The organism is Halorussus aquaticus (assembly GCF_024218795.1).
GTDB classification, from domain to species: Archaea; Halobacteriota; Halobacteria; order Halobacteriales; family Haladaptataceae; genus Halorussus; species Halorussus aquaticus.
This window is the reverse complement of the sequence record NZ_CP100400.1, coordinates 3115520-3171520: the sequence shown is the minus strand read 5'-3', so window position 1 is coordinate 3171520 and position 56001 is coordinate 3115520. Positions and strand designations below refer to the sequence as shown.

The window sequence follows — 56001 nt, the reverse complement described above, 5'->3', positions numbered from 1 at the left end:
ACTCATACGGGCACCTCCGCGGAGTTCCCGATAGTCGGATTTCCGGACCGAACGGTTTCACGAGAATTAGTATATTTCCTAACGTGTTTGGCGGTAGTCATTGCCAGGAATTCAAACGTGTCTGAATTAAGTATTTTGAACCATACATAAATAGTCAAAATAGTCTCTAAATCTGATTAGTCTCGTCGGACTAGTCGAGTAGCTGCCGAAAAATGGCAGTAGAAGTTCGTTAACCCGTGATGGCTTGGGGAAGTAAAATCCGAATAAACGTAATCTTTCTGTCTTTTCTACTCGAAGTCGTCCTGCGTGACGGGTTTCCCTTCCTCCGTCGGCGGAGCCACGCGGTCCACGAACTCCTCGACGCTCGGCTCTTCGACGCGAACTCGAACGTGGATGTCGCCGAGTTCGTCGGGGTTACCGACCGCGAAGTTGACGACGCCCTCGAAGGCGGCCTGTTTCTTCAGGTCGAACGCGAGGGTGTTCCCACGGCGACTCCCGAAGAACTCGCCGCGAGCGGTGTCGAGTATCTCCTGACGGTGCAGCAGTTCCGAGAAGTGGTCGAGCGAGTGGGTCTCCGCCGAGATTTCGCCGTGGCGCTTCTCGGTTTCGGCACCGGGGAAGATGTTGGTGATGGCGGTGGCGACTCGGTCCGCGATTTCGGTGTCGGCGACGGGTGCGGTAATCTGCACGTCGATGCTGTATATCATTGGTCGAATCAGGCCTCCTGTGCGCGTTCGCGTTCGAGTCCCTCGACGCCCTCGGTCAGCAGGGCGCGAATCTTCTCGTGGAACGCCTCCAGCGTCGCGGTGTTGTCTATCGCGGCGTCGGCGCGGGCGATGGCCTCGTCCATGCCGAACCCGCGCTCGCGCTCGTCGCGCTCCCGGAGGGTTTCGGCGTCGGTGGCGTCTCGACCCCTCGATTCGACGCGTTCCGCCCGGACCTCGAACGGCGCTTCGATGCTGACCAGCGTGAACGCGTCGCCGAACGCCTCCTCGAAGCGCTCGACTTCGACGCCCGCACGGATGCCGTCCACGAGGACGGTGTCGCTCCCGTCGAGCGCCTCCTCGACGACGGGGAGCGACCGCTGGGCGATGGCGTCGGGACCGTTCTCCTCCCGAAGCGCGCTGGCGATTTCGCCGTGGTGCTCGGCCGGGTCGAGTCCCCGGTCGCGGCACTCCCGGCGAATCACGTCACCCATCGTCACGACGGGGATGGCGAGTTCCTCGGCGACGGTGGCGGCCTCGCCCTTGCCGCTCCCCGGCAAGCCGACGGTTCCGATTACTCTCATTGGGTATCGGTAGTGCGGAGTTGCGTATAAACGCTATGTTCAGCGGAGGACCGCAGGTACTCAGTCTGTAGCCGACAGCAGGGGAACCACGGCGCAGTTCTCTCAGCGACCGTGGAAGCCGAAACTATTCAGGGAGTGAAATCCTAAGGTCTTTTGCCGAGGCCGCCTGAACAAATCGGTGAGGGCACGTAGCTCAGTCTGGAAAGAGCGTCGGACTTCTATTCCGGCCGGTCACTCCGGTCGGAGAAGACATCCGACGGTCGTGGGTTCAAATCCCATCGTGCCCGTACAGCGAGGAACGAAGTGACGAGCGAACCGGCTCGCAGGGGGATTTGAATCCTACCAGTCGCGCGCAACGAAGTGAGGACGTCTGGCTCTGGTTCAAATTCCGAAAGGGGCGCAGCGCCTTTCGGCGTTGGTAAACCGAAGGTCTACTCACTCCCATCGTGCCCGTGCAACGCGTGGGTTGTTCAGTTTCGATGCTGATTATCTCCGAAGTCGATTACTGGTCCGTTCGAGTTGCGGTCAAGACCGGCAGGCTACCGTCGATTCCAGCAACGCCCACGGACTCTGCGTCACGGAAGGGTGTTGGAACCCCGCCTCAAAATCTGAAATAGTAGATGCATGCCTACTCGACGCGGGTCCTGCTCTGCTCGCGCATGAACTGCTGGAGGTACCAGTAACCGCCGGCGAACTTGCCGGTCGTCCCCGAGAACTTCCAGCCGCCGAAGGGCTGGGCCTGCACGAGCGCTCCCGTGGTCGCGCTCTGAGTTCGGTTGGCGTAGCACATGCCGGACTCGACCCCGTCGAACCAGCGTTCGACCTCCTCGTCGTCCTCCGAGAAGATGCCCGCGCAGAGGCCGTACTCGCTGTCGTTGGACTTCGCGATGCCCTCCTGCAAGCCGGACACGGGGTGAACGGTCACGAACGGGAGGAAGTGCTCCTCTCGAGCGAGGTCGTGCTCGTGAGGGATGTCGGTGACGACGGTGGGTTCGACGTATCGCCCTTCGGGCAGGTCGTCGTCGACGACGGACCCGCCCGTCCGGACCGTCCCGTCGGTCCGCGCCCGCTCGGTGATTCGCCGATATCGGTCGAGCGCACCGTCGTCGATGACGGGGTTGACGACGGTATCGAGGTGTTCGCCGCGCCCGATGCCCAGTTGTTCGGTCGCCTCTACTAATCGCTCGGTGAACTCGTCGAAGACGTCCTCGTAGACGTACACGCGAGAGGTCGCCGAACACTTCTGGCCGCTGAACGAGAACGCGCCCATCGCGACCCCGTTGACTGCATCGTCGAGGTCGGCCTCGTCGCTGACGATGACCGGATTCTTCCCCCCGAGTTCGGCGATGACGGGGCCGCGCTTGCCCTGCTCCCGGAACGTCCGCTCGATACCGAGACCGACCTCGCGCGACCCCGTGAACGCCACACCCGCGACGTCCTCGTGTTCAGTGAGGGGCTGACCGAGTTCCCTCCCGCCCCCGGTGACCAAGTTGAACACCCCGTCCGGGAGGCCCGCGTCGGCGAGAACATCCGCGAACTTGTGTGCGATCAGCGGCGTCGCGCTCGCGGGTTTGGCGACGACGGTGTTTCCGGTGACCATCGCGCCGGTAGTCATTCCGGCGAGGATGGCCAACGGGAAGTTGAACGGAGCCACGACCGCGAAGACACCGTACGGGCGTAGCAGGTTCGTGGTGTGCTGATGCGGCGTCGGTTGGCCGGTATCGAACCGATAGCCGTCGGAGCGCTCTAGTTCCCGACTGTAGAACCGGAGGAAGTCGATGGCCTCGTCGACGTCGGCCATCGCCTCGGTCCGGTTCTTCCCGTTTTCGAGCGACAGCGTCGCCGCCAACTCGAACTTTCGGTCCCGCATGCGGTCGGCAGCGGTCCGGAACACCTCGGTGCGCGCCTCGATATCGCGGTGTTCCCACTCGGGGAACGCCGCCGAGGCGGCGCTCACTGCGGCGTCGACCTCCGATTCGCCGCCCGCGGCGAACTCGCCGATTTCGAGGTCGAAGTCCCCCGGACTCGTCACTTCGAATCGGTCGGCGGCGTCGACGTGACTGCCGTCGATGCGTAGCCCGTGGTACGCTCCTAAATCGGCCTTCACTGATTCCACCGCCGCCTCGTAGGCCTCGTGGAACTCGTCCTCGTTTCCGTTCTGTTGATGGGTGAGAAGCGTCAGTTCGTTCTCGAACTCTTCGGAGTGCACGGGTCTATAAGGCACTTGGCGCGTTTATATGTTCGTCTCACTGTAATGGCATCTACCGAGGACGGTCTGGGCCGGAGAGACGACGGGCATAAGAGGTAGGTGTCCGACTCACCATTGACGAACTAGTGCTCGATAGGTTTCGCCACCCACTCGTCGCGGTCGCCGTCGCCCTGCTGTTGACAGTCCCGTGGATAGGGACGTTCGTCGCGTCTGGTGGATACGGAACCGTGCATCCGGGCGAGAACATCACGGCCGGTATGGCCGTCCTCGTCGGTGGTCTCGCAATCGTGGGTGCGGCGTTCCTGCTCGCGTGGGCGGCCGAAACCGCCGAGAAGGACGTTCCACAGGCGTTCGCCATCGCGGTGCTGGCGGTGCTGGCCGTGGCCCCCGAGTACGCCGTCGACGCGCTCTACGCGTGGGAGGCCGGTGCTGGCTCCACTGAAGCCGCCAACCTCGCGGTGGCCAACATGACGGGTGCGAACCGCATTCTCATCGGTCTCGGTTGGTCGGGCATCGCACTGTTTACCATCTACCGCGCGAAGCGCACCGACGACCCGGCGGTCGAGTACCGGTCGGGATTCCTCACTGACGCGGTCACGCTCGACCCGGGAATCGCGACCGAGATTACGTTCCTCCTCGTCGCGACGGCGTACGCGTTTTTCATCCCGCTCAGTGGCGGTATCGGGCCGCTCGATACGCTCTTCCTCGTCGGACTGTTCGTGCTGTACATCCTCGTCGTCATTCGCGGTGACGTCGAGCACTCCGAGGAACACATCGGCGTTCCGGCCTACTTCCAACAGTACTCGAAGGTCCCCCGAATTGCGTTCATCCTCTTCGGCTTCGCGTTCTCGGGGGCGATAATCTTCACTGCCGTCCACCCGTTCGCCGAGGGACTGGAGCAGTTGGGCCTCCAGTACGGCATCCCCGAGTTCTTCATGATTCAGTGGCTCGCACCGCTCGCCTCGGAGAGTCCAGAACTCATCGTCGTCGCCTACTTGGTGAACAAGGCGCGCTCGACCGCCGGTTTCAACGCGCTCATCTCTTCGAAGCTCAATCAGTGGACGTTGCTCATCGGCACCCTCGCCATCGTCTACTCCATCTCTGCCGGCGCTATCGGGACGCTCTCGTTCGATTCGAAGCAGGCGGCGGAGATCTGGATCACCGCCGCACAGAGCCTCTTCGCCATCGCTATCCTGACGAACCTCGAGATCAGCACTCGCGAGGCCCTCGTGCTACTCGTCCTGTTCGCTACGCAAGTTCTCGCGGAGTTCTACGTGATTCGAACCTACGCTGAAGCAACTGCCTCGACGATCAGTATCTCGATTCTCTACGCCTACACCGCGGTCTACGTCGTCCTCGGCGTCGGGTTGTTCGTCAAACGTCGCGACGGTGTCCGCGAACTCCTCCAGCGAAGCGTCTCGAACGCTCGGAGTGCGATAGGAATCGGCACCGGCCGGACGGAACACGCGGACTGACACCGCTGCGCCGACGGAGTGACTTCGTCGGTCATTACCGGACGGTCGGCGACCGGACGAGCGACTCGTCGCGGCGCTCCGCTCCGGAGGAATATCGTCACGGAAAGCAGTAGACGGACTCTACGCTCTCGACCGGAGATGGGTCGACTCCGGTGATGGACCGTCGTCGGTTTCTGAGAGGAGTAAATCAGCCCGCCGTTCAGAAGAGGTCGCCTACGTCGTTTATGTCAGACCGGCAGAACGGGCATCTGTAGTTGGTCTGGAAGTCGTTGCGTTGGGCAACGGTTCGAGTTTCGAGTTCGTGCATAGCGATACTGCGACCACAGTCGGGACACGATACCTTCGTCACGAGGTGTGAGTCTATGGCCCAAACACTTAAATTGCAATGTAAGCTAAGTAGAGAAATCTTACGGCCGAGGCGCACGAAAACCGACACACGGTTAGATATCGTTCAAAGTAAATTGAAATAATATGGGGCTGTGACAAATATCCCCGAAGCCGTACGGTGATTCTCCGTCGTTGCGAGGGTGTTCAGGCCGACTACATCGGTTCGGTATCTTCGCCACGTTCTCGGCGTCGGTGGTGGTTTAAAAGGGGATCGGGGTTCGTCGGACGTACTCGCGAAGAAGACGAACGCTCAGCCCTCGAAAAACGTCGACGAAAAAGAACCCTACGTCTCCGCGGGTCGCTTCGCTCCCCGCTCCGGTTCGAGGCCTTCGCTCTGCTCAGGCCTCGCTCTCCTCGAAACCGTCCTCGAATCGGAACGTCCGCGTCCGACCTTTTTCCTCGTCGACTCGCCTTCGGCGACTCTCCTCGAAAAACGTCGACGAAAAAGAACCCTACGTCTCCGCGGGTCGCTTCGCTCCCCGCTCCGGTTCGAGGCCTTCGCTCCGCTCAGGCCTCGCTCTCCTCGAACCCGTCCTCGAATCGGAACGTCCCGTTTCGCTGGACGACTTCGCCGTCGACTTCGATGTAGGAGTCCTCGCTCATGTCCACAATCATGTCCACGTGGACCGCGCTCTCGTTGCCCGTCTCGCCCTCGGGCAGGCACTCGTCGTACGCGCGGCCGACCGCGAGGTGGATGGTGTCGCCCATCTTCTCGTCGAACAGCATGTTGTAGGTGAACCGGTCGATGTCGCGGTTCATCCCGATGCCGAGTTCCCCGAGTCGGCGAGCGCCCTCGTCGGTGTCGAGGACCTGCCCCAGCACGTCCTCGTTCTTGCTGGCGCCGTACTCGACGACCTCGCCGCCCTCGAACCGGAGGTAGCCGTCCTCGACCTCGTGACCCTCGTGGATGAGCGGCTTGTCGAACAGCACTTCGCCCTCCACGGAGTCGGCGACCGGCGCGGTGAACACCTCGCCGCCGGGGAGATTGTTCTTCGCGTGGTCGTTGATGGTGGTCATCCCCTCGATGCTCATGGTGAGGTCGGTCGTCTCGCCCGAGACGATGCGGACCTCCTCGCCCGCGTCGAGAATCTCCACCATCTCCTCCTGATGGGCCTTCTGGGCCGCCCAGTCCTTGCCGATGGCCGACCAGACGAACTCCTCGTACTCCTCGGTACTCATCTCGGCGTTCTGCGCGTCGGCGGGCGCGGGGTACTGGGTGAGGACCCACGTCGTGTCGAGAATCTCCTCGCGGACGGGGAGTTGGGCCTTGCGGTAGGCCGCCATGGTGTCGCTCTCAACCGCGCTCATCTCGGCGACGTTGTCGTGGGCGCGGACGTGAATCCACACGTCGGCGGCCTCCGCCAGCGCGAGTTCGTGGTCGGGCGTATCGACGTCCTCGGGCGAGACGCCTCCGAGGAACGCCGCGCGCGTCCGGTCGTTGCGGAACGAGACGTGGAACGGAAGCCCACCCCGTTCGCCGATGGTCTCACAGAGCGCGAGCGTCAGGTCTTCCGCCGCCGAGGAAGCGCTGACGACGACGTTGTCACCGGCCTCGATTTCGGTAGAGTGGTCCACGACGATTTCGGCGTGCTCTCTGACTCGGGGGTCCATACAGGCAAATGTTGACGAAACCGGGAAACCGCTTTCGGTCCACGGTCTGAATCGCCACACTGGACCCGCCACCGACCAGCAGCGGCAGAACTGACACGCCACCGCGGGGTATTTGACCCGCCGCGGGCAAGGGACGGACATGATAGACCTGCGGAGCGACACCGTGACGACACCGGACGAGGCGATGCGTGACGCCGCCCGGGACGCCGACGTGGGCGACGACGTGTACGGCGAAGACCCGACCGTCAACGAACTGGAAGCGAGGGCGGCCGACCTCGTGGGCATGGAGGACGCCCTCTACGTCCCGACCGGCACGATGGGCAATCAGGTCGCGGTCCGGACCCACACCGAACGCGGACAGGAGGTGCTGACCGAGCGCGAGAGCCACGTCGTCAAGTGGGAACTCGGCGGGATGGCCCAGCTATCGACCCTGCAGGTCCGGACGCTCGACGGCGGCGAACGCGGCGTTCCGACCCCCGAGCAGGTCCGCGAGGAGTACGTCGAGGAGGACCTCCACCGACCGGGAACCGGACTGCTCACGCTCGAAAACACGCACAACAGCAAGGGCGGCGTCGCCGTCGCACCGGAGAGAATCGACGCCGCGGCGGAGGCCGCTCGCGACCTCGGCGTCCCGGTCCACCTCGACGGCGCGCGGGTCTGCAACGCGGCCGTGGCTCACGAGGTGCCGGTCGAACGCGTGACCGAGAACGTCGATTCGGTGATGTTCTGCCTCTCGAAGGGACTCGGCGCGCCGGTCGGGTCGATGCTGGCCGGGAGCGAGGCGTTCGTCGAACGCGCCCGGCGCAACCGGAAACTGTTCGGCGGCGGGATGCGGCAGGCCGGAATCGTCGCCGCGCCGGGTCTACTGGCGCTCGAAAACGTCGAGCGCCTCTCGGAGGACCACGACAACGCCCGACTGCTGGCCGAGCGACTCGCCGGAGTCGAGGGCCTGTCGGTGCAGGACCCCGAGACGAACATCGTCCTCGTGAACACCGAGGCGACCGGCCTGACCGCCGACGAGTTCCTCGACGCCTGCGAGGACGCGGGCGTTCTCGGAACCCAGTTCGATACGCACGTGGCGCGCTTCTGCACTCACTGGGACGTGGACCGCGACGACATCGCGGACGCCGCCGAGCGCATCGGCGACGCGGTCGAAGCGTGAGGGCGGCGGAGCGCGGTGCGACTACTGTCGACCGTTTTGGACGCCCTCTCGGAACCCCGTGACGGTCCGGCGGATGAACAGGTACATGAAGAAGACGAAACCGAGCAGCAGCACGACGAAGCCGACCACCATGGGGTTGTTGTAGATGAAGTCCATGTGCGTTCCATTCGGTTGACTGACCAAATTCGTTTCGACGCTCGACGCGCCGAACGGTGGCAAAGTTGATGGGAGAGGGGTGGCAACGGAGACCTATGGCTGACCTCCTCCCCTCCACCTCGGACGCGACCGCCCCGCAGTCCGCCGAACCGAGGGTCATCGGCGTCGATAGCGACGACGCCGACGACCTGCTCGGGGCGCTCTCCTCGGGGACGGCCCGCGAGCTGCTGGCGGCCCTCCACGAGGACCCCGCGACGCCCTCCGCGCTCGCCGACACCATCGACACGTCGTTGCAGAACACCCAGTATCACCTCGAAAAACTGGAGGACGCCGACGTGATACAGGTCGTGGACACCGTGTACTCCGAGAAGGGCCGCGAGATGAAGGTGTACGCGCCCGCCGACCGACCGCTGGTCGTGTTCGCCGGTAACGAAGAGAAGGCCACCGGACTGAAAGCCGCCCTCTCGCGCCTGCTGGGCGCGTTCGGCGCGCTCGGTCTCCTGAGCGTCGCGGTCCAGCAGGCGTTCGGCGACGGGGTCGGTTCGCTCTTCGGTGCCTCCGGCGGGGACACCGCCACGGAAACCGGAGGCGGCGGGATGACGGTCCAATCGACCGACGCGGCCCAACAGACCGCCGACGCCGCGGCCAACGCCGTGCCGCCGGGTCTCGTCTTCTTCGCTGGCGGTGCGCTCGTCATCGCGCTGGGGTTCGCGTGGTGGTACTACGCGAATCGAAGCGAATGAGCCGCCAATGGCGATGAATACGCACTGTCGCCGGTAACTAAAACGGAGTTTTTAGCTTACGGGAAGTATTTGATATACGGGACCGTAGGCAGTAGTGTACCGCCCCGCTTCGGCCCTCCACCACCGCCGAACTCCCCGCACCCCGTGTCCGTACGCCGCCGCCCTCCCTCCTGTGCCTCTCACTGCGGGGCGGTCAGTCGATTTCGGATTTTCTGCGCGATAGCCAGTGTCAGCGCCGGCGACGCCACCCGTACGCGCCGCCGGCGACGAGTCCCCCGAGGAGCGCGACAACTCCACCGAGGAAGGCGTAAGTCTCCCCCGCGCCGAAGCAGTCCGACTCGAACTGACGGGAGGTCTCGTACCGCCCGCCGCGGTACGTGACGACCTTCCGAGTCAGTCCGTCGAGGACGCCGGACTGCTGATAGACCGGGGTCGTCTCTGCGGTCAGTATCTCGCGGAACACCTCCTGCTCGGCCGCGGAGAGGTTCTCGTACGCGACTCGTTCGAGGGCGGGGTCGGCCGTCTCGTTCGCCGCGAGTCGGTGCACGGTCAGTCCGGTTCCGGACTCGCAGGTGTCCGTGGTTTGCTGGTAGACGCCGTAGGCACCGAGCGTTCCGCCGCAGACGAGCGCGAACAGACCGACCGCCAGCGCGACTCCGGAGACGGAGGGCACGGCGGACATCACTCTATCTCGAACGACTCGACGACCGACCCGTCGCGGTGGCGAATCTCGCCCGAGAGTCTGGCGTCGGTCCCCGCGTCGCCGTCCGTCGGTCGGAGTTCGACGTGGGTCGGAACGCCGCCCCGCGGGTCGGCGTGACTGCCGGGGTTGAGCAGGAGCACGTCCTCGCCCTCGCTGACCGCGTGGCGGTGGGAGTGACCGAACACGACCACGTCGGCGGCCTGCTGGCGACCGAGCAGCGAGAGTCCGGTCGCGCCGCGGTCGTCGCCGTGCGTCAGGACGAACCGGACGCCCTCGACCTCGAAGGTGCGTTCGGGCGGGAGACGGTCGCGTACGTCGGGCGTGGCGTTGTTGCCGTATACGCCGTAGAGACGGTCGCTGACCGCTTCGAACGCGTCGAGTGCCGCCCCGTTCAGAAAGTCCCCGGCGTGGACGACGACGTCGGCTTCCTCGACCGCTTCCTTCGCGCGCCCCGCCAGTTCGTGGCCGGACCGACTGTGAGTGTCCGAGACGACGGTTATCATGTCTCGTCGTAGGAGCGCCCCACTCGTGAGCGTTTCCGTCTCTGTCTGCAATCAGTTTCTTGTCCGGCGAGCGAGAAGGCTACGCCAATGGCGGAAAGCAAGTCTGTCGTCATCGCCGCGCTCGTCGCTAACGGCGCGATAGCGGTGCTGAAGTTCCTCGGATTCCTGTTGACCGGGAGCGCGGCGATGCTCTCGGAGACGTACCACTCCATCTCGGACACCGGCAATCAGGTGTTCCTGCTCATCGGCATCCGATACAGCAACAAAGAGGCGAGTCGTGGCCACCCGTTCGGATACGGGAAGGCACAGTTCTTCTACAGTTTTCTGGTGAGCGTCCTCCTGTTCGGCATCGCGGGATGGGAGTCGGCGAAACACGGTTACGACGCCATCATGCACCCACACGTCCCCGAACAGGGCGCGACCACGCTGCTCGGGTACACGTTCCCGGCGGTCTGGGTCAACTACGGCGTGCTCATCGCGGCGATTCTGTTCGAGGCGTGGGCGCTGAAGAAGGCGTACGCCGGGATGAAGAAGGACATCGAGCAACACGACTGGAGCGGACTGGCCGAGGCGTTCAAGAAGACCACCAACGTGACGACGCTGACCGCGTTCACCGAGGACACCATCGCGATGGCCGGTGCGGGCATCGCTCTGTTCGGAATCTACCTCTCCAGACTCACCGGCAACCCGCTCTACGACGCGGTGGCGGCGCTGCTCATCGGACTCATGCTGATGGGGTTCGCGGTTGCGCTCGCGTGGGAGAACAAGCGCCTCCTGCTCGGCGAGAGTCTGCCGAAGTCCGAGGAGCGGGAACTGCGAGACATCATCGAGGGGTGGGACGGCGTGGTGAACATCGTGGACTTCCGGACCGTGGTCTTCGGCCCGGAGGACGCGATTCTCACCGCGGACGTCGCCTTCGACAAGGGCATCGCCACGGCCGAGATGGACCAGAAGATTACCGACTTGGAGGACGCGCTGATAGAGCAGAACGGGAGCGTCTCGAAGGTGTACATCGAACCCGAGACGCGGTGGCGGAGCAAAGAGGAGGCGGCGGGGTAGTTCTGCGCTAGCCATTCTGAAGGAACGTCGGAACGTCTTCTACTCAGCTATCCGATTATTCCACCGGTAGAACTCGACAGGTTCACCTATATTTAGTTAGATATCTGCGTATGAACCTGACGGATAGGTTACTCGCCCTCGCCGTGTACTTCCTCGCTCTGATTACCCTCCAACTCACGTCGCCAGCGACCTCTGATACATTCCGAACGCTCGCGTCGGGCACGTCGATACTGGTACTCTACGGAATGCCGCTCTACTTGCTCGCCCAGTTCCTCGAGTCTCGAGTCAGCGAGTGATAACTTGAGGACGCGAAGCGCGTTCAGCGAATCCAACACTTCCACTCGCAAGCGAGAGTTTAAACGTCAAGCCGAGCAAACCCACTCCCGTGGCAGAGACGAACGGGTACATGCGCTTTTTCCCCTACGAAGAGCCGTACGAGAACCAGCGGGAGGCGATGGACCGCATCTACAACACCTTCGCCCGCGGGCAGGACGTGCTGTTCGAGGGGGCCTGCGGGACGGGCAAGACGCTGTCGTCGCTCGTCCCCGCGCTGGAGTACGCCCGCGAGGAGGACAAGACGGTCGTCATCACGACCAACGTCCACCAGCAGATGCGCCAGTTCGTCGCCGACGCGCGAGCCATCACCCGAGAGGAACCCATCCGTGCGGTGGTCTTCCGGGGGAAGGGGTCGATGTGTCACATCGACGTGGGGTTCGAGGAGTGTCAGGTCCTGCGGGACAACACCTACGAGGTCGTGGACGCCGAGAGCGACCTCGCGGAACTGGAGGACCGCCAAGAGGAACTACTGGAAGCGAGTCAGGAGGGCGACGAGCGCGCGGCCGAGGCCCGGAGCGCGGTCATGGACGAGTTGGAACAGGTCCAAGAACGCGTCGAGAGCCTCGAAGAGAACAACACCTGCGAGTACTACTACAACAACCTCGTCGGCGACAACGACGAGTTCTACTCGTGGCTCTACGACGACGTGCGCACGCCCGACGACATCTACGACTACGCCGAGGAGCAGCAGCTCTGCGGCTACGAACTCCTGAAGGACGGGATGGAGGGCGTGGATTTGGTGGTCTGCAACTACCACCACCTGCTCGACCCGATGATACGCGAGCAGTTCTTCCGGTGGTTGGACCGGGACCCCGAGGACGTCATCACCATCTTCGACGAGGCCCACAACGTCGAGGACACCGCCCGCGAACACGCGACGCGGACGCTGACCGAGAACACCCTCGACTCCGCGCTCGACGAACTACAGGACTCCGACGACGCCCGGGCCGAACCCGCCTACAACGTCGTCTCGGCGTTCCGGGCGGCGCTCGAAGAGACCTACGAGGACGCGTTCGGGTTCGGCGACCGCGAGCAGGTCGGGGACAACTGGGAGGACCTCTCCATCGCCAACGAGGGCAAGCGCGACGACCTGACGCTCAACTTCCTCCAGCAGTACACCGGCAAGGGAATCGACACGGAACTCGAACTCGCCGTTCACCTCGGCAAGGAGTTAGACGAAGAGTACGAGGAGGCGTACAAGAACGGCGAATCCACCACCCGACAGGAGTGCCAGACCCTGCAGGCCGCGAGGTTCGTCCAGTCGTTCATGGACGAGAGCGCCGAACTGGGCCAGTACCCCGTGGTGTCGGTCCGGCGCGACGAGGCGACCGAAGAGGTGTACGGCCGCGCGGAACTCTACACCTGCATCCCGCGAGAGGTCACGGAAGACCTCTTCGACGAGGTGTACGCGACGGTGCTGATGAGCGCGACGCTCCGTCCGTTCGACGTCATCTCGGACGTGCTGGGGCTGGAGGACCCCGCCGAAATCGCCTACGGTCTCCAGTTCCCCGAGGAGAACCGCCGGACGTTCGCGGTCGAGACGCCCGCGCTCTTCTCCAGCGAGCGCGACGACCCGGACACGCAGGAGGCCATCGCTGGCGTCCTCCGGGACGCGGTGGAGTTCACGGCGGGCAACACCCTGCTGTTCTTCCCGAGTTACGCCGAGGCAGAGCGGTACTACGACCGACTCGGCCGGGAGTTCGGCGATAGCGAGGCGCGAAGCGCCTCGGGGAACTCGAGCGGCGATACGCCGCGAGAACCCGGCGACGCGACCCTCTACATGGACGAACCCGGAACGTCGGTGGAGGACCTCCGCCAGCGGTTCGTCGCCGACGACGACGCCGCGCTGTTCACGTCGCTCTGGGGCACCCTCGCGGAAGGCGTGAGTTTCGACGGCGACGAGGCCCGGACCGTGGTCGTGGTCGGCGTGCCCTACCCGCACCTGAACGACCGGATGGAGGCGGTTCAGGAGGCGTACGACCGGACGTTCGCCGACCGGTCGGGCCGGGACTCCGGGTGGGAGTACGCCGTCGAGATTCCGACGATTCGAAAGACGCGCCAAGCGCTGGGACGGGTCATCCGGTCGCCCGACGACTTCGGCGTCCGCGTGCTGGTGGACAAGCGTTACACCGAAGCGGGCCGACGCGAGATGGGCAAGTACAGCGTCCGCGAGACGTTCCCGCCCGAGGAGCGCGGAGAGATGCTGGACGTGCAGGCCGAGAAACTGAAATTCGCGATGCTGAACTTCTACAGCGACAAGCAGGCGTGGACCGGCGACCCGCCGACGCCGTGAAACACGCGACCATAACGATGTCCCGAGAACCGAACAGCGGCGACGGCGAGACCGACGGCAGCGAGACCGACGACCAGACCGACCGTGAACAGGCCGCGAAGGCTGCCGAGGCGATACGGGAAATCGGTGCCGAACGTTTGGCAGACGAAATCGTGAGCGCGTGGCAGAAAGCCGGGATAAAACCGTTCGATACCGAAGAGGACGATACCGGACCCGACGACGAGCGTGACCCAGCGGATACCGACATCGCTCAGAGCGACGACACCGGGCGCGACGGCTCGGCGGGCGACGACTGTTGACTCAGGCGGGCAGCGAGAACGACGCGACCTCCTCGTCGTAGGTCGCGTCCCAGAGCGCCAGTCGGTTCACGGTGAACGTCACGGGTTCGATGTCGCGCTCCACGAACCGACGCGCGGTCTCCACGTCGCCGCCGCGCGCCAGCGTGACGTGGGGCACGTAGTCGTCGCCCTCGAACTCCTCTATCGCGGAGAACTCGTCGAGCAGTCTGCGGTGAATCCGCCGGAGGCCGGGACTCTCGACCGCGAGGTAGACGACCGGTCCCTCGCCGAGTGGCGGATAGGCGAAGTAGTCGAGACCCGTGACGCGGACCTCGAAGACCGGCGCGCCCCCGAGCACCGTGCGGACCTGCTCGCGCAGACGTGCGACTCCGCCCGGCGGCGAGTCGCCGAGGCGCTTGCAGAGGAGGGTGTGGCGCTCTCGAATCGCGTCGAAGTCGAGGAGCGCGGGCCGGAGGTCCTCGGCGAGCCGTTCGACCTCGCCGGGAACCGCGACGTTGAGGCTGTACACTGTCGAAGCGTCGGTTCGCGCGAGCCAAGAGGATGACGATTCGACGGGCGTGTCACGTGCCGTCGAAGCCACCCGCGGACGGTCGGGGTCCCGGAGAACGCCTCTCTTCGAACGCGTGAGCGATTGTACGTTGTGACACCGAGGAACGACTATCGTAGCTCCGGGACCGCCCAGAGCGGGACGTTGTACACGGTCTGGGGCACACCAACGCTTTAATCCGCCGCGACGGACCATTACTCGTGACCGCACCTGCTAATCGAGAACGCCTTCGACTGCTACCCGCGATTTCGGCAGTCGCCGTCGCAGTCGCGCTGGGAGCCTACGCGATCGGTTCCCCGGTCGGGTCACGGCGACTCTCGACGGTAGCACTCGTCGCCGTCCTCGTCGGAGCGACTATCGTCTCCGCCGCGAGCATCGCCACGGGACGGGAAGGCGTCGCCACGGCCATCGGCCTGCTGTTCTTCCCGGCCGGACTCGTCGGGGTCGCTCTGGGACCGCAACTGTGGATTATCGGGTCGCTGGTGCTGCTCTCGACGACCCTCGACCGGAGCTACGTCCCGTACGCCCTCCTCCTGTTCGTCGGCGGACTGCTCGCGCTGACGGTCCTGACGGCTTCGGGATACCGAGCAGTCGGCGCTGGACTCGCAGTCGTCGTGTTCGCCGCCGCGGCGTACAGTACGCTCACCGTCCGGCGTCGGGTCGAACCCGCGTAGGTACGACGACCCGAGTCCGACCGGCCGCGAGAGCGACCCGGAGACGGCGGACGTTCCGAGCGCGAGCGGACTGTCACCTCGGTAGTCCTCGGGAGCGGAACGTTCGAGGGTCTACACTTATTGAACTCGGGACCCATCGTTGCGACGAATGGAGTTCTCCGGGGAAGCGATTCGAGTCATCTTCGTCGGCGACAGACCGGGGACCGAGGCGTTCGCGCGGAGCGTCCGCCGCGAGGAGGCGTTCACCGTGACGGTCGCCGCGGACCGAGAGAGCGCACTCGACCGTCTGGAGACCGAGGGGTTCGACTGCGTCGTCGGCGACGTGGACGCCGGATTCGAACTGCTCGACGCCGTACGGGACCGCTGGCCCGACCTCCCGTACGTGTTCGTCGCGGAAGAGGGAGACGACAGCGCCGCGGAGGCGCTCGCACGCGGCGCGACCGACTACCTCGAACGACGGTCCGACCGCGACCAGTCGGCACTGCTGGTCACCCGCGTCGAGAACGCCGTGGTGCGCCGGACCTCCGGCGGACTCGTCGGGACGCTCGTCACACAGGAGACGACCGACGACGACTACGCCCGCATCGCGACCGAACTCAGGGAGAACGAGACGTACCTGCGGAAACTCTACCGGACCGCGTCGAACACGGAACTCTCCTACGAACAGAAGCGACGACGACTACTGGAACTCGGCCGAGAGCGCCTCGACGTGGACGTGGGATTCGTCTCGCGCATCGAGGACGACACCTTCGAAATCGTGGATGCAGTGGGGTCTCACGAACTGCTCCAACCCGGCGAGACAGCGCCGCTGGCCGAGACCTACTGCCGGAAGACCATCGAGGACGAGGGACTGCTGAGCGTGGAGGACGCCGAGTCGGAGGGGTGGCTCGACGACCCGGCGTACGAGACCTACGGTCTGGGCTGTTACGTCGGCGCGAAGATGTTCGTGAACGACGACTTCTACGGAACACTCTGTTTCGCCGACCGAAGCCCCAGAGAGCGGTCGTTCTCCGAGAACGAGAAGATATACGTCGAACTCATCTCCCAGTGGTTGCGCTACGAGTACGAGCAGATGGCCGACGAGCGCGCGCTCCGCGAGAAGAACCACCGACTCGAAGAGTTCGCCAGCGTGGTCAGCCACGACCTCCGCAACCCGCTGAACGTTGCCAGAGTCTACCTCAACATGGCCGAGGAGACCGGTTCCGAGGAGGACTTCGAGCAGGTCGAGAGCGCGCTCGAACGGATGGAACAGTTGATTCAGAACCTACTGACGTTGGCCGAGAAGGGCGACGCGCTGGACGACGTGACCCCCCACGACCTGTCGGCAGTGACGGCCGACGCGTGGAGGAACGTCGATACCGACGACGCCACCTGCCGGATGGAGGACGACGTAGTGGTCGAGGCCGACCGCGACCGCCTCCAGCAACTGCTTGAGAACGTCTTCCGCAACTCGATAGAACACGGCGGCCGAACGGTGACGGTTCGGGTCGGTCCGCTCGACGGTGAGGACGGGTTCTACGTCGCCGACGACGGGTCGGGCATCCCCGAAGACCAGCGCGAGTCGGTGTTCGAACACGGCTTCTCGACGGACGACGGGGGGACCGGACTGGGGCTCACAATCGTTCGGCGTATCGCGGAGGCCCACGGGTGGACCGTCTCGGTCGCCGAGAGCGATTCCGGCGGTGCGCGATTCGAGGTCCGGTTCTGACGGGGAGCGACTCCCGAGACTACTTCCGGCCGGTAGATGTCTCTCCGTTGACTGTAATCCTTGCCGCGCCGATAGAGTTTAAACCCCTCCGTGCCGAAGGAGATGATGATGACAGAGACTCACGGCTCGGGTTCGTTCGCACTCGCCCAGAGCCGCGTGTCCACCCTCGTTCTCGCGCCGCGACGACGACCGGGGTCCCTTTAGACCCCACCTTATCCTCATCCCACGATTCTACCGAGTTTCCCGCCGCCGACGTCACCCGTATCGTCAGCGAACTACGTTCCGGATAAGACACACAACACACCACACCTAACATGACAGACAAAAAGACCGTCGCGCTCGCCTTCTCGGGCGGACTCGACACCACAGTATGCGTCCCGCTGCTCGAAGAGGAGTACGACTACGACGAAGTAATCGGCGTCACGGTAGACGTCGGCCAACCCGCCGAGGAGTTCGACGAGGCCGAGGAGACCGCCGAGGCGCTCGACCTCGACCACTACGTCGTGGACGCGAAGGACGCGTTCGCCCAGCAGTGCCTCGACGCGGTGAAAGCCAACGCGACGTATCAGGGCTATCCGCTCGGCACCGCGCTGGCGCGCCCCGTCATCGCCGAGGCCATTCTCGACGTGGCCGTGGAGAACGACTGCGACGCCGTCGCCCACGGCTGTACCGGAAAAGGGAACGACCAACTGCGCTTCGAGGCGGTCTGGCGCGACTCGGACCTCGAAGTCATCGCGCCCGTCCGCGAACTCGGCCTGACCCGCGAGTGGGAGATGGAGTACGCCGACGAGAAGGACCTCCCCGTCGAGGGCGGCAACGAGGGCGACTGGAGCATCGACACGAACCTCTGGAGTCGCTCGGTCGAGGGCGCGGACCTCGAAGACCCCGGCTACGTCCCGCCGGAGGACATCTACGAGTGGACCGACGCGCCCGGCCAGAAGACGACCGAGGACGGCGAGTTCGAGACTATCGAAATCACCTTCGAGGACGGCTATCCCGTCGCCATCGACGGCGAGGAGATGCCCGAAGTTCAACTCATCGAGTACCTCAACGACCTCGCCGGGAGTTACGGCGTCGGCCGCACCGACATGATGGAAGACCGCATGCTCGGCCTGAAGGTCCGCGAGAACTACGAGCATCCCGCCGCCACCACGCTCCTCAACGCCCACGAGGCGCTCGAAGGACTCGTCCTCACCGAGGAAGAGCGCGCGTTCAAGAAGCAGGTGGACCAGCAGTGGGCCGAGAAGGCCTACGAAGGTCTCCTGTCCGCACCGCTCGTGGACGCCCTCGACGGCTTCGTGGACACGACCCAGCAGAAGGTCACTGGCACCGTCACCGTCAAGTTCGAGGGCGGACAGGCCCGTCCGGTGGCCCGCGAGAGCGACTACGCGGTCTACTCCGAGTCGGCCGCCTCGTTCAACACCGAGTCGGTGGACGGCATCGCGCAGGCCGACGCGACCGGCGTGGCGAAGTACCACGGCTTCCAGTCGAGACTGGCCAACGAGGTCGCCGCGAACGCCGAGGCGAAGAAGGCGGAACTGCTGACCGACGGCTCCGGCGACGAGAGCAGTGAGGAGAACTGAACGATGACCGAGGAGAGCGAACACGAGGCGCAGAACGCCTCGGAATACGCAAGTGGTGCGGAGCAACGCTCCGCAGACCATTCGAGCGGGCGAAGCCCGCGAGAAGACGGTGAAACCGCGAGCGACTCCGGAGCGTCCGACGTGGTGCGCCGCGACCGCTTCAGCGGCGGCCCCGCCCGCGGGTTCCTCTCCTCGATGGACGACGACGAGCGCATCTTCGCGACCGACCTCGCGGTGGACCGCGCCCACGTCGTGATGCTCGCCGAGCAGGGCGTCGTGGACGACGGCGAGGCGACCGCCATCCTCTCGGCGCTGGACGAGGTGGAGTCGGCGGGCTTCGACGCCCTGCCCGGCGGCGAGGACGTTCACGCCGCCATCGAGACCGCGGTCGTCGGGCGCGCGGGAGACGTGGGCGGGAAGATGCACACCGCCCGGTCGCGCAACGACGAGGTGGCGACCTGCATCCGCTACCGCCTGCGCGAGGACGTGTTGGAGGCCGTCGAGGCCACCCTCGGCCTCCGCAAGGCGCTCGCGGAGGTCGCCGAGGAACACGCCGAGACCGTGATGCCCGGTTACACGCACCTCCAGCCCGCACAGCCGACCACCGTCGGCCACTACCTGCTCTCCTACGAGCAGGCGGTCGCGCGCGACACCGCGAGACTGTTCGACGCCTACGCTCGGGTGAATCGGTCGCCCCTCGGCGCGGCGGCGTTCGCGGGCACGCCCTTCGACGTGGACCGCGAGCGCACCGCCGAGTTGCTCGGCTTCGACGGACTCGTGGCGAACTCGATGGACGCGGTCTCGACCCGCGACTTCCTCGTGGAGGTCGTCGCCGCGCTCTCGAACCTCGCGACGACCGTCTCGGGCCTCGCCGAGGACCTCGTCGTGTTCTCGAACAAGGGCCTCGTCGAACTCTCGGACGACTACTCCTCGACCTCCTCCATCATGCCCCAGAAGAAGAACCCCGACACGCTCGAACTCGTGCGTGCGACCGCGGGCGACGCCGCGGCGGGACTGAACGGGCTTCTCACGACCCTGAAGGGCCTGCCCCGCGCGTACAACCGCGACCTCCAGAACGCCACGCCCCACGCGTGGGAGGCCGCGGACGCAGTGTCGGAGGCGGTCGCGGTTGCGGCCGGGGCCGCGGCGACCGCGGAGTGGGACGAGGCGGCGCTGGCCGAGGCGGCGGGCGAGGGGTTCTCGACCGCGACGGGCGTCGCCGACCTGCTGGCGATGGCCGGGGTTCCCTTCCGGAAGGCCCACGAGATGGTGGCGGAGGCCTCCGAGGAGGGGGCCGACTACGCCGCGCTCGACGCGGCGGCCGGGGACGTGCTGGGCGACTCGCTCGACGCCTACGTCGAGCGCGAGGCGGTCGAGGCCGCGCTCGACCCCGCCGAGAGCGTCGCGTCGCGCGAGTCGCCCGGCGGTCCCGCACCCGAAGCGGTCGCCGCGGGCCTGACCGCGGCCGAGGAGACAGTCGCCGCGGACGAGGCGGCGCTGGCCGACGAGCGCGACTCGCTGGCGGCCGCCGCCGAGAAACTCCGGACGGAGGTGAGTCGATATGCCTGACCGACCGCCGGTCCCCTCCGGGACCGTATTTATATACCTTCGAAGCTCGGCGACGACTTCGATTTGACGCAGTAATTGCCTTTTCACGCCCTTAGAGCCCCGTCTGCGCTACGATAACTTTTTGACACGTTCGGTGGTTTTAAGTACGATAGCGGTATATGAAGAACTGCTATGACCGAATGCGTACAGTGCGGGGCCGACGTGACCCTGCACGACGACGCCGAAGTAGGAGAGATAGTCGATTGCACGACCTGCGGTGCCGAACTGGAAGTCGTCGAGCGAAACCCGCCAGTCCTCGACCGAGCCCCGGAGCTCGAAGAGGACTGGGGGGAGTAAGTTGCAGGTTGGACTACTCTACTCCCGGATTCGGAAAGACGAGAAGCTGCTGCTGTCTGAACTCCGCGAGCGCGGCCACGACGTGGTCAAGATAGACGTGCGCGACCTCCGGTTCGGACTGGACGAGGCCCCCGAAATCTTCGCGGACCTCGACGTCGTGGTGGACCGGTGTCTCGCCACCAGCAGGAGCCTCTACGCCACGAAGTTCTGCGAGGCGTACGGCGTGCCGGTCGTCAACTCCGCGGAGACCGCCCGCACCTGCGCCGACAAGGTGCAGAACAGCCTCGCGCTCGCGGGCGCCGGAGTCCCCACGCCCGCGACCGACGTGGCGTTCACCAAGGAGTCGGCGATGGAGAGCATCGAATCGTTCGGCTACCCCTGCGTCCTCAAGCCCGTCGTCGGGTCGTGGGGTCGCCTGATGGCCAAAATCGACTCCCGGAGCGCCGCGGAGGCGATTCTCGAACACAAGGCCACGCTCGGCCACTACGAACACAAGGTGTTCTACGTGCAGGAGTTCGTGGACAAGCCCGGCCGCGACGTTCGCGTCCTCGCGGCGGACGGCGACCCCGTCGCCGCGATGGTGCGCTCGTCGGACCACTGGCTCACGAACGCCGCGAAGGGTGCCGAGACCGAGGCGTTCGAACTCGACGCCGAAGCGAAGGAACTGGTCGAGCAGGCGAGCGACGCGGTCGGCGGCGGCCTGCTGGGCGTGGACCTGATGGAGACCGGTGACTCGTACACCGTCCACGAGGTCAACCACACCGTCGAGTTCAAGGCGCTGAACGACACCGCCGACGCGGACGTGCCCGCCGAAGTGGTCGATTGGCTCGAAGCGAAGGCCGCCGCGAAACAGGAGGTGGTCGCCTGATGCCAATCACGAACGGGACGACCGGGGCAGGTGACGACGAAGAGACCGCCGTGGCAGGCGACGAGACGACGACCGCGACGAGCGACGAGAAAACGACCGGCGAGAGCCTCACCGCTACGGTCGTCGGCGCGAGCGGGTTCGCGGGCGGCGAACTCCTCCGCATCCTCGCCGGTCACCCCGACTTCGACCTCGCGGGCGCGACCAGTCGCGAGTACGCGGGCAAGTCGGTCGGGTCGGTCCACCCCAACATGCGCGGGACCGACCTCCGGTTCTCCGACCCCGCCGACCTCGACTCGGTGGACGTGCTGTTCGCCGCGACGCCCCACGGCGTCTCGATGGGTCAGATAGACGCGTTCTACGACGCGGCCGACACGGTGATGGACCTCAGCGCCGACTTCAGGCTGAACACCGCCGAGCAGTACGACGAGTGGTACGACGGCCACGACGCGCCCGAGTATCTGGACGAGGCGGTGTACGCCCTGCCGGAACTCCACCGCGAGGAGTTGCCCGGCGCGGACCTCGTCGCCGCGGGCGGCTGTAACGCCACCGCGACGATTCTCGGTCTCTATCCGCTGTTCGAGGCCGGGATTCTCGGCGGCGACGCGAGCGAGCAGATAGTCGCCGACGTGAAGGTCGGCTCCTCGGAGGGCGGCGCGACGTCGAGCGAGGCGGGAAGCCACGCCGAGCGCTCGGGCGTCGTCCGGCCCTACGCGCCGACCGGCCATCGCCACGAGGCCGAAATCGAACAGGAACTGGACACCGACGTGTCCTTCTCGGCCCACGCCGTGGACATGGTTCGCGGCGCGGCCGCGACCTGCCACGTCTTCCCGAGCGGTCCCGTCTCGAAGGGCGACCTCTGGTCGGCCTTCCGCGAGACCTACGACGAGGAGCCGTTCGTCCGGCTACAGTCCGGCGGATCGGGCGTCTATCGCTACCCCGAACCCAAGGCGGTCGCCGGGACCAACTACGCCGAAGTCGGCTTCGAGTTGGACCCCAGCAACCAGCGCGTCGTCGTGTTCAGCGCCATCGACAATCTGGTGAAAGGCACGGCCGGGCAGGCGGTTCACGCCGCCAACCTCGCGCTCGGTCTCGAAGAGACCGCGGGACTCGACTTTCAGGGACTCCACCCGGTGGGAAGCCCATGACGCACGACTACACGAAATCGGAACTCGAAGCGGCACACGAGGAGCTAATCGACAACGACCTCGGCGACGACGGACTGCGGACCGACGGAGGAGCGGTCGGCGGGGACGAACAGAGTCCGCCCGTCGTCGTCAAAATCGGGGGCGCGCGGGCGGTGGACCCCGAAGGCGCGCTCTCGGACGTGGCCCACCTCGTCGCCAACGGCGAGGACGTGGTAGTCGTCCACGGCGGTTCCACGGCGGTAGACGACACTCTGGAACAGATGGGCGAGGAACCGGAGTACGTCGAGACGCCCGGCGGCGTCGTCGGTCGCTTCACCGACGAGAAGACCATGGAAGTCTTCGAGATGGTGCTTCCGGGCAAACTCAACACCGACCTCGTGGCGGCGCTCCAGAACGAGGGCGTGAACGCGGTCGGTCTCTCGGGCGCGGACGGAAAGCTCCTGACCGGCCCGCGCAAGTCGGCCGTCAAGGTCCTCGAAGACGGCCGGAAGAAGATAAAGCGGGGCGACCACTCCGGCAAAATCGAGGCGGTCAACGACGACCTGCTCTCGACCCTGCTGGCCGGACGCTACGTCCCGGTCGTCACGGTCCCGATGCTCGCGGAGGAGTCGCGCGGCGAGGGGACCGCGACGGAGTACACGCCGGTCAACGCCGACGCCGACCGCGCGGCCGCCGCGATTGCGGGCGCGCTGGGCGGCGAACTGGTCGTGTTGACCGACGTGGCCGGAGTCTACGAGGACCCCGACGACCCCGACTCGCTGGTCGAGTCGGTCGGGACGCCCGCGGAACTCGACGCGGCGAAGGACGCCGCGGAGGGGTTCATGACGAAGAAGGTCATGGCGGCGGTCGAAGCCCTCGACGGCGGCGCGGCCTCGGTGACGGTCGCGGACGCGAACAACCGCGACCCAATCACCGCGGCCCGGACCGGCCACGGGACCGAGTTCCAACCGGGGGCGGTCAGATGACGGCGGAACTCGAATCGGAGGCGGTCAGATGACTGGCGGATTCGTCTACTCCGAGAAGCCCATCCGCATCGAGTCGGGCGACGGCGTCCACCTCTACGACGACTCGGGGAACGAGTACCTCGACTTCGGCGCGAGTTACGGCGTCGCCGCGGTCGGCCACTGTCACTCCGAGGTCGTCTCGGCGGTGCAGGAACAGGTCGAGAAGCTGACCTTCGTGCAGGCCAGCTATCCCAACTCGGCCCGCGACGGTCTCTACGACAAACTGGCGGCGGTCGCGCCCGGCGACTTGGAGAACGTCTGGCTCTGCAACTCCGGCACCGAGGCCAACGAGGCCGCCATCAAGTTCGCCCGCAGCGCCACCGGCGACTCCAAAATCGTCGCGGCCCAGCGCGGGTTCCACGGCCGGACGATGGGGTCGCTCGCGGCGACGTGGAAACCCAAGTACAAGACGCCATTCGAACCCCTCGCCGGGGACTTCGAGTTCGTCCCCTACGGCGACGAGGAAGCCCTCGAAGAGGCCGTGGACGACGAGACGGCCGCGGTCCTGCTCGAACCGATTCAGGGCGAGGGCGGCGTGAACCCCGCGCCCGAGGGCTACCTGCAGACCGCCCGCGAGGTGACCGAGCAGACCGGGTCGGCCCTGATTCTGGACGAGATTCAGACCGGACTGGGCCGGACCGGGGCGCTCTGGGCCTGCGAGAAGCGCGGCGTCGTGCCCGACGTTCTCACCTCGGCGAAGGGACTCGGCGGCGGTCTCCCGGTCGGCGCGACGCTCTGCGCCGACTGGATAGCCGAGGACGCCGGACCCCACGGCTCGACGTTCTCGGGCGGCCCGGTGGTCAGCGCGGCCGCGGAGGCCACGCTCTCGGTAATCGCCGAGGAAGACCTCGCGGCGAACGCCGCCGAGGTCGGGAACCATCTCCAGTCGAAACTGAGGGGTTCCGAGGTACCGATTCGCACGGTCCGCGGTGAGGGACTCCTCATCGGCGCAGAAGTGAAGCGCGGCGCGAACCGCCTGCTGAAGCATCTGGCGATGAATCACGGCGTTCTGGCGCTCCCGGCGGGCCGGACCGTGGTGCGCCTGCTCCCGCCGCTGACCGTCGGCGAGAGTCACGCCGACGAAGTGGTCGCGGCGCTGGAGAGCGTCCTCGCGGAGGTGTCGCCGTGAGCGAGAGCGCCGACGTGAGCGTGAGCGACGAGTCGGCCCGCGAACTGCTCCACGACCTCGTGGCGATTCCCTCGCCCTCGGGCGAGGAGCGGGAGTGCGCCGAGCGCCTCGCGGCGTTCTTCGAGGAGCGCGGCCGGGAGGTCTGGCTGGACGAAGTGGGCAACGTCCGCGCGCCCGCCGACGATTCGGTCCTACTGACCTCGCACATCGACACCGTGCCCGGCGACATCCCGGTGCGCACGGAGGAGAGCGAGGACGGCACCGAGACGCTGTGGGGCCGCGGGAGCGTGGACGCCACAGGTCCCCTCGCCGCGATGGCGGCGGCGGCGGTCGAGAACGGCGTCAGTTTCGTCGGCGTCGTGGGCGAGGAGACCGACTCGCGGGGCGCGCGCCACCTCGTCGCGGAGCGCGAGGCCCCCGACGCCGTGGTCAACGGCGAACCCTCGGGGTGGGACGGCGTGACGCTGGGTTACCGGGGCTTTCTGGCCGGGGAGTACGCGGTCGAGACGGACTCGGCTCACACCTCTCGGCCCGACCCCAACGCGATACAGCACGCGATGGACTGGTGGCAGTCGGTCGAAGACGCGTTCGCCGACGAGGGCCGGGACGCCGAGGACGGAGGGGGCGAGACCCCCGTCTTCGAGCAGGTCACCGCCAAGCCAGTCGCGTTCGCGGGCGGGACCGCGGCGGACGGACTCTCGGTGGAAGCCAGCGCCGAGGTCCAGTTCCGGATTCCGCCGGGCGCGACGGCGGCGGGGATTCGAGAGACGGTCGAAGCCGAACTGGACGAGGGAGCCATCGACTGGCGGGAGCCGATTCCGCCCGTGATGGAGACGCCCCGAAGCGAGGTGGCGCGAGCGTTCCGGGCCGCGATTCGACGAGTCGGGGGCGACCCTCGACTACTCCGCAAGACCGGAACCAGCGACATGAACCTCTACGCCGGAGCGTGGGACTGCCCGATGGCGACCTACGGTCCCGGCGACTCAGACCTCGACCACGCGCCGAACGAACACCTCGACCTCGGAGGGTTCGACCGCTCCGTCGCGGTCCTGAACGCCGTCTCCGAGGACCTCGCCGAACCATGAGCAACTACGCGACCGAATCCACGACGACCTCGACCGCCGAATCGCCAGTCAGCCACGTCCTCGACGTAGACGACCTCTCGGACGACGACCTCGCCGACGTGTTCTCGACCGCCGGGGACCTCAAGGCGGCCCACCGCGAGGGCGACCCCCACGCGGTCCTACCGAACCAGACGCTCGCCATGCTGTTCGAGAAGCCCAGCACCCGGACGCGGGTCTCCTTCGAGACGGGGATGACCCAGTTGGGCGGCCACGCCGTCTACCTCGGGCCGGACACGACCCACCTCGACCACGGCGAACCCGTCGCCGACACCGCCCGGGCGCTCTCGCGCTACGTCGACGCGGTGATGGCGCGCGTGTTCGACCACGGGGCGCTCGAATCCATGGCCACCCACGCCACCGTCCCGGTGATAAACGGACTCTCGGACGACGCCCACCCGTGCCAGACCCTCGCGGACCTCTTCACCATCTACGAGCGGTTCGACGGGTTCGAGGACGTGAGCGTCGCGTGGGTCGGCGACGGCAACAACGTCGCCCAGTCGTTCGCCATCGGGACTGCGATGGCCGGACTCGACCTGACGATGGCGACCCCCGAGGGGTACGAACCGGACGAGGACGTGCTGGAGCGCGCCGACGAGCGCGGTTCCGCGCCGGAAGTCGTCAACGACCCAGAGACCGCCGTCGAGGGTGCCGACGTAGTGTACACCGACGTGTGGGTCAGCATGGGAGAGGAGGACGAGCGCGAGGCGAAACTCGGCGACTTCGACGGATTTCAGGTGAACGACGACCTGCTCGCGGCCGCGCCGGAGGCCGACGTGATGCACTGCCTGCCCGCCCACCGCGGCGAGGAGATTACCGGCGACGTGCTGGAGAGCGACCGGGCGGTGGTCTGGCAACAGGCCGAGAACCGGATGCACACCCAGAAGGCGCTGTTGACCCATCTTCTCGGCGCGCAGTGAGGAGCGGAGAATCGAACGTGGGACGTTCTCGTCGCAGTCTCACTCTGCGGACTCACGACGAACCGCTAGTCTGCCGCGTGGCGTTCGACGGTCTCGGCGAGGTGGAACTGCGTCCGGAGTTGGAGGCGGGGAACCTGTCCAACGCTACCGTTTTTGCCCGGTTTCCGCGTCGTCGTGCGTTCGACAGTCGCCGAAATGTCGGCACCGAGCCAATCACGTAGCGCCGATTCGAGTTCGTAGCCGTCCTCCGTCGAGTCGAGCAGCACGTCCACGACGGGCGTTCGCGGGCGGACGGCGACCACCTCGGGCCGTCGCTCTAACCACGCCGTCAACTCCGGGTACGCCTGTTCTCCCAGCGTGTCCTCGATTGCGGCGTAGGTGCCCGTGAGGTCGGTGAGGGTCCAGTATCTGGTGAGCGCGTACTCGTCGATGACTTTCTGCCGCCGCGTCGCGCGGTACGCGTTCGTGAGAACGTCGGCGTCGGCGAGTCGGTCGTAGTCGGTCTCGAATCGGACGCGGCGGTCCGCCAGCGAGTCGCCGTCGGGCGTCCACGTCGCCTGCCATGAGTACATAGCGGCGGCTATCCAGTCCCCTGTTATCAACTTTCACCTTCCGGCGCGGGGGTGGGGACTCGGACCGTGACCCTCGACAGAATCTAACTGACCATTCAACTAGCAGAATATGAATGTCAACAGCCAAAACAGACTATGGCGTCGTCGTGGTTGATTGCGCCGGGGGAACTACAGTGTTTTACCACGACAACGAACTCCAGTACGAAGTCGAAGTCGAAGAGCCGGACCCGCAGTTCGCCAAGATGTTGCAGGAGGCCATCGGCGGCGTCGAGGGGGAGATGCGCGTCGCGCTCCAGTACATGTTCCAAGCGTTCGGCCAGCCGAAGGAGAGACAGGAGTACCGCAACCTGCTGATGGAGACGGCCGCCGAGGAGTTGGGACACATCGAGATGCTCGCCACCGCCGTCTCGAAGAACCTCCAAGACGCGCCCGAAGAGATGCGCCGGGAGGCCCGCGAGAACGACGCCGTCATCGACGCGATGATGAGCGGCGGGCAGCCGCGACAGGCGCTGTCGGCCGGACTCCACGCGATGCCCGTGGACGCCAATGGCAACGCCTTCAGCGGGAACTTCATCGTCGCCAGCGGGAACCTCGCGGCGGACATGTACGCGAACATCATGGCCGAGTCCACCGGGCGACTGCTGGCGACGCGGCTGTACGAGATGACCGACGACCCCGGCATGAAGGACATGCTCGCGTACCTCATCGCCCGCGACACGATGCACCAGAACCAGTGGCACGCGGCGCTCGAAGAGTTGGGCGAGACGCTGCCGGTCCCCGCCAGCTTCGACCAAGAGAAGGAGAATCAGGACTTCAACTACGAGTTCATGTCCACGTTCCGCGAGGAGCGCGAGAACCCCCACGAGCGCTGGACCGAAGGAGTGTCCATCGACGGGAAGGGCGAGTTCTCGTTCGGCACGCAACCCGGCGGCGGGAACCCACAGCTCGAAAAGGCCATCGAGCAGATGCACAACGAGGCGTCCCAGGCAGGCGGAAGCATGGGCGACTCCAGCATCGACGACACGAGTACGAACGAGTAGCGTCGCCCGACCGCCGACCGTGGGTCCGTTCCGGCCGGGCGCAGGTCAGGCCGCTCTGGACCTGACGGCGGCGAACCCGACGCCCAGAACCGCGCCGTAGAGGACGTGACCCGCGAGGCTGACCCAACTCGGACTCGGAATCGGCAGGACCCAGACCCCGTTGGCCACGGCCCAGAACGCGAACGCGACAGCGACTGCCACCGCCCAGACGACCACCCCGTAGCCCGCCCCGAGTATCGCGCCCGTCGCGGGGCGGTCGGCGACGGCTTCGACGCGGGGCCAACTGGCGAGACCGGCGTAGACGAGCGCGAACACGACGCTGTGGAACAGGTGAACCGCCCAGTCGGACGCCAGCGTCTCGGTCCCGCCGGACCCGCCGGTGGCTGGCAAGACGCCCGCGACGAACTGGAGGTAGAGACCGAAGACGACGCCCGCGAGGAGTCCCGCGACCGCGCCGCCCAGCCATCGGCGTCGGACCGGTCGCTCGTGGCCGACCGCGGTTTCGCGTCGCGCCATGTCTCTTCGTTCGTCGTGGGAGGCCAAGAACCGAGGTGGTCGTTCGCTCCAGTTCACCGAAACAGCGTGCGATTACGTGGCACTACGAGCCGTTACGGGCACGTTTAGCGTCGGTTCGGTACGCGACGTTCGGTCGCGTGAGTCACTCAGGTCGCCGTGTCGGCGTCAATCCGAGGATTCGGCGGGACGACTCGGTTCGCCACCGGCGACCCCGTCGTTGCAGGTGGGGAGCGAGCGATATTTCGGGTCCGTCACGGTGCCGTCCGGCGGAATCGGGCGTACGCTTTTGCCGACCTCGCTCGAAGTGAAACGGAGGGGTGGAAACGAATGGCACGACTCGGATTCACGGGCGACGTGATGCTCGGTCGGAAGGTAGACGAGGCCCAACGCCGTCAGAATCGGCCAGTGACAGCGGTCTGGGGGGACCTCACCGAGCGCCTGCGGTCGCTCGACGCGCTCTTCGTCAATCTGGAGTGTTGCCTCTCGACTCGCGGAGAACGGTGGACCCGGACACACCGGCCGTTCCACTTCCGGGCCGACCCCGACTGGGCGGTGCCCGCGCTCGACGCGGCGGGCGTCGAGTGGGCGAACCTCGCCAACAACCACCTGCTGGACTTCGGCGAGACCGCACTGCTCGACACGCTCGACCGCCTCGATTCGGCGGGCATCGCTCGTTCGGGCGCGGGAGAAGACCGCGAGGCGGCCCGCGCACCGGCGACGGTCGAAGTCGGCGACGCCGACGACACCGCCGCCCACGACCTCCGAATCGCGTTCGTCTCGGCGACCGACAACACGCCCGAGTTCGCCGCCGGACCCGACGGCCCCGGCACCGCGTACCTCGACCTGTCCGAGGAGACCCAAGCGCGCGAGACGATGGAGGAGATGCTGGCCCGCGCTCGGCGAACCGACCCAGACTTACTGGTGGCGTCGCTCCACTGGGGACCGAACATGGTCGAGGAGCCGGCCGACCACTTCCGGCGGTTCGGTCGGTGGCTGGCCGAGCGCGGCGTCGACGTAGTCCACGGCCACAGCGCCCACGTCTTTCAGGCGGTCGAGGTCCACGAGGGGACGCCCGTCCTCTACGACTGCGGCGACTTCGTGGACGACTACGCGGTCGATTCGGCCAGCCGGAACGACCGGAGTTTCCTGTTCGAGGTCGAAGTGGAGGACGGAGAGATTTCTGAGTTGCGCCTCGTTCCGACCGAAATCGACGACTTCGCGGTCGGGGAGGCGAGCGCGGAAGCGGCCGAGTGGAGCAGGAAACGCATGCGGGAGCTGTCGGCCGAGTTCGGAACTCGATTCGAGACCGACGGTGAGGAGTTGGTACTGGAACCCTGACAGTGACACGCGAATCAACGTGCTACGAGGGCCGTCCGCCTACGAATCGCGGAGAGAGGGGAACGACGCGCCGAGAACAAGCCCGTAGACGACGTGGCCGACGAGACTCATCGGATTGAAGTTGGGGAGCGGCGGTGCCTTCGGAAAGCCGACCGCACTGAGCCAGACGGGCATGACGACGGCGGCGAGAACGACCCACAGGACGACGCCGTAGCCGACGCCGAGGGCGACGCTCTTGCCGGTCGAGCGCACGGCGGTCGGCAGCGCTCCGACGACGGCCGCGAACACGATTCCGAGGGCCACCGAGTGGAAGAGGTGGACGACCCACCCCGCCGGGAGACCCGCCAATCCGTACATCGAGGGGATGGCGACTTCGATGACCGGCCGCATCTGCATCGTGAGCATCTCACCCATGACGATACCGCCGAGGAGACCGGCGAGCGCGCCGCCCTTCCACGCGAACTGTTCGACCGGCGTTCCGACTGCCGTGCTGGTTTCCGAAGCCATACTCTGAACGTCTCCCACGGATAACATCCCCGTTGGGTGGACGTGCAGTCCGGTCGCACAGCCGGGCGATTAGAACGTGACGGCAGATTAGAATGTGATGGCGGATTAGAACGCGTCGGCAGGTTCGATATCCGGAAGCCGTGCGTCTCCGTCCGGGACAAATCTACCGCCGACCGGCCCCTTTTTCCCCGTCGGTCGCCTTCCAATCGCCAATGACCGACCTGACGTTGGCCGACGCCGGAGTCGAGTCCCCACCGGACGGAGCCGACGACGGCGTCTGGTTGGCCTGCATCGACTGCGACTGGACCGGCGCGCCGTTCGAGGAGGTTCGGTACCGGTGTCCCGACTGCGACAGTCTGCTAGAAGTTCGGTACGCCGACCACCCCTCGCTCGACGACTTCGCCGACTTGACCGAGCGCGGCGTCTGGCGGTACGCCGACGCGCTCCCGTTCGAGTCCGGCGTGAGCATCGAGGAGGGCGACACGCCCCTCTACGAGGTCCCGACCATCGAGGACGAGGTGGGCGTCGCGGACCTCCGAGTCAAACACGAGGGGATGAACCCGACCGGGAGTTTCAAGGACCGCGGCATGACCGTCGGCGTCCGCGTGGCCGAGGAACTCGGCGTGGGCCGACTCGCGTGCGCGTCCACGGGCAACACCAGCGCGGCGCTGGCGTGCTACGGCGCGCGGGCCGACACGCAGGTTCTCGTCCTCCTCCCGGCGGGGAAGGTCGCGGCCGGGAAGGTCGCGCAGGCCAGCCTCCACGGCGCGCGGATTCTGGAGGTGGACGGCAACTTCGACGCGTGCCTCGACATCGTCTCGGACCTCGCCGACCGCGGCGAGGCCTACCTACTGAACTCGCTCAACCCCTTCCGACTGGAGGGCCAGAAGACCATCGGCCTCGAGATTCTGGAGCAGTTCCGCGACCAGACCGGCGACCTGCCCGACCGCATCGTCCTGCCGGTCGGCAACGCGGGCAACACCGCCGCGCTCTACAAGGCGTTCCGCGAACAGGTCGCGGCGGGGTCGCTCACCCCCGAGGAGGTCCCGGCCCTGACCGGCGTGCAGGCCGAGGGCGCGGCCCCGATGGTCGAGGCCATCGAGGAGGGCAACGACGAGGTCCGGCGCTGGGACGAGGTCGAGACCCGCGCGACCGCCATCCGCATCGGGAATCCCGTCAACGCGCCGAAGGCGCTCCCCGGAATCCGCGAGACCGGCGGGACCGCGGTCGCGGTCTCCGACGAGGAGATTACCGACGCCCAGCGCTCGCTCGCCCGCGACGGCGTCGGCGTCGAACCCGCGAGCGCGGCGTCCGTGGCGGGCCTCCGAAAACTCCGGAAGGCTGGCGAAATCGCGGCCGACGAGCAGGTCGTCTGCCTCACTACGGGCCACCTGCTGAAGGACCCCGACGCGGCGGCGGCCGCGGGGGCCGAACCCGAACCCGTCCCGGCAGACACCGACGGCGTGCTCGACCACCTCGGCGAGTCGGAGTAACCGACTCCACGAGTCGGCGCGGTCACCGCCGAACCGGGGAAGTAATCTCCAGTCGAAACGCCGTCGTTCGCCCGTCAGACGCGTCACACTCTCGTCTGACGCGACTTTTTGGTTCTCGACTCCGTCTGTGGGTGCGTGAGTACCGAGACCCCCGAACGCACTCACGACCCCGACCGGCGACCGTCCGAGAGCGAGTACGAGGACCTGCTGGCCGAGCGCGCGCGACTCGCAGACGAGGTGGAGACGCTCGAACGGCGACTCCGTCGAACCGAGTCCCGACTCGACGCGGTCGTCGCTCGTAACGAGCAGATTCTGGAGGCTCGGACCGAAGCCTACCGCGAACGAATCGCCGACACGCAAGCCGACAACGACGACGACTTCGAGTGGACCGGTCGCAAGCAGGGACCGACACTGGTGGCGCGACTGCGGGATTGGCTCAGATAACGGAGTTCGTCTGCTCGAACGAATCCATCGCAGAACTCTGCAATTTACTTAATCCATACACCACAGGTATTAATCAGTTATCGGAAGATAGCGGACTCAAAGCCAGTTAATTCAACCCGTGATAATCGCGTGCGAGCGTTTATGTGGAGCGGTTCGCATGTCTACGCTGTTTCCGAGTACTATGCAAATCACGGTCTCGGTAGTGCTGTCGGCACTCGCGGCGGTCATCACCGCCAGCGTCGCCGCGTTCGCGTGGCAGCGACGGCAGACGGCGGGAGCGGTCCCGGTCGCGGTGTTCACCGGGGCCGCGTCGCTCTGGACCGCAGGGAACGCCCTGCAGGCCGCGAGTGTGACGCTGTCTGCGAAGTTGTTCTGGGTGAACGTGCAGTACGTCGGTCTCTCCGTCGTCCCGCTCGCGTGGTTCGCCTTCGCCTGCGAGTACACCGGACGAGAGCGGTGGGCGAACAGACGGACGCTCTCAGTCCTCGCCGTTCCGATGATAGCGACGGTAGCGCTCTCTTGGACGAACCAGTACCACCACCTCGTTCGAGCGTCGAGCGATATCGCCACCGTGGGCGGAGTCGTCATCGTTCGCCGAACCTTCGGACCGGTGTTCTGGCTGAGTTGGACGTACTCGAACCTCGTAAACGGGGTCGGCACGGTCCTGCTGTTCCACGGGTTAGTCAGGTCCCACAGACTGTACCGCCGCCAGACGCTCGCCGTACTCACGGGAACCACGGTACCTTGGGTCGCCTCCTTTCTGTTCTACAACGGACTGACGACGGTGGAACCGGAGGTCTTCGTCGCGGTATCGGGGCTGGCGTTCGGGTACGCGATAGCGGAGTACGACTTCCTCGACGCGGTTCCCGTCGGCCGGTCGACGGTGTTCGAGGAGACGAACGACCCGGTACTCGTCCTCGACGGCGACGACCGAATCGTGGACGCCAACCCCGCGTCCCGCGACCTGTTCGGATGGGGGAGCGCCGACACGTTCGTCGGCCGACCGATAGCCGACGCGTGCAGCGAGTACACGGAACTCGTCGAACGGTACGACGACGGCGGGTCCGGGACGGAGGTCGTAATCGAGGACGACGGCGAACGCAGGTACTTCGACGTACAGTTCTCCTCGCTGTCGGACGACTCCGTCTCGGGAACGACGGTGTTCCTCCGCGACGTGACGCGCCTCAAACGCCACGAGCGACACCTCAAGCGCCAGAACGAGCAACTCGAACAGGTCGGACACACCATCGCACACGACCTCCGCAATCCGCTCAACGTGGCACAGGGTAACCTCGAACTCGCCCGCGACGCGAACGACGACGACGCCGTCGCCGAGCGCCTCACGAAAGTGGACTCGGCCCACGAGCGCATCGACGACATCATCGAGGAGGTCCTCGCCGTCGCGAAGGGCGAGAGGACGACGACCTGCGACAGTCTCCGCCTCCGGCGAGTCGCCGAGGACGCGTGGCGAAACGTCGAAACCGAGGACGCGGAGATAACGTTCGACGGGGCCGACCGCCGGGTGCTGGCCGACGAGGGGCAACTGACGAGCGCGTTCGAGAACCTCTTCCGGAACGCCGTGGAGCATGGCTCCACGGGCAATCGACCACCGGACGATAACGCCGTCGAACACGGTTCGACGAGTCCTCGTTCACACGCTCACGAGGACGTTCATCAGACAGAGTCTGATACAGCCCATCAGAACGCGCAGCGTTCTGAGGACGCCGTGGAGCATGGCTCCACGGGCAATCGGCCACGGGACGATAACGCCGTCGAACGCGACAGTTCCGCCGTAACCGTCCGAGTCGGCTCCCTCGACGGGGAATCGGGATTCTACGTCGAGGACGACGGACCGGGCATCCCGGATGGCGAGTACGGACGGGTGTTCGAACGGGGGTACACCACGACGGCGGACGGGACGGGCGTCGGACTGGCCGTGGTCGGCGACATCGCCGAGCGACACGGCTGGGAGATTCGCGCGACCGAGAGCGAGGACGGCGGTGCGCGGTTCGAGATTCGCGGCGTCGAAGCGCCGCCCGCTCCGGTCGAGTAGTGTTCCGCGGTCACCTCCGGGACGGGAGACGGCTCCGGGCTACTCTGTGCGCGCTAACCGGACGACTATCGCCGCGCTCACGAGCAGGCACGCGAGCAGTCCGGCGAACGCCGCGTCGTAGGAGACCCGGCCCGCGACGAACCCGACGTAACTCGGTCCGAGACTCCCGAGACCTATGTAGACGGTCCGGGTCGCGCCGAGGTCCCCGCCCATGCTCCCGTCGGGAAACGTGTCCATCAACAGCGCCTGCATCACCGGCGGGTAGGCCATGAGACCCGCGGCGAACGCGACGACGGCGATTCCGACCGCGAGGGTTCCGGAGGCGGCCAGCAGTCCGGCGAGCGCCACCGCCGCGACCACCATCGCTCCGGCGGCCACTCCGGCCCGGGGGAATCGGTCGCCGAGCGACCCGGAGAGGGGTTTGACGACCGCGCCGACCAGAAACAGGACCACGAACCCGCCGCTGGCCAGTCCCGCCGGGAACTCCTTCGAGACCCGGAGGAACGTCGGCAGGAACCCGGCGGCGCTCTGCCACGTGAAGGCGTACAGCGCGTAGGCGAGCAGGAGCCACCGCATTCGGGGGTTCCGCCAGAGTCGCACCGCGGTCGCTCGGGCGTCGGCGAGTCCGGCGACGACGGCCGCGCGGTCCGCGTCCGGGACGACGTACGCCTCCCGGCCCCAGACGTGGAGCGCGAGCGCCACCCCGGCGAGGACGACCACGACGGGGACGTAGGCCGACCGCCACCCCGCGACCGCGAGGACCGCGACCGCGAGTCCGGCCGCCGCGGCACCGCCGACGTCGCCCGAGGCGGTGTGGAGTCCGAACGCCTGCCCGCGGCGCTCGACGAACAGGTCCGAGACCAGCGCCCGCGCCGGGGTCGGGTAGAGACCCGCGCCCGTCCCGACGACGGCGGCCCCGAGCAGGAACAGCGGGTAGTTCGGCGCGCTCGCTAACGCCGCGAACCCGGCGACGACCAGCGAGAGTCCGGCGACCAGCAGACTCTTGCGGGTCAGGTTGTCCGAGAGCCGACCGCTGGGGTACTGACAGAGCGCGTAGAGACCCCAGAGGAGCGTGAACGCCAGTCCCGCCTGAAACTCGGTGATGGCGAGGTCGTCCATCACGGTCGGCAGGAGCGGCGAGAGGACGAGTCGCCCGGTCTGGATGGCGGCCCACCCGAGCGAGACGGCCAGCAGGAGGCGGCCGGAGTAACCGGTCAGCAGGCGCTCTTCCGGTTCGTCGGCGTCCGACTCGTCCGCGTGGCCGTGGGACACTCTCGGAGCGACGGGACCGAGGTATTTCAGTTCGGCTTTTCCGGCAGACGCATCGGGAATGAGCGAGTCAGTGACTGGCCGAGAAACGGTTCCCGAAAAGCGTGCTCCGTCCGAACGTCGGTGTTTCGACTAGCGACGACGAAGCCGCGATTGTAGGTAGAGCGACCGACTCACTGGACCCGTCGCAGGTCGTCGCCGCCGCAGTCGGGACACGCCTCGCGGTCGGTACGTACCTCGGTCCCGCAATCGGCGCACCGGTACGTCTTCTCGTCAGACGCGGCCACCTGCTGTTTGAGTTTCTCGGCTCGCTTGCCGAGGTCGCGGAAGAGGTTCATGGTAGTTACTGTGCCAACTAGTCGCAAAGTGAGCGGAAATAACTACCGGCTACTACGCGAGCGCGCTGGCCCCGAAGTAGAGACCGAGCGCGATAGCCGCGGCCCCGACGAGTTGGACCAGTCGCCGCCACCGGTCCGGCGGTGCCTCGTCGCCGCCGTACTCGCCCCGGCGACCGGTCGGTCCTCGACCGGCGGTGTGCGCGCGGACGACCGCTTCCGGGTACGCGACGAAGAGGACGCCGAGACCCACGCCGAGGACGGCCGCGAGGAGGGTTCGGAAGTCCATCAGTCGTGTCGCTCCATTGGACGCAGTGCCATCAGTTGCGCAGGCGCTCGATTCGCTTCTCGACCGGCGGGTGGGTGGCGAATAGTCGCGCCAAGCCGGTCCCGTCGCCGAAGATACAGAGCGCACTGACGTCGGAGTCCAGTTTCGACTCTCCGGCGCGCTCGCTCCCGCGGCTAATCTTTTCGAGCGCGGAGGCGAGCGGTTCACCGCCGCCGATTTCGTCGGCGGCGTCTCGGTCGGCGACGTACTCGCGGTAGCGCGAGATTGCGAACACGAACACCATCACGAGCAGTTGGGTTATCTGGCCCACGACGATGGCGAGGAAGAAGTCCGCGAGGTCGTTGTCGCCGGTCAGCAGGACCGCCCACTGAGCGACGATGGCGACGATGGAGGCGACGCCCTGTCCGAGGACCATCATCACCACGTCGCGGTTCCGGATGTGGGCGAGTTCGTGCGCGAGGACGCCCTCGACCTCCTCGGTGTCGAGCATCTGGAGGAGTTCCTCCGAGACGACGACGGTGCCCGCACCCTTGCGCCCGACCGCGAAGGCGTTGGGCACGCCCATCCGCGCGACCATCAGTCGGGGCTTGTCGATGCCCATGGCCTCGGACAGCGACTCCACCTGTCGATGGATTTCGGGGAAGCGGTCCTCTGGCATGTCCTCCGCGCCGACGCTCCTGAGCGCGGCCCACTTGCCGATTTTGTACTGCACACCGACGAAGGCGAGGCTTCCGACTCCGACCAACACCGGTGAGAAGCCGAATACGCCCATCGCCGCGACGGCGGCCACCGCGTAGAACGCGAACAGAATCGACCCGACGACTGCCATTCGTGCCTTGAGTCCGAGATGTCTCACGGGCGAGAGTCACCAGCGACGACACTAATAGGCGGTGGTTGTCAGGCGGTACTCGCCAAAAGAGTCGCGTCGAGGGAATCTACTCCGCGCCGTTGAGTTCGATGTACCGCGCTTCGATGATGCGGTCGTCGTTCTCCAGCGCCTCCTTGGCATCGTCGGGGACCTGCGCGTCGAGCGTGTACACCGTCAGCGCCTCGCCGCCGATGGCCTCGCGGGCGTTGAACATCCCCGCGATGTTGACCTCGTGTTCGCCGAGTACGGTGCCGATGAACCCGATGACGCCCGGTTCGTCCTTGTTCCGAGCGACCAGCATGTGTCCGTGGGGGATGGCGTCCACCCGGTAGTCGTCCACGCGGACGATGCGCGGGTCGTCGTCGGCGAACAGCGTCCCTTCCACGCTGATGGACTCGTCGTCGCCCGAGACCGTCACGCGGACGAGGCTCTGGAAGTCCTCGGTCTGGCGGGTCTTGCTCTCGGTCACTTCGACGCCGCGCTCCTCTGCTATCTGGGGCGCGTTGACCGCGTTGACCTGCCACTCCAGCGGTTGGAAGACGCCCTTCTGGGCGCTCGCGGTCACGAGTTCCACGTCCTCCTCGGCGATGTCGCCCTCGTAGTGGACCTCGATGGAGTCGATGCGCTGGTCGAGCAGTTGCGTGGCGATTTTGCCCGCGGTCTCGGCGAGACCGATGTACGGTTCGACGCGGGGGAACGCGCTCTCGTCGATGGACGGCGCGTTCAGGGCGTTGACGACCGGTTCCTCGGCGAGCGCCGCGACCACTTGGTCGGCGGTGCTGGTGGCGACGTTCTCCTGTGCGGCCTCGGTGCTGGCCCCGAGGTGGGGCGTGACCACCACGTCGTTCACGTCGAGCAGGGGGTTGTCCGGGGAGACGGGTTCCTCGGCGAACACGTCCACCGCCGCACCGGCGAGGACGCCGTCCTCGACGGCCTCCGCGAGCGCCTCTTCGTCCACGACGCCGCCGCGCGCGCAGTTGACCAGATAGCCGCCTTCGAGTTGGGCGAGTTCCTCGTCGCTGATGAGACCCTCCGTCTCGGGCGTGAGCGGGGTGTGAACCGTCAGGAAGTCCGCCCGGTCGAGACAGTCGTCGAGGTCCACGAGTTCCGCGCCGAGTTGGGCCGCGCGGTCCTCGCTGATGTAGGGGTCGTAGGCCACGAGGTCCATGCCGAGCGAGTCGAGTTTCTTGGCGACCTCTTGACCGACGCGACCGAGACCGACGACGCCGAGCGCCTTGCCGTTGACCTCGGTGCCGAGGTAGTCGCCCTTGGCCCACTCGCCGTCCTTGAGTCGGATGTGGGCCTGCGGAATCGAGCGCGCCGACGCGAAGGCCATCGCGACCGTGTGTTCGGCCGCGGCCCGGACGTTGCCCTCCGGCGCGTTGGCGACGATGACGCCGTGTTCGGTCGCGGCGTCGATGTCGATGTTGTCCACGCCGATACCGGCGCGCCCGACGATGACGAGGTCCGGGGCGGCGTCGAAGACCTCCTCGGTCACGTCGGTTCCCGAGCGCACGATGAGACCGTTCGCGTCCGAGACCGCCGACAGCAGCGCGTCGCCTTCCACGTCGTACGCGGTTTCGACTTCGTGACCCGCCTCACGGAGTCGGTCTAAGCCTGCGTCTGCGATGGGGTCCGTCACGAGTACTTTCATGCGTACGGAAACTCGTGCCGCGGGGATAACCCTTTCTCACCCTGTACCTTTTGCCAGAACTCGAGTCGGAGCAGTGACCGTCGGCGCATCCGTCGTCTCGGGTCTCGTCAACGGTCTTGCGTAGCGTCAGTCTTCTTCCGGAGTGGGTCGTTCTAGAAGGCTGATGGTTCGGCGGACTCGGACGCGGGCGAGTCGACCCCGACGTGGCGGACAGGTAATCAACACCATTTAAAGGGGTTTCGTCCGATATATCTACTGTGATCAGCGTACTCCTCCTCGTCGGTCTCGCCGTCGCGGTCTTCGTCGGCTTCAACATCGGTGGCTCCTCCACCGGGGTCGCGTTCGGTCCTGCGGTCGGGAGCGGCGTCCTCTCGAAACTCGGCGCGGCCGGACTGATGGCGACGTTCGCACTGCTCGGCGGGTGGACCGTCGGCCGAAACGTCGTGAAGACGATGGGCGGCGAAATCGTCCCCGCGACGCTGTTCACGCTCCCCGCGAGCGTGGGCGTCCTCTTCTTCGTCGGACTCGCGCTGCTCGTCTCGAACCTGTTCGGCGTGCCCGCCTCCACCTCGATGACCGCCGTCGGAGCCATCGCGGGTCTCGGCGTCGCGGCGGGCGACATCGACTGGGGCGTGATGGGCCAAATCGTCTCGTGGTGGCTCGTCGCCCCCATCGTCGCGTTCTGGGTCTGTGCGGTCATCGGGCGCTACCTCTACCCGTACCTCGACGTGTGGTTCCGCATCGACCGGTCGGACGGGCCGCTGTTCGAGTACAACCGCGTGGCGTCGATTCCGTATCCGGTCCCGAGCGCGACGACGAACCGGCGCGAGCTGACCAGCAGCATCTTGGTCGTCGTCATCGGTTGTTACATGGCGTTCTCGGCGGGCGCGAGCAACGTGGCGAACGCCGTCGCGCCGCTCGTCGGGAGCGATGCCATCGGAATCAATCAGGGGATTCTCCTCGCCGCGGGTGCCATCGCGGTCGGCGCGTTCACCATCGCGCGCCGGACCCTCGACACCGTCGGCAACGACCTCACCGACCTGCCCCTGCTGGCCGCGCTCATCGTGGAGGTGGTGTCGGCGTCGCTCATCACCTTCCTGTCGTACCTCGGTATCCCGGCCAGCCTCGCGGTCAGCGCGACGATGTGCATCATCGGTCTCGGGTGGGGTCGAGCGACGCGGGCGGTCAGAGTCAGGGACGCCGCGGCCACCGCGGTCCGGGGCGAGAAGGAGGCGGACGACGACCGCGACGACGGCGAGTCCAAGATGTCCGTCGACGCTCTCACCGCCGAACCCGAAGAGGAAGTACAGCGAATCGGCGAGGAGGACCCGGCGGACCTCCAGACGAAGGACCTGTTCGACCCGTCCTCGACGGGCCGCGTCATCATGCTCTGGATTATGACGCCGACAATCTCGGCGCTGGCCTCGTTCCTCCTGTTCGAGTTCTTCCCGATTTATCAGTAGCGTCCGCGGATCTCGCCGTGAAACAATAACTACTAACCATGTCGCGGTCGAACCATCGGCTTGATGCCAACTGTAGAATACCTCAACTACGAAGTTCTGGACGACCAGGGCTGGGACATGGACGACGACGACCTCTTCGAGCAGGCCGCCGACGCGGACCTCGGTGACGAGGACTACGGCACGCTCGACGTGGCCGAAGGCGAGTACATCCTCGAGGCCGCCGAGGCCCAGGGCTACGACTGGCCCTTCTCGTGCCGCGCCGGTGCGTGCGCGAACTGCGCCGCCATCGTCAAAGAGGGCGAAATCGACATGGACATGCAGCAGATTCTCTCCGACGAAGAGGTCGAGGAGAAGAACGTCCGCCTGACCTGCATCGGCAGCGCGGCCGCCGACGAGGTCAAGATCGTCTACAACGCCAAGCACCTCGACTACCTCCAGAACCGCGTCATATAGACCGAACTCGCGGTCCGATTTTTTGCGCCGATACGGTCCACCAGCGATAGCTATAGATGGCAGTGCGTTTTACGGGAGTGGACGACGTTACGTCGGAGAGTGACGGACGGACTCGGTAATTCGAACCGAACGATGCGCGACGACTTCCGCGTCTGGAACTTCGACGCCACCGAGCGCGAGGTGGTCCTCCGGAGTTCGGACGACCAGTACGTCGCCGTCCCCCTACCCGACGGAGACGGGGACCTGTTCGAGCGATTGGCGAAGTCGTCGGGGACCGTCGATGCGACGTTGGTGGGGAGCGACGAGGGAGGCACGTCGTGGCGAGTGGACGCGATTCACGGCACCGACGAGGGTACGTAGGCGGGGTTCGGTTCCAGTCGCTCCTCGGCCGCTCCTCTTACATTTATATACGATGCCGAAACAAACCTCGGCTACGGAGAGATACTACGCCGTGGCTTCCCCCATCGACGCCTCGATACCCGACCTACTCAGACTGCTCGTCGTCCCCGTCTTCGGTTGGGCCGCGTGGCGGGACGTGAAGACCCGCCGCGTGCCGAACCGGACGTGGTACCCCCTCGCCGCGCTCGCGGTCGTGCTACTCGCAGTCGAGGGGTGGCAGGCGTGGACCGGCACGCCGTACGAGACCAGAGCGTTCGCGCTCCGGACGGCGATCAGCCTCGGGTTCGTCGCGCCGCTGGTACTCGCCTTCTGGTGGTTCCGGGCGTTCGGCGGCGCGGACGCGAAGGCGTTCCTCGTCGTCGCCGCGCTCTTTCCCACCTATCCGACCTACGAAGTTCTGAACTGGGCGCTCCCTCATCAGCACACCACGGTCGGCGTGTTCTCGCTGACCATCCTGACGAACACGGTGCTACTGGGCGCGCTCTATCCCCTCGCAGTCCTCGCACGTAACGCCGCCGCCGGACGGTTCTCGTCGGTGATGTTCGTCGGCAAGCCGGTGTCGTGGGACGCGGTTCCGGACGAACACGGCCGCCTGCTGGAGACCCCCGACGGCGTGACCCGCAACGGCGTAGACCTCGACGCGGTGCGGATGTACCTCCGGTGGCGCGGCCTGACGCTCGCGGAGGTCCGCGAGCGCGCCGACCGCTTCCGGGACCCGGCGACGCTCCCGGCCGACCCGAATCCGCCCGGCGACGGTTCGACCGGCGTCGAGGAGGTCCGCACCGACGGCGGCGCGGTCGAACGCAGCGAGACCGTCGGCGAGTCCGACGCCCCCGACGACGACCCGTGGGGCGCGGCGGCGTTCCTCGCAGACATCGACCACGGCGCGTACGGGACGACGCCCGAGGGCCTGCGCGACGGACTGGACGTACTGGTCACCGAGGACCGCGTCTGGGTCTCGCCGGGCATCCCGTTCGTCGTCCCGCTGTTCGTCGGTACCGTCGTAGCGCTGACCTACGGCGACCTGCTGTTCGGCGCGCTGGAACTGCTCGGACTCGCGTGAGAGACGCGAAGAGCGGAGGGCCTACTCCTCCTCGCCTTCGGTCCCGGCGAGCATCCCGGCGACGTTGCCGACGTTCATCGCCACCGCCAGCACCGCCGCGATGACGAACACGATGAACGACGAGATGGCGTTCATCTTCGGTGCGGTCCCGTACTTTATCATCGAGAACATCGACGTGGTCAGCACGTCCATCGTCCCGCGGACGAAGAACGCGCGGATGAAGTCCTCGAACGACCGAATCCACGCGAACAGGAATCCCGCACCGATGGCGGGCGCGACGATGGGAAGCGTGACGTCCCGGAACACCGTCAGCGGGTCGGCCCCGAGGTCACGCGCCGCCTCCTCCAGCGACTCGTCGAACGTGTAGAGCCGCGAGGTCACGATGAGCAGGACGAACGGGAGACCGTAGACGCTGTGGGTCAGCACCACGGTCCAGAACCCCGGCGTGATCTCGATGCCGAACAACTGGGGCAGGAGCGTCCGGAAGTAGATGAGCAGCGCGATGCCGAGCACGACGCCCGGAATCACCATCGGCAGGATGCCGAACGTCCGGTAGGTCTCCTTGAGCGGGAAGGCGTACCGGGCCAGCGCGAAACTCGCCAGCACGCCGAGTACCGTCGCGATGGACGCCGCGAGCGTCGCGACTTGCACGCTGTGCCAGAGCGAGGTCATCAGCGCCCCGTCCGCGAACGTCGCGGCGTAGTGGGACAGCGTGACCCCGCGGAACGGGAAGAACGTGCTGGCGTTGACCGTGAACGAGAGGACGATCATCACCGCGAGCGGAATCCACAGGAATACCAGCAGCGCGCCCGCGACGACGTACAGGCTGCGGCCGAGCAGCCACTCCTTGCGCTCGTGGTCGAGAATCCGGGTCCCGGCGTCTCGGTCGGTCGCGGTCGTGCGCTCGGTTTCGGTTCCGGACTCGGCCTCGGTCGCCATCTCAGACACCCCCGAGATCCTCGATGCTGACGTACCGGAACGCCAGCGCGAACGCCACCACGATACTTAGGACGATAAACATCGACGCCGCGCTCCCGTACCCGATGGCGTACAGCGAGTTGATTCGACTCTCGATGAGTTGCCCTATCATCAGCACCTTCCCCTGTCCGAGGAACCGCGGCGTGATGAACGCGCCCAGCGCGGGCACGAACACGAACAGACTCCCGCTGATGATGCCCGGAAGCACCAGCGGGAGGATGACGTCCTTCAGCGTCTCGGTCCTGCTGGCACCGAGGTCCCGCGCCGCCTCGGTGAGCGAGAAGTCCAACCCGTCGAGACTGGCGTACAGCGACAGCAGCATGTACGGGAAGTACGCGTGGGTCAGGCCGACGACGATGGCCGGGACGCCGTAGTTGAACACGCCGAGCGGACCGTCCACCAGACCGATTCGGACCAGCGTGCTGTTGATGACGCCGCTCTGGCCGAACATGAGGTACCACGAGTACGCCCGCACGAGGTACATCGTGAAGAACGGCAGCAGCACGAGGAAGATGACTACCTTGAACGTCGTGCCGCCGCGGCGCGCCAGCAGGTACGCCAGCGGGAACGCCAGCACCAGACAGAGGACCGTCGTCACCGCCGCGATGAAGTACGACAGCGCGAGTGACTGGAAGAACGCCGTCTGCCAGAACGGCCCCTGCCCGGCGAACAACTGCTCGTAGTTGCTCAGGGTCGGTTCCCAGACGATCTGGTACGTGAGGGGATCGACGTTCGTGAAACTCACCGCCACCATGAACGTCAGCGGCGTGAGCAACAGGAGGAACAGCCAGACCAGCGCGGGTCCGGTCGTTATCCCGAGCTTGCTCGCCCGCGAGGCGAACGCGCCCACGAACTGCTCGCGCGCGGACTGGCCGCGCTCGGAGGTTTCGGTAGCCACGTTAGGCGACCTTGATTTCCTCCCACGCCTGTATCCACGCCCGCTCGTTCTCGACGGCCTTGAACGGGATGAAGTTCTGCAACCGCTCGGGGGCTATCGCCCCGTACAGGTTGTTCTGGCGCTCGGTCAGGTACTCCTGGGTCGCCGGGTTGACGCTGGGCGAGTAGCCGACCTTCGCCAGCGTCGCGCCCAGTTTCGGCGAGATGTACTCGTTGACGACTTCCCACGCCTTCTGTTTGTTGTTCGAGGCCTTCGAGACGACGGCCGACTCGAACCACGCCAGCGACCCCTCCTTCGGCGTGGCCATCTTGGGCCAGTCGTCGCCGTTGACTTTCATCTCGACGATTTCGTTGCGCCCGGACTGACCCACGAGGAAGTTGCCCTGTCGGAACGCCTTGATGTAGGTCGGGTCCGCGGCGATGTACCCCTGAAGCAGCGGCTTCTGGTCTATCATCGTCTGCTTGACCTCCTCTATCTGCTGCTGGGAGAGGCTGACCTGCTCGCCTTGGAAGGCGTCCTGCATCCCGAGGTAGAGCGCCGCCGCGCTCATCGCCTTGAAGTGGTTGTCGTACATGACGATCTGGTTCTGCAGATCGACGCCTTGGAACTCGTCGCTGAACAGAATCTCGTAGGTCGGGTCGTGGTCCGGAATCGTCCGGGAGTCGTAGGAGTAGCCGTACCACCCGAACCGGATCGGCACCCCGTAGGCGTCCCCTTCGCTCGTGAACTGGTTCTGCGCGAACTGCTGGAACGTGTCGTAGATGTTCTGCTGGTTCGTGACTACGTCCTCCGGGACCGGAGCCAGCAGGTCCGCGTTCATCATCTTCGGAACGTAGTTGTTGTTGGGGATGGCGATGTCGTACTGCTTGTACTGGCCAGCGTTCCAACTGGAGAACATCTTGGCCGACGACGTGGACTTCGTGATTTTGATGTCCACGCCGACCTGATCCTGAATAGGTCCGAGCAGTTGCTGGTCGCCGTACTCCTCCCACGTCAGGACGTTCAGCGTCGGAGTCTGTGCGGATGCGGTGCCGACGACCGACGCACCGGCCAGTCCGGTCGCGCCGACCGCACCGAGAAATCGGCGTCTCGACGGCGTCACGTCGCTCGAAGCGTCCGCGGTACTCGCGTTTCGTCCGCGTTTCGATTGTGTCATTTGGTGTCCCCACCCACGGAGTAGTGGCTTCAGGAAACGTAATAAAAATTGACCCATATTATGGGCAGTACGTAGAGTAAATTCGACGGACAGCGACGAATTTTAACGTCGCGGACGCCGAGGGAGTTCTCCACTGGAATCGCGGCGGTTAATCCATATCACGAGTCGTGTTCACAATCAACTATCGTTTTGTGTCCGCGTCGGGTACCGAACAGTATGGCGGCCGAGGGGGAGAAACGGACGGCGACGCGGAGAGAGGCACTGATAGAACTCGACGACGTGCGCAAGGAGTTCGGCGACGTGACGGCGGTCGACGGCATCGACTTCCGCATCGAGCGCGGGGAGTTCTTCTCGCTGGTCGGGCCGTCGGGGTGCGGCAAGACGACCACGCTCCGGATGATAAGCGGGTTCGAGACGCCGACCGACGGGACCGTCGTCATCGACGGCCGGGACATGGCGGGCGTGCCGCCGGACGCCCGGGACACCAACCTCGTCTTCCAGCACCTCTCGCTGTTCCCGCACATGACCGTCGGCGAGAACGTGGCGTACGGACTGAAGAAGATGGGACTCGACCCCGACGAGGTGTCCGCGGGCGAGTCGGAGGCCGAGGTGCGCCGGGAGAAGGTCGAGACCTACCTCCAACTCGTGGACCTCGGCGGGTACGAGGACCGCAACCCGATGGACCTGTCGGGCGGCCAGCAACAGCGCGTCGCGCTGGCGCGGGCGCTCGTCAACGAACCCAGCGTCCTGCTGCTGGACGAACCGCTGTCGAGTCTCGACCGGAAACTCCGCAAGCAGATGCAGGTCGAGTTGCGGCGAATTCACGAGAAGACCCGGGGCGCGTTCTTCTACGTCACCCACGACCAAGAGGTCGCCATGACCCTCTCGGACCGCCTCGCCGTGATGAACGAGGGGCAACTCGAACAGGTCGGCACGCCCGAGGAGATATATCGGAATCCGGCGACCGCGTTCGTGGCGGACTTCATCGGCGACACCAACCTGCTCGACGGCCGGGCGACGAAACGGAACGGCCGGACCGTCGTGGCGGTCGGCGGCGACGGAGGCGTCCAGTTCGTTCCCGACGAGCAGGTCCGGGAGGGCGACGTGACCGTCTCGCTCAGACCCGAGGACATCTCGCTGGCCGAGAGCGCCACAGCGTCGAGCGACCGGTCGGACGGGAGCACCTTCGAGGGCGAGATTGTCGAGCGCTACTTCCAAGGTGACCAGACGAACTACGTGGTCTCGGTCGGCGACGGACTGGAGTTGTCGGTCGTCATGCAGGGGCGCAGCGAACGGGTGGAACGGGGCGACCGGGCGTCGTTCCGGTTCTCCGACGACGCGCCAGTGGTGTTCGATTGAACCGTTGACGGCTCTGGCGGTCGTTCGGTCGGCCGTGCTAACGCGACCCGAGTTACGAATCGAAACCCTATTGTCCGTCGCTTCGTAGTCGAACCGTATGAAAACGGTCCGTGCAAGCGAGTATCACGACATTGCGCAGGTCGAAGCGCCGCGCGTCTCGCCGGACGGCGAGCGCGTGGCCTTCGTTCGGAAGGTCCCCGCGGGCGACGACGAGTACGAAGCGGCGATACACGTCGTTCCGGTCGGCGGCGGCTCCCCGCAGCAGTTCACCGTCAGCGAAGGCGTGGACAGCCAACCGCGGTGGAGTCCGAGCGGCGACCGCCTCGCGTTCGTCGGCACTCGCGGCGCGGACGACGACCGACCGCAGCTCTGGGTGATGCCGACCGGCGGCGGCGAGGCCCGGCAGGTGACGGACGTGGTCGGCGGCGTCTCGCAGATAGCGTGGTCGCCCGACGGGAGCCGAATCGCGTTCGTCCAGCAGGCCACGGCGGACGACCGCGAGGAGGGCCGCGACACCGGTCTCGACGGCGAGGACTTCGAACCGGAGGAGCCTGACCCGCGAGTCATCGACCGGATGGTCTACCGGGCCGGGGAGCGGTACTTCGACGGCAAACGCTCGCACGTCTACGTCGCTGACCTAGAGGACGAGGACGACGAGGTTCGGCGGCTGACCGACGGCGACTACGACCACGTGGAACCCGAGTGGGCCGACGAGACGACGCTCTACTACGGCGCACGACGGACCGGCGACCCAGACGATAACATCGTCATCGACGTCGCCGAGTACGACCTCGACGCCGACGAAGAGACCGGGACCGTCACGCAGACGACGGGGTGGACGCCGATGCTCGCGGCCGCGGGCGACGGGCGACTCGCGTACGCCTACACGCCCGAGGAGAACGCGACGCTCCGCCAGACCGAAATCGAAGTGCTGGACCGCGAGACCGGCGAGGTGACGACGCCGACCGAGTCGCTGGACCGCACCCTCGCGATAGGGATGGCGGTCCAGTGGGGTCCCGACGAGGAAGACCTCTACTTCCTGACGCCCGACGAGGGCGACTACGCGGTCTGGCGCACACCGGCCGACGCCAGCGCCGACCCCGAGCGAGTGGTCGGCGGGGGCCACGTCGAGGACGCCACGGTCGGCGAGGACAAGGTGGCGTTCGTCCGGTCGGAGTGGGACCACCCCGGCGACGTGTTCGTCTCGACGCTCGGCGGCGCGGAGAGTCGGCGACTCACGCGAATCAACAGCGACTATCTCGACGACCGGGCGGTAGCTCAACCCGAAGAGATTCAATTCGAGAACGAGTCGGGCGACGAGATTCAGGGCTGGGTGCTGACGCCGCCCGACTTCGATTCGGACGAGTCGTACCCCCTCGCGGTCGAAATCCACGGCGGACCGCACGCGATGTGGAGCACCAGCGGGACGATGTGGCACGAGTTCCAACTGCTCGCGGCGCGGGGGTACGTCGTCTTCTGGTCGAACCCCCGCGGTTCGACCGGGTACGGCGAGGAGTTCATGGCCGCGCTCGAAGGCGGCCAGTGGGGTCCGCCCGCCTACGAGGACGTGATGGCTGGCGTGGACGAGGTGGCCGAGCGCGACTACGTGGACGAGGACAACATGTTCGTCACGGGCGGGAGCTACGGCGGTTACATGACGACGTGGATAGTCGGCCACACCGACCGCTTCGCGGGGGCGGTCAGCCAGCGGGGCGTGTACGAACTCAACAGTTTCTACGGTTCGACCGACGCGTTCAAACTCATCGAGTGGGACTTCGACACGACCCCCTCGGAGGACGCCGAGTTCCTCTGGGAGCAGTCGCCGACGGCCTACGCCGACGAGGTGGACACCCCGACCCTGCTCGTCCACGCCGACGACGACTTCCGAGTCCCGGTGAACAACGCCGAGATGCTCTACCTGCTGTACAAGAAGAACGGCGTGGAGACTCGACTGGTTCGGTACCCCCGCGAGGGTCACGAACTGTCGAGAAGCGGCGAACCCGCCCACGTCGTGGACCGCCTCGAACGTATCGTGCGCTGGTTCGACGGCTACTCCGACCACCACGACGTGCCGAAGGCGCTGGAGCGCGGCGACGAAGGACTGTCGGCGAGCGAGGCAGAAGACAGTGACGCGGAAGACGGCGAAGACGGCGATGCGGACCCCGACGAGGAAACGGGCGGCGAATAGCCGAGAGACGAGAACGCACACGCCTTCCGTCGCGTGTCGTAGCCGTCACTGTCTCCCCGGTTATCCGCCGCTCTCCTTTGGTCACTTTTCGCACACAGGGGTCGGCTTCGGTAGGGGTTCGCACGCGGAAAGCCGCGTCGCAGTCGGGCGGTTTTACACCCGAAACGAAGGGGTTCGACGACCGTCGATGTCGAGTGACAGGAATCCCTCTATAGGAATACATTCCGCAATTAATCCACATTTCATTAGGAGAAATTATTCCCGATAACTTCATTCCCTCCGCCGATTCTCCAGTCGATACCGAGGGGTTCGTCGGACGGGGAACGCCCGAATCAGTCCACGATGATGTCCGCGTCGGCGTCCGCGACGGCAGGGTGGTCGTCGGGTTGCATCTCGGACTCGTAACGGTCGATCCAGTCCGCGAAACATTCGGGGCAGAGCCGCTGGCTGTCGATCTGCGAGCGGTCCACGGTCAGACGGACGGTGCGGGCGAGCGCGTCCGAGACGGGGTCGCCGCAGTCGTTGCAGGGGTCCTCGTCGTCGGTCATGCTTTGGCGTCCGTCGGGCGGGCATATAGGTTTTGGCGAAGTTGCGGTTCGGTCTCGTGACCCGAGAGACGGACGCGATGCGGTAGTCGGGCTTGAGGGACCGAGTAGCGGCGCTTCCGGGCGAACGCAGGTATCCGACACGAACACTTTTGCTCGCCGATGGTGTGGGTCCGGTGATGGCGGACGACTACCGCATCGCCGTCGCCGTCGGCAACCCCGACCACGCCGAGCAGTTGGTCCGGACCGCGGTGGACGTGGCCCGCGACCGAGGCGGCGAGGTGTTCGTCGTCGGCGTCGTCGTCACGCCACAGGAGTCGCCGTTCGCGCTGTTCACCGACGAGATCATCGCCCGCGAGTTCGGCGGCGAGCGCCGGGCGCTGCTCGACCGCGCGGTGTCGGTCGCCTCCGGCACGGGTGTCACCGTCTCCGGAGAGCTCTTCGTCGCCTCGTCGGTATCGAGAGGCGTCCTCGCGGCGGTCGCCGAACGCGACTGTGACAGTCTACTGCTCGGTTGGCAGGAGCGGACGCGGGAGAACGCGGTCCTCGGGACCAACGTGGACCGCATCCTGCGCCGGGCCGACTGCGACGTGCTGGTGGAGAAAATCGGGGCGCTCGCCGGGGAGGTCGAGTCCGTCCTCCTGCCGGTCGCCGAGAGTCACCACGCCGAACTCGCCGCCGCGGTGGCGCGAGCAATCGGGGTCGCCAACGACGCTCGCGTGGACCTCCTGCGGGTGGTCGCGTCGTCGGACGACGAGTCGGCGGCCCGCGACCTGCTCTCTCGCACCGCCGACTCGCTCTCGGAGGTCGCGGTCGAAACCGAGGTTCGGGAGGGCGAGGTCGCGGACGAAATAGTCTCGGCCTCGAAGTCGCGGAACGTGACGGTCCTCGGTGCGACTCGGACCGGCCCGCTCCGGCGGCGTATCGTGGGTTCGACCCCGCGGGAGGTCGGGCGTCGCGCCGACGGGACCGTAATCATGGCGCGGAAGGGCGGCGGGTCGCTGGCGTCGCGGGTGTTTCGGTTGTAGGGCGGAACCGCTTACGTCGTCCGGAACGCCCGGTCGCCAGCGTCGCCGAGTCCGGGCACGATGAATCCCTCGTCGTTGAGTCTGTCGTCGATGGCGACCGTCAGCAGGTCGGCCGTGTCGAACTCGTCGCCGACCCGGAGCAGGCCCTCGGGCGCGCTGACCGCCGAGAGGACGAACAGGTCCTCTGGGTTCGGTTGCTCGTTCAGCACCTCGTCGAGGACCGCGCACATCGTCGAACCGGTAGCGAGCATCGGGTCGGCGACGATGACGGTGTCTTTCTCCTGAATCTCGGGGAGCTTCACGTAGTCGATGGTGATGGGGAAGGTGCCGTCCTCGTCGCGTCCGGCCTCCTCGTCGCGACCCGCGCTGATGACGCCCTGTTTGGCGCGCGGGAACGCCTTGAGCAGGCCCTCGACGAAAGGAGTCGCCGCGCGGAGGACGTTGATGATGACCACGTCGTCGAGTCCCTTGACTCGCTCGCCGGTCGTCTCGGTCAAGGGCGTCTCGATGGAGACGTACTCGGTCTCCATGGCACCGTCGATGATTTCGTAGCCGCAGATGCGGCCGAGCTTGACGAGACCTTTCCGGAAACCGACCTGTTCGGTCTCCACGTCCCGGAGTTTCGAGAGCGTGTCCTGTGCGAGCGCGTGGGTGAGGAGTTTGGCGTCCCCGCGGTCTTCGATGGTCATCTCTATCCGTATTCGCGGGACGCGGGGGCTTATCTCTTAATATGGGCGGCGAGAGCGAGCGTCAGTCCGACCGGCCAGCGAGCCAGTTTGAATCCGAGGAAACCCCCGACGAGGAGCCAGTGGGGCGCGTCGGCGACGACGTGGCCGAGGAAGTCCTCGGTGGGGTCCACCTTGTCCCAGTGGACCTCGTACCGGTCGGCGAACGCCTTGACGTGGATGCCTCTCCCGTCGGGGAGCGGTCGCCGGTAGTCCGCGCGCTGGCCTCTCGGGTCGCCGGTGTGACAGACGAACCCGGCGCTGGTAGGGTGGGAAACCGCGTCCTTGGCGATGCGCAGGTCCGCGTGGTGGCGTTCCCGGAGCACTCGCGCGGCGATGCCGTCCCAGACCGAGAGGTCGGTCCGGCACTCGGGGCACGACGAGGGGGAAGTCGCGTAGTTCACCGCGGCCTCGCAGGCCGGGCACGGTTCGGTCCAGTCCCACGACACGCGGCGTTCGCAGGTCTCGCATCCGCGCTGGAGGTGGTAGAGCGAGGTCCCGCAGTGGGGACAGTTCGCGGTACTGTGCGCCGATTTCGACATTACAGACCCGGTTTCAACCGGGCGTTATAAACTTTCGGTAGCGCGGTACCGAGGCGTTTCCCTAGAGCAGTGCCGGGTCGATAGGGAAGACGTAAGTTTCGACGACGAGGACCGCCGGGGCTACCACACGACGAGATACGTCAGGACCATCACGAGACCGGCCGCGGCCGCGACGGTCTGCCACGTGAACGCGACCAGACCGAGGTACGACAGCCCCCAGACGGCGAGCGAGGCGAACGCGACCGACAGGACGAGGTTCATGACGAACAACACTCGCGGGTCGCCTTTCGAGTTCGGCATCGGCCGACTGTCGTTCGCACACCGACTTATCTCTTCCCCGACAGCGCCCCGTCGCGGCGGGCCAGCAGAGCGAAGACGCCGGAGCGAGAAGTCCGAGTATGCGATGGGGGAACCGATTCGGCACGCCGGTGGACCCGGTCCCGTTTCTGGTGGTCGCGGCGTTCGGGTTCCTGTTCTGCTACACGTTCGGTCCCAGTTACCTGATGGCGTTCGGCGCGGAGTTGGCGGGCGGACTGGGCTACTCCACGATGGCGTTTCTGGCGGTCACGGGACTCGCCTACTACCGGTTCGTCTGGACCGCTCGCCCGGAACTCCGGAGCGAGATACCCGCGCGGTTCCGCATCCGGCGAATCGTGCTGGGCGGTCTGGTCGTCGCCGGAGTGTTCGCGCTGCTCTCGCTCCCGTTGTTGCACGCGACGGTCTGAATACTCGCACTCCGATTTTCCGGTCGCCGCTCGTCCGCCGCGCGTTCGTCTAACCGTAACGCTTTCTTTCCGACCTGCGTAGGGCCGACGATGCGTCAAGTCGAAGTCTCGGCGTTCGTGCCCGCGCCGCCCTCGGTGGTCGAGCGCACGCTCACGCCCGAGACCGTGGTCGAGTACGAGGGGAGTTTCGAGGTCCGAGGCGTCGAGGCGACCGACGACGGGTGGACCGTGACCGCCAGCGCGCGGGGGTTGACGATACACCTCGACTTCGAGGAGCGCGAGGACGGGCTAGTCTACCGCCAGCGCGGGGAGGCGGGACCATTCGAGTCGATGGAGACCGAACTCTCGGTCGAACCCGAGAACGAAGGGTGCAGAGTGACGATGCGGTCGTCGGTGAGTCTCGGCCTACCGGCGGCCGCCGTCTCGGACCGCGTCGCCGCGTGGAAACGGAAGGGCGAACTTCGGCGCGCGCTCGATAGGTTGGCCGAGGACGTGTGAGCGGCGGAGTGGGAGTTCTGTGGGCAGGGGGACGCGACAGACGGAGATGCGATACGACCCCACAACCGGGGAGAGATTTTAAGTTCACGTCCGGAAACGTTCACGTCATGGGAGTGTTAGGCACAGTCAAGGAGTTCCTGCGGGCGTCCACCGAGTCGCCGAACCGAGGCGACCCCGCGGCGACCGAATCGAAGGGCGCGTACTGGTGTCACGACTGCAGCGAGCGCGTCCGAGACGTGGAAGTGGCGGGAGAGTCGGCCCTGGACTGCCCGGCGTGCGGCGACGAGATGGAGTTCGAACGGTCGCCCGACTCGACCGGGTGTGCGTGCTGAGTCGGCGTCGGTCGCAGTCAGTCGTCGGTGTTCGTCGCGTCGAAGGGACGCGTGCCGCGTAGGTAGCCGGGCGTAGAAATCGCGTTCACCGCTTGGAAAACCAAATTTTCTGCGAGCAGAACCGAAGAAACGGCCCGCTTCGACGGTGTGCGGCAACCTTTTATCGACGGAACGACTTCGTGATAAACGATGACAGTTGCCGACCGAATCGAGGCGTACCGCGAATATCTCGAAGAGTGGCTCCACGGTCTCTACCACGGGATGATAGAGCATCCCGCCTTCGAACTCATCGAGAAGGAGGCCGAGGACACCGAGGACACCTTCATGTTCGCGTGCTTCGCCGACGCGTTCGGCATCCCCAGTCCGGTCTCCTACTACACCGCCGAGTTACTGCCGTACCTCGGCGAGGAGTTCGAGCAGTGGGAGCGACGGATGTGGGACCGCGAATCGCTCATCGAGCGCAAGGGCCAACAATATCACTTCTAACATGAACAAGTTCGTCTTCTTCGGCGGCAAGGGCGGGGTCGGCAAAACGACGGTCTCGTGCGCGTACGGACTCAAGAGCGCGCGTGCGGGTCTGAAGACGCTGGTCGTCTCGACCGACCCGGCCCACAGCACCTCCGACGTGTTCGACCAGCAGTTCGGCGACGACCCGGAGGCGGTCGAGGGGTACGAGAACCTCTGGGCGATGGAACTCGACCCCGACGAGGAGGTCCAGCGCCACATGCAGGAGATAAAGCGCACGATGAGCGATCAGGTGAGTCCCTCCATCGTCAACGAAATCGACCGTCAGATCGAACTCGCCCACCGGACGCCCGGCGCGTACGAGGCCGCGCTGTTCGACCGGTTCATCGACGTGATGCGCGACTCCGAGGAGTACGACCGCGTGGTCTTCGACACCTCGCCGACCGGCGGGACGCTCCGCCTGCTCTCGCTTCCGGACTTCCTCGAAGGGTGGATCGACCGACTCGTGAAGAAACGCGAGAAGAGCATCGACCTCTACGAGAAGGCGGCCATCGGCGAGCGCGAGGCCCGCAAGAAGACCGCCGAGGACCCCATCATCGCCCGTCTCACCGAGCGCAAGGAGATGTTCGAGTTCGCTGGCGAGACGCTGCGTAACGACGCCACCTTCTTCCTCGTTCTCAACCCCGACGAACTCTCGATTCGCGAGACGCGGCGGGCAATCGGGGACCTCTCGGATTACGGTCTCGGCGTGGCGGGACTCGTCATCAACAAGATCGCACCGGAACCCGAGTCCGACGAGGCGGGGACCGGGGCGCAGTACCTCCGGCAGCGACACGCGACCGAACACGAACGCATCAGCCAGATAGACGACGAGTTCTCGGAACCCGTCGTGGCCCGCATCCGACAGCGCGTCGAGGAGGTCAAGGGAGACCTGTTAGACGACGTCTCGAACGAACTCGACATCGAAGTCGCGCCGGAGGTACGTGCCTGAACGCCGGGTCGGAGTAGCCAGAAAGTTTTCAAGTAGAGCTACGTGTCACCTATCGCACCAGTATATCATCGAGATGTGCCTGCAGGCTGTGAACGACTCTTTATCGGCCATCGTAGCTATCAATTATCGGTAAAAATCAAGAACAACCTTTAAGTTCGTGTTTTCCGTTGCTCGTGACGAGGTCGCATACCATGGTGCAAGTAATCTGGATGGTGCTGTCGGTTCTCGCGCTCTTCAGCGTGGGGTATCTCGGCTACTCTCGATACCTCGCGCAGTTCGTCGAACTCGACGACGACCGCGACACGCCAGCACACAAATACGAAGACGGGCAGGAGTACGTACCGGCGAAGAAACCGGTGCTACTGGGGCATCACTATTCGAGTATCGCCGGCGGTGCGCCTATCGTCGGCCCGATTACGGCGGGCGTCGTGTGGGGATGGGTCCCCGCACTGCTGTGGATCGCCATCGGGAACCCCCTGCTGGGGTCGGTCCACGACTTCGTGTCGCTGTCGAGCAGTCTGCGACACGAGGGGAAGTCCATCGGGTACATCATCGGGGAGTACGTCGGCGAACGCGGCAAGAACATGCTGCTGTGGTTCGCGTTCCTGACCATCATCCTCGTCGTGGCGGTGTTCGCGCTGGTGGTGGCCATCGTGTTCAACGCCTTCCCGCAGGCGGCGACCGCGAGCCTCGTATACATCGCGCTCGCGTTCGTCTTCGGCGTCTACCTCTACCAACTGAACCTCCCGTTCCTGCTGGGCACAGTGATATTCGTCACCGGCGTGTTCGGCGGCGTCTTCGCGGGCATCGAGTACCCGCTCGCGCTGTTCCCGGCCGGTGCAGACGCCTCGTACCCCGCGGGGACGACGGTGCTGTTCAGCGGCGGCCAGTGGATCCCCGGTGCGTCGAGCCTCGGCGTGAACACCGCGGCGTGGGTGCCGATAATCATCCTCTACGGCGGGTTGGCGAGCGCGCTCCCGGTGTGGA

60 protein-coding genes and 1 tRNA gene (2 of these 61 only partly in view) are annotated in these 56001 nt (G+C 66.1%); 37 read left to right on the top strand and 24 right to left on the bottom strand.

Annotated elements, in window-relative coordinates; genetic code table 11:
• The 3 genes from NGM06_RS16320 to NGM06_RS16310 all read right to left on the bottom strand — a co-directional run.
• On the bottom strand, positions 1 to 6 hold the 5' portion of the coding sequence (locus NGM06_RS16320; protein WP_254267977.1) for a S8 family serine peptidase. The gene continues 7491 nt to the left of window position 1, outside the view; the window shows 6 of its 7497 coding nt (coding positions 1-6); its start codon is at positions 4 to 6; its stop codon lies off the left edge, out of view.
• A gap of 281 nt (positions 7 to 287) precedes the next feature.
• The gene (locus NGM06_RS16315; RefSeq protein WP_254267976.1) at positions 288 to 707 is read right to left on the bottom strand and encodes an RNA-binding domain-containing protein; all 420 of its coding nucleotides are present in this window, start codon (positions 705 to 707) and stop codon (positions 288 to 290) included.
• A gap of 8 nt (positions 708 to 715) precedes the next feature.
• Positions 716 to 1288, bottom strand: coding sequence for an AAA family ATPase (locus NGM06_RS16310; protein ID WP_254267975.1), 573 nt, complete (start codon positions 1286 to 1288; stop codon positions 716 to 718).
• A gap of 182 nt (positions 1289 to 1470) precedes the next feature.
• On the opposite strand from NGM06_RS16310, the gene NGM06_RS16305 reads away from it, so the two are divergent.
• Positions 1471 to 1575: transfer RNA gene (locus NGM06_RS16305), tRNA-Arg, on the top strand.
• Between the two features lie 341 nt (positions 1576 to 1916).
• On the opposite strand, the gene NGM06_RS16300 is transcribed toward NGM06_RS16305, so the two are convergent.
• Positions 1917 to 3497, bottom strand: coding sequence for an aldehyde dehydrogenase family protein (locus NGM06_RS16300; protein WP_254267974.1), 1581 nt, complete (start codon positions 3495 to 3497; stop codon positions 1917 to 1919).
• 125 nt (positions 3498 to 3622) lie between these two features.
• Here NGM06_RS16300 and NGM06_RS16295 point away from each other — a divergent pair, with 125 nt between their 5' ends.
• Positions 3623 to 4972 carry a calcium:cation antiporter family protein gene (locus tag NGM06_RS16295; RefSeq protein ID WP_254267973.1) on the top strand — a complete coding sequence of 450 codons (1350 nt, stop codon included), beginning with the start codon at positions 3623 to 3625 and terminating at the stop codon, positions 4970 to 4972.
• 894 nt (positions 4973 to 5866) lie between these two features.
• On the opposite strand, the gene NGM06_RS16290 is transcribed toward NGM06_RS16295, so the two are convergent.
• Complete coding sequence (locus NGM06_RS16290; RefSeq protein WP_254267972.1) at positions 5867 to 6970, bottom strand: aminopeptidase; 1104 nt, start codon at positions 6968 to 6970, stop codon at positions 5867 to 5869.
• A gap of 139 nt (positions 6971 to 7109) precedes the next feature.
• Here NGM06_RS16290 and NGM06_RS16285 point away from each other — a divergent pair, with 139 nt between their 5' ends.
• On the top strand, positions 7110 to 8132 hold the full coding sequence (locus NGM06_RS16285) for a threonine aldolase family protein (protein WP_254267971.1): 1023 nt from the start codon (positions 7110 to 7112) through the stop codon (positions 8130 to 8132).
• Between the two features lie 21 nt (positions 8133 to 8153).
• Here NGM06_RS16285 and NGM06_RS24175 read toward each other — a convergent pair whose 3' ends face one another.
• A complete protein-coding gene (locus NGM06_RS24175) occupies positions 8154 to 8288 on the bottom strand; it encodes a DUF7859 family protein (RefSeq protein ID WP_256567941.1) in 135 nt (44 codons plus the stop codon).
• A 95-nt stretch (positions 8289 to 8383) separates the two neighbouring features.
• Between NGM06_RS24175 and NGM06_RS16280 the strand changes: the two genes are divergently transcribed.
• Positions 8384 to 9031, top strand: a complete 648-nt coding sequence (locus NGM06_RS16280) for an ArsR/SmtB family transcription factor (RefSeq protein WP_254267970.1) — start codon at positions 8384 to 8386, stop codon at positions 9029 to 9031.
• Positions 9032 to 9260: 229 nt separating this feature from the next.
• On the opposite strand, the gene NGM06_RS16275 is transcribed toward NGM06_RS16280, so the two are convergent.
• Both NGM06_RS16275 and NGM06_RS16270 read right to left on the bottom strand, forming a co-directional pair.
• Positions 9261 to 9713, bottom strand: coding sequence for a DUF7979 domain-containing protein (locus NGM06_RS16275; protein ID WP_254267969.1), 453 nt, complete (start codon positions 9711 to 9713; stop codon positions 9261 to 9263).
• Positions 9713 to 10237, bottom strand: a complete 525-nt coding sequence (locus tag NGM06_RS16270) for a metallophosphoesterase (RefSeq protein WP_254267968.1) — start codon at positions 10235 to 10237, stop codon at positions 9713 to 9715. Before NGM06_RS16270 ends, NGM06_RS16275 begins: the two co-directional genes overlap by 1 nt.
• A gap of 87 nt (positions 10238 to 10324) precedes the next feature.
• On the opposite strand from NGM06_RS16270, the gene NGM06_RS16265 reads away from it, so the two are divergent.
• The 4 genes from NGM06_RS16265 to NGM06_RS16250 all read left to right on the top strand — a co-directional run bounded on the left by NGM06_RS16265 (position 10325) and on the right by NGM06_RS16250 (position 14224).
• Complete coding sequence (locus NGM06_RS16265; RefSeq protein ID WP_254267967.1) at positions 10325 to 11296, top strand: cation diffusion facilitator family transporter; 972 nt, start codon at positions 10325 to 10327, stop codon at positions 11294 to 11296.
• A 110-nt stretch (positions 11297 to 11406) separates the two neighbouring features.
• Positions 11407 to 11592: a hypothetical protein gene (locus NGM06_RS16260; RefSeq protein WP_254267966.1), complete on the top strand. Its 186-nt coding sequence runs from the start codon at positions 11407 to 11409 to the stop codon at positions 11590 to 11592.
• An 89-nt stretch (positions 11593 to 11681) separates the two neighbouring features.
• Positions 11682 to 13925 carry an ATP-dependent DNA helicase gene (locus tag NGM06_RS16255; protein ID WP_368410450.1) on the top strand — a complete coding sequence of 748 codons (2244 nt, stop codon included), beginning with the start codon at positions 11682 to 11684 and terminating at the stop codon, positions 13923 to 13925.
• Positions 13898 to 14224: a hypothetical protein gene (locus NGM06_RS16250; RefSeq protein ID WP_254267965.1), complete on the top strand. Its 327-nt coding sequence runs from the start codon at positions 13898 to 13900 to the stop codon at positions 14222 to 14224. The genes NGM06_RS16255 and NGM06_RS16250 overlap by 28 nt, the downstream gene beginning before the upstream one ends.
• Position 14225: 1 nt before the next feature.
• Here the strand turns inward: NGM06_RS16250 and NGM06_RS16245 are convergent, their stop codons facing one another.
• A complete protein-coding gene (locus tag NGM06_RS16245; RefSeq protein ID WP_254267964.1) occupies positions 14226 to 14732 on the bottom strand; it encodes a 2'-5' RNA ligase family protein in 507 nt (168 codons plus the stop codon).
• A 239-nt stretch (positions 14733 to 14971) separates the two neighbouring features.
• Here NGM06_RS16245 and NGM06_RS16240 point away from each other — a divergent pair, with 239 nt between their 5' ends.
• The 11 genes from NGM06_RS16240 to argF all read left to right on the top strand — a co-directional run bounded on the left by NGM06_RS16240 (position 14972) and on the right by argF (position 26828).
• A complete protein-coding gene (locus NGM06_RS16240) occupies positions 14972 to 15445 on the top strand; it encodes a hypothetical protein (RefSeq protein ID WP_254267963.1) in 474 nt (157 codons plus the stop codon).
• Between the two features lie 148 nt (positions 15446 to 15593).
• Positions 15594 to 17153: an ATP-binding protein gene (locus NGM06_RS16235; protein ID WP_254267962.1), complete on the top strand. Its 1560-nt coding sequence runs from the start codon at positions 15594 to 15596 to the stop codon at positions 17151 to 17153.
• A 314-nt stretch (positions 17154 to 17467) separates the two neighbouring features.
• Positions 17468 to 18736: an argininosuccinate synthase gene (locus NGM06_RS16230; protein ID WP_254267961.1), complete on the top strand. Its 1269-nt coding sequence runs from the start codon at positions 17468 to 17470 to the stop codon at positions 18734 to 18736.
• A gap of 3 nt (positions 18737 to 18739) precedes the next feature.
• Positions 18740 to 20305 (top strand): argininosuccinate lyase, encoded by a 1566-nt coding sequence (gene argH, locus NGM06_RS16225; protein WP_254267960.1) that lies wholly within the window; start codon positions 18740 to 18742, stop codon positions 20303 to 20305.
• 171 nt (positions 20306 to 20476) lie between these two features.
• A complete protein-coding gene (gene lysW / locus NGM06_RS16220) occupies positions 20477 to 20641 on the top strand; it encodes a lysine biosynthesis protein LysW (protein ID WP_135823492.1) in 165 nt (54 codons plus the stop codon).
• 1 nt (position 20642) lies between these two features.
• Positions 20643 to 21509, top strand: coding sequence for a lysine biosynthesis protein LysX (lysX, locus tag NGM06_RS16215; RefSeq protein WP_254267959.1), 867 nt, complete (start codon positions 20643 to 20645; stop codon positions 21507 to 21509).
• Entirely contained in the window at positions 21509 to 22654 is a 1146-nt protein-coding gene (gene argC, locus NGM06_RS16210) for an N-acetyl-gamma-glutamyl-phosphate reductase (RefSeq protein WP_254267958.1), read from the top strand. Before lysX ends, argC begins: the two co-directional genes overlap by 1 nt.
• Positions 22651 to 23619, top strand: a complete 969-nt coding sequence (locus NGM06_RS16205; RefSeq protein ID WP_254267957.1) for an acetylglutamate/acetylaminoadipate kinase — start codon at positions 22651 to 22653, stop codon at positions 23617 to 23619. Before argC ends, NGM06_RS16205 begins: the two co-directional genes overlap by 4 nt.
• Before the next feature lie 28 nt (positions 23620 to 23647).
• The gene (locus NGM06_RS16200) at positions 23648 to 24787 is read left to right on the top strand and encodes an aspartate aminotransferase family protein (RefSeq protein WP_254267956.1); all 1140 of its coding nucleotides are present in this window, start codon (positions 23648 to 23650) and stop codon (positions 24785 to 24787) included.
• Entirely contained in the window at positions 24784 to 25872 is a 1089-nt protein-coding gene (locus NGM06_RS16195; protein WP_254267955.1) for a [LysW]-lysine hydrolase, read from the top strand. Before NGM06_RS16200 ends, NGM06_RS16195 begins: the two co-directional genes overlap by 4 nt.
• Positions 25869 to 26828, top strand: coding sequence for an ornithine carbamoyltransferase (argF, locus tag NGM06_RS16190; protein WP_254267954.1), 960 nt, complete (start codon positions 25869 to 25871; stop codon positions 26826 to 26828). Before NGM06_RS16195 ends, argF begins: the two co-directional genes overlap by 4 nt.
• Positions 26829 to 26893: 65 nt before the next feature.
• Here the strand turns inward: argF and NGM06_RS16185 are convergent, their stop codons facing one another.
• The gene (locus NGM06_RS16185; protein ID WP_254267953.1) at positions 26894 to 27400 is read right to left on the bottom strand and encodes a hypothetical protein; all 507 of its coding nucleotides are present in this window, start codon (positions 27398 to 27400) and stop codon (positions 26894 to 26896) included.
• A 173-nt stretch (positions 27401 to 27573) separates the two neighbouring features.
• Here NGM06_RS16185 and NGM06_RS16180 point away from each other — a divergent pair, with 173 nt between their 5' ends.
• On the top strand, positions 27574 to 28440 hold the full coding sequence (locus tag NGM06_RS16180; RefSeq protein ID WP_254267952.1) for a manganese catalase family protein: 867 nt from the start codon (positions 27574 to 27576) through the stop codon (positions 28438 to 28440).
• Positions 28441 to 28485: 45 nt separating this feature from the next.
• Here the strand turns inward: NGM06_RS16180 and NGM06_RS16175 are convergent, their stop codons facing one another.
• Positions 28486 to 28956: a hypothetical protein gene (locus tag NGM06_RS16175; protein WP_254267951.1), complete on the bottom strand. Its 471-nt coding sequence runs from the start codon at positions 28954 to 28956 to the stop codon at positions 28486 to 28488.
• Between the two features lie 327 nt (positions 28957 to 29283).
• On the opposite strand from NGM06_RS16175, the gene NGM06_RS16170 reads away from it, so the two are divergent.
• A complete protein-coding gene (locus NGM06_RS16170) occupies positions 29284 to 30294 on the top strand; it encodes a CapA family protein (protein ID WP_254267950.1) in 1011 nt (336 codons plus the stop codon).
• Between the two features lie 39 nt (positions 30295 to 30333).
• Here the strand turns inward: NGM06_RS16170 and NGM06_RS16165 are convergent, their stop codons facing one another.
• Positions 30334 to 30801: a DUF6789 family protein gene (locus NGM06_RS16165; protein WP_254267949.1), complete on the bottom strand. Its 468-nt coding sequence runs from the start codon at positions 30799 to 30801 to the stop codon at positions 30334 to 30336.
• 212 nt (positions 30802 to 31013) lie between these two features.
• On the opposite strand from NGM06_RS16165, the gene thrC reads away from it, so the two are divergent.
• The 3 genes from thrC (at position 31014) to NGM06_RS16150 (ending at position 34791) form a co-directional block, all read left to right on the top strand.
• The gene (gene thrC / locus NGM06_RS16160) at positions 31014 to 32294 is read left to right on the top strand and encodes a threonine synthase (protein WP_254267948.1); all 1281 of its coding nucleotides are present in this window, start codon (positions 31014 to 31016) and stop codon (positions 32292 to 32294) included.
• A gap of 135 nt (positions 32295 to 32429) precedes the next feature.
• Entirely contained in the window at positions 32430 to 32738 is a 309-nt protein-coding gene (locus tag NGM06_RS16155; RefSeq protein WP_254267947.1) for a hypothetical protein, read from the top strand.
• A gap of 181 nt (positions 32739 to 32919) precedes the next feature.
• A complete protein-coding gene (locus NGM06_RS16150) occupies positions 32920 to 34791 on the top strand; it encodes a histidine kinase N-terminal 7TM domain-containing protein (RefSeq protein WP_254267946.1) in 1872 nt (623 codons plus the stop codon).
• 39 nt (positions 34792 to 34830) lie between these two features.
• Here the strand turns inward: NGM06_RS16150 and NGM06_RS16145 are convergent, their stop codons facing one another.
• From NGM06_RS16145 to serA, 5 genes are all read right to left on the bottom strand, one after another.
• Entirely contained in the window at positions 34831 to 36063 is a 1233-nt protein-coding gene (locus NGM06_RS16145; protein ID WP_254267945.1) for an MFS transporter, read from the bottom strand.
• Positions 36064 to 36233: 170 nt separating this feature from the next.
• The gene (locus NGM06_RS16140) at positions 36234 to 36398 is read right to left on the bottom strand and encodes a zinc ribbon domain-containing protein (protein ID WP_254267944.1); all 165 of its coding nucleotides are present in this window, start codon (positions 36396 to 36398) and stop codon (positions 36234 to 36236) included.
• 52 nt (positions 36399 to 36450) lie between these two features.
• Entirely contained in the window at positions 36451 to 36684 is a 234-nt protein-coding gene (locus NGM06_RS16135) for a DUF6199 family natural product biosynthesis protein (protein WP_254267943.1), read from the bottom strand.
• A gap of 31 nt (positions 36685 to 36715) precedes the next feature.
• Positions 36716 to 37513: a M48 family metallopeptidase gene (locus NGM06_RS16130; RefSeq protein WP_254267942.1), complete on the bottom strand. Its 798-nt coding sequence runs from the start codon at positions 37511 to 37513 to the stop codon at positions 36716 to 36718.
• 106 nt (positions 37514 to 37619) lie between these two features.
• Positions 37620 to 39206 carry a phosphoglycerate dehydrogenase gene (serA, locus tag NGM06_RS16125; RefSeq protein ID WP_254267941.1) on the bottom strand — a complete coding sequence of 529 codons (1587 nt, stop codon included), beginning with the start codon at positions 39204 to 39206 and terminating at the stop codon, positions 37620 to 37622.
• A 257-nt stretch (positions 39207 to 39463) separates the two neighbouring features.
• On the opposite strand from serA, the gene NGM06_RS16120 reads away from it, so the two are divergent.
• The 4 genes from NGM06_RS16120 to NGM06_RS16105 all read left to right on the top strand — a co-directional run bounded on the left by NGM06_RS16120 (position 39464) and on the right by NGM06_RS16105 (position 42584).
• Complete coding sequence (locus tag NGM06_RS16120; RefSeq protein ID WP_254267940.1) at positions 39464 to 40669, top strand: inorganic phosphate transporter; 1206 nt, start codon at positions 39464 to 39466, stop codon at positions 40667 to 40669.
• Positions 40670 to 40732: 63 nt separating this feature from the next.
• Entirely contained in the window at positions 40733 to 41122 is a 390-nt protein-coding gene (gene fer / locus NGM06_RS16115) for a ferredoxin Fer (protein WP_254267939.1), read from the top strand.
• A gap of 99 nt (positions 41123 to 41221) precedes the next feature.
• Positions 41222 to 41482, top strand: coding sequence for a hypothetical protein (locus NGM06_RS16110; protein WP_254267938.1), 261 nt, complete (start codon positions 41222 to 41224; stop codon positions 41480 to 41482).
• Between the two features lie 103 nt (positions 41483 to 41585).
• Positions 41586 to 42584, top strand: coding sequence for an A24 family peptidase (locus NGM06_RS16105; protein ID WP_254270042.1), 999 nt, complete (start codon positions 41586 to 41588; stop codon positions 42582 to 42584).
• Positions 42585 to 42605: 21 nt separating this feature from the next.
• Here NGM06_RS16105 and NGM06_RS16100 read toward each other — a convergent pair whose 3' ends face one another.
• Genes NGM06_RS16100 through NGM06_RS16090 form a run of 3 tightly spaced genes read right to left on the bottom strand, consistent with a single transcriptional unit; the run spans position 42606 to position 45616 of the window.
• On the bottom strand, positions 42606 to 43523 hold the full coding sequence (locus NGM06_RS16100; protein WP_254267937.1) for an ABC transporter permease: 918 nt from the start codon (positions 43521 to 43523) through the stop codon (positions 42606 to 42608).
• 1 nt (position 43524) lies between these two features.
• Complete coding sequence (locus tag NGM06_RS16095) at positions 43525 to 44460, bottom strand: ABC transporter permease (RefSeq protein WP_254267936.1); 936 nt, start codon at positions 44458 to 44460, stop codon at positions 43525 to 43527.
• 1 nt (position 44461) lies between these two features.
• Entirely contained in the window at positions 44462 to 45616 is a 1155-nt protein-coding gene (locus NGM06_RS16090; RefSeq protein ID WP_254267935.1) for an ABC transporter substrate-binding protein, read from the bottom strand.
• A 216-nt stretch (positions 45617 to 45832) separates the two neighbouring features.
• Here NGM06_RS16090 and NGM06_RS16085 point away from each other — a divergent pair, with 216 nt between their 5' ends.
• Positions 45833 to 46975, top strand: coding sequence for an ABC transporter ATP-binding protein (locus NGM06_RS16085; RefSeq protein ID WP_254267934.1), 1143 nt, complete (start codon positions 45833 to 45835; stop codon positions 46973 to 46975).
• A gap of 97 nt (positions 46976 to 47072) precedes the next feature.
• On the top strand, positions 47073 to 49163 hold the full coding sequence (locus NGM06_RS16080) for a S9 family peptidase (protein WP_254267933.1): 2091 nt from the start codon (positions 47073 to 47075) through the stop codon (positions 49161 to 49163).
• Between the two features lie 332 nt (positions 49164 to 49495).
• On the opposite strand, the gene NGM06_RS16075 is transcribed toward NGM06_RS16080, so the two are convergent.
• A complete protein-coding gene (locus NGM06_RS16075) occupies positions 49496 to 49711 on the bottom strand; it encodes a DUF7569 family protein (RefSeq protein WP_163519567.1) in 216 nt (71 codons plus the stop codon).
• A 176-nt stretch (positions 49712 to 49887) separates the two neighbouring features.
• Here NGM06_RS16075 and NGM06_RS16070 point away from each other — a divergent pair, with 176 nt between their 5' ends.
• Positions 49888 to 50736, top strand: a complete 849-nt coding sequence (locus NGM06_RS16070; RefSeq protein ID WP_254267932.1) for a universal stress protein — start codon at positions 49888 to 49890, stop codon at positions 50734 to 50736.
• An 11-nt stretch (positions 50737 to 50747) separates the two neighbouring features.
• On the opposite strand, the gene upp is transcribed toward NGM06_RS16070, so the two are convergent.
• The 3 genes from upp to NGM06_RS16055 all read right to left on the bottom strand — a co-directional run bounded on the left by upp (position 50748) and on the right by NGM06_RS16055 (position 52303).
• On the bottom strand, positions 50748 to 51425 hold the full coding sequence (upp, locus tag NGM06_RS16065; protein WP_254267931.1) for a uracil phosphoribosyltransferase: 678 nt from the start codon (positions 51423 to 51425) through the stop codon (positions 50748 to 50750).
• A gap of 29 nt (positions 51426 to 51454) precedes the next feature.
• The gene (locus tag NGM06_RS16060; protein ID WP_254267930.1) at positions 51455 to 52003 is read right to left on the bottom strand and encodes a hypothetical protein; all 549 of its coding nucleotides are present in this window, start codon (positions 52001 to 52003) and stop codon (positions 51455 to 51457) included.
• Positions 52004 to 52123: 120 nt separating this feature from the next.
• A complete protein-coding gene (locus tag NGM06_RS16055; protein WP_254267929.1) occupies positions 52124 to 52303 on the bottom strand; it encodes a DUF8107 family protein in 180 nt (59 codons plus the stop codon).
• 98 nt (positions 52304 to 52401) lie between these two features.
• Here NGM06_RS16055 and NGM06_RS16050 point away from each other — a divergent pair, with 98 nt between their 5' ends.
• The 6 genes from NGM06_RS16050 to NGM06_RS16025 all read left to right on the top strand — a co-directional run.
• On the top strand, positions 52402 to 52728 hold the full coding sequence (locus tag NGM06_RS16050) for a hypothetical protein (protein WP_254267928.1): 327 nt from the start codon (positions 52402 to 52404) through the stop codon (positions 52726 to 52728).
• 90 nt (positions 52729 to 52818) lie between these two features.
• A complete protein-coding gene (locus NGM06_RS16045; protein WP_254267927.1) occupies positions 52819 to 53226 on the top strand; it encodes an SRPBCC family protein in 408 nt (135 codons plus the stop codon).
• Positions 53227 to 53333: 107 nt separating this feature from the next.
• Positions 53334 to 53558 carry a zinc-ribbon domain-containing protein gene (locus tag NGM06_RS16040; protein ID WP_254267926.1) on the top strand — a complete coding sequence of 75 codons (225 nt, stop codon included), beginning with the start codon at positions 53334 to 53336 and terminating at the stop codon, positions 53556 to 53558.
• A 189-nt stretch (positions 53559 to 53747) separates the two neighbouring features.
• On the top strand, positions 53748 to 54044 hold the full coding sequence (locus tag NGM06_RS16035; protein WP_163519558.1) for a DUF7990 family protein: 297 nt from the start codon (positions 53748 to 53750) through the stop codon (positions 54042 to 54044).
• Position 54045: 1 nt separating this feature from the next.
• A complete protein-coding gene (locus NGM06_RS16030; protein WP_254267925.1) occupies positions 54046 to 55014 on the top strand; it encodes an ArsA family ATPase in 969 nt (322 codons plus the stop codon).
• A 191-nt stretch (positions 55015 to 55205) separates the two neighbouring features.
• Positions 55206 to 56001, top strand: the start of a protein-coding gene (locus NGM06_RS16025) for a carbon starvation CstA family protein (protein ID WP_254267924.1). It continues 1025 nt past the right edge of the window; the window shows 796 of its 1821 coding nt (coding positions 1-796); it begins with the start codon at positions 55206 to 55208; its stop codon lies off the right edge, out of view.

Coding starts and splice junctions, on each gene's coding strand:
- NGM06_RS16315 (WP_254267976.1), bottom strand. CDS start 707: ATGATATACAGCATCGACGTGCAGATTACCGCACCCGTCGCCGACACC.
- NGM06_RS16310 (WP_254267975.1), bottom strand. CDS start 1,288: ATGAGAGTAATCGGAACCGTCGGCTTGCCGGGGAGCGGCAAGGGCGAG.
- NGM06_RS16290 (WP_254267972.1), bottom strand. CDS start 6,970: ATGGACCCCCGAGTCAGAGAGCACGCCGAAATCGTCGTGGACCACTCT.
- NGM06_RS16285 (WP_254267971.1), top strand. CDS start 7,110: ATGATAGACCTGCGGAGCGACACCGTGACGACACCGGACGAGGCGATG.
- NGM06_RS24175 (WP_256567941.1), bottom strand. CDS start 8,288: ATGGACTTCATCTACAACAACCCCATGGTGGTCGGCTTCGTCGTGCTG.
- NGM06_RS16280 (WP_254267970.1), top strand. CDS start 8,384: ATGGCTGACCTCCTCCCCTCCACCTCGGACGCGACCGCCCCGCAGTCC.
- NGM06_RS16275 (WP_254267969.1), bottom strand. CDS start 9,713: ATGTCCGCCGTGCCCTCCGTCTCCGGAGTCGCGCTGGCGGTCGGTCTG.
- NGM06_RS16270 (WP_254267968.1), bottom strand. CDS start 10,237: ATGATAACCGTCGTCTCGGACACTCACAGTCGGTCCGGCCACGAACTG.
- NGM06_RS16265 (WP_254267967.1), top strand. CDS start 10,325: ATGGCGGAAAGCAAGTCTGTCGTCATCGCCGCGCTCGTCGCTAACGGC.
- NGM06_RS16260 (WP_254267966.1), top strand. CDS start 11,407: ATGAACCTGACGGATAGGTTACTCGCCCTCGCCGTGTACTTCCTCGCT.
- NGM06_RS16235 (WP_254267962.1), top strand. CDS start 15,594: ATGGAGTTCTCCGGGGAAGCGATTCGAGTCATCTTCGTCGGCGACAGA.
- NGM06_RS16230 (WP_254267961.1), top strand. CDS start 17,468: ATGACAGACAAAAAGACCGTCGCGCTCGCCTTCTCGGGCGGACTCGAC.
- argH (WP_254267960.1), top strand. CDS start 18,740: ATGACCGAGGAGAGCGAACACGAGGCGCAGAACGCCTCGGAATACGCA.
- lysW (WP_135823492.1), top strand. CDS start 20,477: ATGACCGAATGCGTACAGTGCGGGGCCGACGTGACCCTGCACGACGAC.
- argC (WP_254267958.1), top strand. CDS start 21,509: ATGCCAATCACGAACGGGACGACCGGGGCAGGTGACGACGAAGAGACC.
- NGM06_RS16205 (WP_254267957.1), top strand. CDS start 22,651: ATGACGCACGACTACACGAAATCGGAACTCGAAGCGGCACACGAGGAG.
- NGM06_RS16200 (WP_254267956.1), top strand. CDS start 23,648: ATGACTGGCGGATTCGTCTACTCCGAGAAGCCCATCCGCATCGAGTCG.
- argF (WP_254267954.1), top strand. CDS start 25,869: ATGAGCAACTACGCGACCGAATCCACGACGACCTCGACCGCCGAATCG.
- NGM06_RS16185 (WP_254267953.1), bottom strand. CDS start 27,400: ATGTACTCATGGCAGGCGACGTGGACGCCCGACGGCGACTCGCTGGCG.
- NGM06_RS16175 (WP_254267951.1), bottom strand. CDS start 28,956: ATGGCGCGACGCGAAACCGCGGTCGGCCACGAGCGACCGGTCCGACGC.
- NGM06_RS16170 (WP_254267950.1), top strand. CDS start 29,284: ATGGCACGACTCGGATTCACGGGCGACGTGATGCTCGGTCGGAAGGTA.
- NGM06_RS16165 (WP_254267949.1), bottom strand. CDS start 30,801: ATGGCTTCGGAAACCAGCACGGCAGTCGGAACGCCGGTCGAACAGTTC.
- thrC (WP_254267948.1), top strand. CDS start 31,014: ATGACCGACCTGACGTTGGCCGACGCCGGAGTCGAGTCCCCACCGGAC.
- NGM06_RS16150 (WP_254267946.1), top strand. CDS start 32,920: ATGCAAATCACGGTCTCGGTAGTGCTGTCGGCACTCGCGGCGGTCATC.
- NGM06_RS16140 (WP_254267944.1), bottom strand. CDS start 36,398: ATGAACCTCTTCCGCGACCTCGGCAAGCGAGCCGAGAAACTCAAACAG.
- NGM06_RS16135 (WP_254267943.1), bottom strand. CDS start 36,684: ATGGACTTCCGAACCCTCCTCGCGGCCGTCCTCGGCGTGGGTCTCGGC.
- NGM06_RS16130 (WP_254267942.1), bottom strand. CDS start 37,513: ATGGCAGTCGTCGGGTCGATTCTGTTCGCGTTCTACGCGGTGGCCGCC.
- serA (WP_254267941.1), bottom strand. CDS start 39,206: ATGAAAGTACTCGTGACGGACCCCATCGCAGACGCAGGCTTAGACCGA.
- fer (WP_254267939.1), top strand. CDS start 40,733: ATGCCAACTGTAGAATACCTCAACTACGAAGTTCTGGACGACCAGGGC.
- NGM06_RS16100 (WP_254267937.1), bottom strand. CDS start 43,523: ATGGCGACCGAGGCCGAGTCCGGAACCGAAACCGAGCGCACGACCGCG.
- NGM06_RS16090 (WP_254267935.1), bottom strand. CDS start 45,616: ATGACACAATCGAAACGCGGACGAAACGCGAGTACCGCGGACGCTTCG.
- NGM06_RS16085 (WP_254267934.1), top strand. CDS start 45,833: ATGGCGGCCGAGGGGGAGAAACGGACGGCGACGCGGAGAGAGGCACTG.
- NGM06_RS16080 (WP_254267933.1), top strand. CDS start 47,073: ATGAAAACGGTCCGTGCAAGCGAGTATCACGACATTGCGCAGGTCGAA.
- NGM06_RS16075 (WP_163519567.1), bottom strand. CDS start 49,711: ATGACCGACGACGAGGACCCCTGCAACGACTGCGGCGACCCCGTCTCG.
- NGM06_RS16070 (WP_254267932.1), top strand. CDS start 49,888: ATGGCGGACGACTACCGCATCGCCGTCGCCGTCGGCAACCCCGACCAC.
- upp (WP_254267931.1), bottom strand. CDS start 51,425: ATGACCATCGAAGACCGCGGGGACGCCAAACTCCTCACCCACGCGCTC.
- NGM06_RS16060 (WP_254267930.1), bottom strand. CDS start 52,003: ATGTCGAAATCGGCGCACAGTACCGCGAACTGTCCCCACTGCGGGACC.
- NGM06_RS16055 (WP_254267929.1), bottom strand. CDS start 52,303: ATGCCGAACTCGAAAGGCGACCCGCGAGTGTTGTTCGTCATGAACCTC.
- NGM06_RS16050 (WP_254267928.1), top strand. CDS start 52,402: ATGCGATGGGGGAACCGATTCGGCACGCCGGTGGACCCGGTCCCGTTT.
- NGM06_RS16045 (WP_254267927.1), top strand. CDS start 52,819: ATGCGTCAAGTCGAAGTCTCGGCGTTCGTGCCCGCGCCGCCCTCGGTG.
- NGM06_RS16040 (WP_254267926.1), top strand. CDS start 53,334: ATGGGAGTGTTAGGCACAGTCAAGGAGTTCCTGCGGGCGTCCACCGAG.
- NGM06_RS16035 (WP_163519558.1), top strand. CDS start 53,748: ATGACAGTTGCCGACCGAATCGAGGCGTACCGCGAATATCTCGAAGAG.
- NGM06_RS16030 (WP_254267925.1), top strand. CDS start 54,046: ATGAACAAGTTCGTCTTCTTCGGCGGCAAGGGCGGGGTCGGCAAAACG.